This window comes from Bacillus sp. PK5-006, from assembly GCF_054161415.1.
The window spans coordinates 1,953,771-2,010,515 of the sequence record NZ_CP096414.1 but is presented as its reverse complement, the minus strand read 5'-3'; the positions used below and the strand labels follow the sequence as shown (position 1 = coordinate 2,010,515).

The 56,745-nt window shown below is 39.8% G+C and carries 63 protein-coding genes and 1 pseudogene (2 of these 64 running past the window's edge); 49 read left to right on the top strand and 15 right to left on the bottom strand.

The features are described 5' to 3' along the window. On the top strand, positions 1–1,059 hold the 3' portion of the coding sequence (locus M1D84_RS10475; protein ID WP_024424097.1) for a Rap family tetratricopeptide repeat protein. 90 nt of this gene lie to the left of the window's left edge; only the last 1,059 of its 1,149 coding nucleotides appear in the window; its start codon lies off the left edge, out of view; it ends in the stop codon at positions 1,057–1,059. Between the two features lie 89 nt (positions 1,060–1,148). Here M1D84_RS10475 and M1D84_RS10470 read toward each other — a convergent pair whose 3' ends face one another. Then, positions 1,149–2,474, bottom strand: a complete 1,326-nt coding sequence (locus M1D84_RS10470) for a S8 family peptidase (protein ID WP_332284364.1) — start codon at positions 2,472–2,474, stop codon at positions 1,149–1,151. Between the two features lie 585 nt (positions 2,475–3,059). Here M1D84_RS10470 and M1D84_RS10465 point away from each other — a divergent pair. Continuing rightward, positions 3,060–3,794: a poly-gamma-glutamate hydrolase family protein gene (locus tag M1D84_RS10465; protein ID WP_025093280.1), complete on the top strand. Its 735-nt coding sequence runs from the start codon at positions 3,060–3,062 to the stop codon at positions 3,792–3,794. Positions 3,795–3,870: 76 nt separating this feature from the next. Further along, positions 3,871–4,320: an OsmC family protein gene (locus tag M1D84_RS10460; RefSeq protein WP_024424094.1), complete on the top strand. Its 450-nt coding sequence runs from the start codon at positions 3,871–3,873 to the stop codon at positions 4,318–4,320. Positions 4,321–4,366: 46 nt separating this feature from the next. On the opposite strand, the gene erbB is transcribed toward M1D84_RS10460, so the two are convergent. The 4 genes from erbB to M1D84_RS10440 form a co-directional block, all read right to left on the bottom strand. After that, on the bottom strand, positions 4,367–4,735 hold the full coding sequence (gene erbB, locus M1D84_RS10455; RefSeq protein ID WP_044330809.1) for an SMR family multidrug efflux transporter EbrB: 369 nt from the start codon (positions 4,733–4,735) through the stop codon (positions 4,367–4,369). A gap of 15 nt (positions 4,736–4,750) precedes the next feature. Beyond that, on the bottom strand, positions 4,751–5,068 hold the full coding sequence (erbA, locus tag M1D84_RS10450; RefSeq protein ID WP_024424092.1) for an SMR family multidrug efflux transporter EbrA: 318 nt from the start codon (positions 5,066–5,068) through the stop codon (positions 4,751–4,753). Between the two features lie 2 nt (positions 5,069–5,070). Then, positions 5,071–5,613 carry a TetR/AcrR family transcriptional regulator gene (locus M1D84_RS10445; protein ID WP_044330441.1) on the bottom strand — a complete coding sequence of 181 codons (543 nt, stop codon included), beginning with the start codon at positions 5,611–5,613 and terminating at the stop codon, positions 5,071–5,073. 112 nt (positions 5,614–5,725) lie between these two features. Beyond that, positions 5,726–5,974, bottom strand: coding sequence for a hypothetical protein (locus M1D84_RS10440; RefSeq protein WP_044330439.1), 249 nt, complete (start codon positions 5,972–5,974; stop codon positions 5,726–5,728). 104 nt (positions 5,975–6,078) lie between these two features. Between M1D84_RS10440 and M1D84_RS10435 the strand changes: the two genes are divergently transcribed. From M1D84_RS10435 to M1D84_RS10395, 9 genes are all read left to right on the top strand, one after another. After that, positions 6,079–6,480: a YmaF family protein gene (locus tag M1D84_RS10435; protein WP_044330437.1), complete on the top strand. Its 402-nt coding sequence runs from the start codon at positions 6,079–6,081 to the stop codon at positions 6,478–6,480. A 70-nt stretch (positions 6,481–6,550) separates the two neighbouring features. Then, the gene (gene miaA, locus M1D84_RS10430; RefSeq protein ID WP_044330435.1) at positions 6,551–7,507 is read left to right on the top strand and encodes a tRNA (adenosine(37)-N6)-dimethylallyltransferase MiaA; all 957 of its coding nucleotides are present in this window, start codon (positions 6,551–6,553) and stop codon (positions 7,505–7,507) included. Positions 7,508–7,532: 25 nt separating this feature from the next. Then, positions 7,533–7,754: an RNA chaperone Hfq gene (gene hfq, locus M1D84_RS10425; protein ID WP_024424088.1), complete on the top strand. Its 222-nt coding sequence runs from the start codon at positions 7,533–7,535 to the stop codon at positions 7,752–7,754. A 162-nt stretch (positions 7,755–7,916) separates the two neighbouring features. Next, a complete protein-coding gene (locus tag M1D84_RS10420; RefSeq protein ID WP_044330433.1) occupies positions 7,917–8,237 on the top strand; it encodes a YmzC family protein in 321 nt (106 codons plus the stop codon). 79 nt (positions 8,238–8,316) lie between these two features. Then, the gene (locus M1D84_RS10415; protein WP_003212415.1) at positions 8,317–8,529 is read left to right on the top strand and encodes a hypothetical protein; all 213 of its coding nucleotides are present in this window, start codon (positions 8,317–8,319) and stop codon (positions 8,527–8,529) included. Positions 8,530–8,794: 265 nt separating this feature from the next. Continuing rightward, complete coding sequence (nrdI, locus tag M1D84_RS10410; protein WP_008360380.1) at positions 8,795–9,187, top strand: class Ib ribonucleoside-diphosphate reductase assembly flavoprotein NrdI; 393 nt, start codon at positions 8,795–8,797, stop codon at positions 9,185–9,187. Continuing rightward, positions 9,147–11,249, top strand: a complete 2,103-nt coding sequence (gene nrdE, locus M1D84_RS10405) for a class 1b ribonucleoside-diphosphate reductase subunit alpha (RefSeq protein ID WP_044330425.1) — start codon at positions 9,147–9,149, stop codon at positions 11,247–11,249. The genes nrdI and nrdE overlap by 41 nt, the downstream gene beginning before the upstream one ends. Before the next feature lie 17 nt (positions 11,250–11,266). Continuing rightward, on the top strand, positions 11,267–12,247 hold the full coding sequence (nrdF, locus tag M1D84_RS10400; protein ID WP_024424085.1) for a class 1b ribonucleoside-diphosphate reductase subunit beta: 981 nt from the start codon (positions 11,267–11,269) through the stop codon (positions 12,245–12,247). Between the two features lie 88 nt (positions 12,248–12,335). Continuing rightward, positions 12,336–12,953, top strand: coding sequence for a hypothetical protein (locus M1D84_RS10395; RefSeq protein ID WP_024424084.1), 618 nt, complete (start codon positions 12,336–12,338; stop codon positions 12,951–12,953). Between the two features lie 67 nt (positions 12,954–13,020). Here M1D84_RS10395 and M1D84_RS10390 read toward each other — a convergent pair whose 3' ends face one another. Further along, entirely contained in the window at positions 13,021–13,779 is a 759-nt protein-coding gene (locus tag M1D84_RS10390; RefSeq protein WP_024427042.1) for an N-acetylmuramoyl-L-alanine amidase, read from the bottom strand. Positions 13,780–14,099: 320 nt separating this feature from the next. Here M1D84_RS10390 and spoVK point away from each other — a divergent pair, with 320 nt between their 5' ends. The 5 genes from spoVK to glnA all read left to right on the top strand — a co-directional run bounded on the left by spoVK (position 14,100) and on the right by glnA (position 19,636). Further along, positions 14,100–15,059 (top strand): stage V sporulation protein K, encoded by a 960-nt coding sequence (gene spoVK / locus M1D84_RS10385; RefSeq protein ID WP_024424083.1) that lies wholly within the window; start codon positions 14,100–14,102, stop codon positions 15,057–15,059. A gap of 121 nt (positions 15,060–15,180) precedes the next feature. Then, on the top strand, positions 15,181–16,452 hold the full coding sequence (hflX, locus tag M1D84_RS10380) for a GTPase HflX (RefSeq protein ID WP_024427043.1): 1,272 nt from the start codon (positions 15,181–15,183) through the stop codon (positions 16,450–16,452). Positions 16,453–16,458: 6 nt separating this feature from the next. Further along, positions 16,459–17,739, top strand: a complete 1,281-nt coding sequence (locus M1D84_RS10375) for a methionine gamma-lyase family protein (RefSeq protein ID WP_044330410.1) — start codon at positions 16,459–16,461, stop codon at positions 17,737–17,739. Positions 17,740–17,830: 91 nt separating this feature from the next. Beyond that, positions 17,831–18,241 carry a MerR family transcriptional regulator gene (locus M1D84_RS10370; protein ID WP_025093274.1) on the top strand — a complete coding sequence of 137 codons (411 nt, stop codon included), beginning with the start codon at positions 17,831–17,833 and terminating at the stop codon, positions 18,239–18,241. Positions 18,242–18,301: 60 nt separating this feature from the next. Beyond that, positions 18,302–19,636: a type I glutamate--ammonia ligase gene (glnA, locus tag M1D84_RS10365; RefSeq protein ID WP_133743793.1), complete on the top strand. Its 1,335-nt coding sequence runs from the start codon at positions 18,302–18,304 to the stop codon at positions 19,634–19,636. Between the two features lie 1,051 nt (positions 19,637–20,687). Here glnA and M1D84_RS10360 read toward each other — a convergent pair. Next, a complete protein-coding gene (locus M1D84_RS10360) occupies positions 20,688–20,909 on the bottom strand; it encodes a hypothetical protein (RefSeq protein WP_247721857.1) in 222 nt (73 codons plus the stop codon). A 684-nt stretch (positions 20,910–21,593) separates the two neighbouring features. Between M1D84_RS10360 and M1D84_RS10355 the strand changes: the two genes are divergently transcribed. The 14 genes and pseudogenes from M1D84_RS10355 (at position 21,594) to M1D84_RS10290 (ending at position 32,007) form a co-directional block, all read left to right on the top strand. After that, positions 21,594–22,079: an SMI1/KNR4 family protein gene (locus M1D84_RS10355; protein ID WP_332284356.1), complete on the top strand. Its 486-nt coding sequence runs from the start codon at positions 21,594–21,596 to the stop codon at positions 22,077–22,079. Between the two features lie 468 nt (positions 22,080–22,547). After that, positions 22,548–22,730, top strand: a complete 183-nt coding sequence (locus tag M1D84_RS10350; RefSeq protein ID WP_041084758.1) for a hypothetical protein — start codon at positions 22,548–22,550, stop codon at positions 22,728–22,730. Positions 22,731–22,821: 91 nt separating this feature from the next. Further along, positions 22,822–23,166 carry a structural protein gene (locus M1D84_RS10345; protein ID WP_185854420.1) on the top strand — a complete coding sequence of 115 codons (345 nt, stop codon included), beginning with the start codon at positions 22,822–22,824 and terminating at the stop codon, positions 23,164–23,166. A 67-nt stretch (positions 23,167–23,233) separates the two neighbouring features. Next, positions 23,234–23,485: a hypothetical protein gene (locus tag M1D84_RS10340; RefSeq protein WP_332284354.1), complete on the top strand. Its 252-nt coding sequence runs from the start codon at positions 23,234–23,236 to the stop codon at positions 23,483–23,485. 425 nt (positions 23,486–23,910) lie between these two features. Continuing rightward, complete coding sequence (locus M1D84_RS10335) at positions 23,911–24,279, top strand: nuclear transport factor 2 family protein (protein ID WP_024425099.1); 369 nt, start codon at positions 23,911–23,913, stop codon at positions 24,277–24,279. 389 nt (positions 24,280–24,668) lie between these two features. After that, the gene (locus M1D84_RS10330) at positions 24,669–25,760 is read left to right on the top strand and encodes a Rap family tetratricopeptide repeat protein (protein WP_332284353.1); all 1,092 of its coding nucleotides are present in this window, start codon (positions 24,669–24,671) and stop codon (positions 25,758–25,760) included. Between the two features lie 2 nt (positions 25,761–25,762). Then, a complete protein-coding gene (locus M1D84_RS10325; protein WP_260627233.1) occupies positions 25,763–25,897 on the top strand; it encodes a hypothetical protein in 135 nt (44 codons plus the stop codon). Between the two features lie 125 nt (positions 25,898–26,022). Further along, on the top strand, positions 26,023–27,948 hold the full coding sequence (locus M1D84_RS10320; protein WP_332284351.1) for a T7SS effector LXG polymorphic toxin: 1,926 nt from the start codon (positions 26,023–26,025) through the stop codon (positions 27,946–27,948). 5 nt (positions 27,949–27,953) lie between these two features. After that, positions 27,954–28,436 carry an antitoxin YezG family protein gene (locus M1D84_RS10315; protein WP_268415809.1) on the top strand — a complete coding sequence of 161 codons (483 nt, stop codon included), beginning with the start codon at positions 27,954–27,956 and terminating at the stop codon, positions 28,434–28,436. A gap of 135 nt (positions 28,437–28,571) precedes the next feature. Beyond that, positions 28,572–29,196, top strand: a pseudogene (locus M1D84_RS10310) (DNA/RNA non-specific endonuclease); the annotation flags it as partial. Positions 29,197–29,199: 3 nt separating this feature from the next. Further along, a complete protein-coding gene (locus tag M1D84_RS10305; RefSeq protein ID WP_332284348.1) occupies positions 29,200–29,676 on the top strand; it encodes an antitoxin YezG family protein in 477 nt (158 codons plus the stop codon). Between the two features lie 154 nt (positions 29,677–29,830). Beyond that, a complete protein-coding gene (locus M1D84_RS10300; protein ID WP_332284347.1) occupies positions 29,831–30,196 on the top strand; it encodes an SMI1/KNR4 family protein in 366 nt (121 codons plus the stop codon). 398 nt (positions 30,197–30,594) lie between these two features. Next, on the top strand, positions 30,595–31,527 hold the full coding sequence (locus M1D84_RS10295) for a DNA/RNA non-specific endonuclease (RefSeq protein WP_332284346.1): 933 nt from the start codon (positions 30,595–30,597) through the stop codon (positions 31,525–31,527). A gap of 3 nt (positions 31,528–31,530) precedes the next feature. Further along, positions 31,531–32,007: an immunity protein YezG family protein gene (locus M1D84_RS10290; protein ID WP_024425106.1), complete on the top strand. Its 477-nt coding sequence runs from the start codon at positions 31,531–31,533 to the stop codon at positions 32,005–32,007. Between the two features lie 64 nt (positions 32,008–32,071). Here M1D84_RS10290 and M1D84_RS10285 read toward each other — a convergent pair whose 3' ends face one another. Then, positions 32,072–32,533 carry a macro domain-containing protein gene (locus M1D84_RS10285; RefSeq protein WP_024425107.1) on the bottom strand — a complete coding sequence of 154 codons (462 nt, stop codon included), beginning with the start codon at positions 32,531–32,533 and terminating at the stop codon, positions 32,072–32,074. A gap of 228 nt (positions 32,534–32,761) precedes the next feature. Here M1D84_RS10285 and M1D84_RS10280 point away from each other — a divergent pair, with 228 nt between their 5' ends. Next, positions 32,762–33,343, top strand: a complete 582-nt coding sequence (locus M1D84_RS10280) for an undecaprenyl-diphosphatase (RefSeq protein ID WP_024425108.1) — start codon at positions 32,762–32,764, stop codon at positions 33,341–33,343. Positions 33,344–33,393: 50 nt separating this feature from the next. Here the strand turns inward: M1D84_RS10280 and M1D84_RS10275 are convergent, their stop codons facing one another. Further along, complete coding sequence (locus M1D84_RS10275; protein WP_024425109.1) at positions 33,394–33,765, bottom strand: iron chaperone; 372 nt, start codon at positions 33,763–33,765, stop codon at positions 33,394–33,396. Positions 33,766–34,306: 541 nt separating this feature from the next. On the opposite strand from M1D84_RS10275, the gene M1D84_RS10270 reads away from it, so the two are divergent. Next, complete coding sequence (locus M1D84_RS10270; RefSeq protein WP_024425110.1) at positions 34,307–35,419, top strand: response regulator aspartate phosphatase; 1,113 nt, start codon at positions 34,307–34,309, stop codon at positions 35,417–35,419. A 729-nt stretch (positions 35,420–36,148) separates the two neighbouring features. Here the strand turns inward: M1D84_RS10270 and M1D84_RS10265 are convergent. Both M1D84_RS10265 and M1D84_RS10260 read right to left on the bottom strand, forming a co-directional pair. Continuing rightward, a complete protein-coding gene (locus M1D84_RS10265; protein WP_087978168.1) occupies positions 36,149–36,844 on the bottom strand; it encodes a YoaK family protein in 696 nt (231 codons plus the stop codon). A 67-nt stretch (positions 36,845–36,911) separates the two neighbouring features. Further along, on the bottom strand, positions 36,912–38,744 hold the full coding sequence (locus tag M1D84_RS10260; protein WP_024425112.1) for a DNA ligase D: 1,833 nt from the start codon (positions 38,742–38,744) through the stop codon (positions 36,912–36,914). Between the two features lie 115 nt (positions 38,745–38,859). On the opposite strand from M1D84_RS10260, the gene ku reads away from it, so the two are divergent. Continuing rightward, positions 38,860–39,708, top strand: a complete 849-nt coding sequence (gene ku, locus M1D84_RS10255) for a non-homologous end joining protein Ku (protein ID WP_024425113.1) — start codon at positions 38,860–38,862, stop codon at positions 39,706–39,708. A 217-nt stretch (positions 39,709–39,925) separates the two neighbouring features. On the opposite strand, the gene M1D84_RS10250 is transcribed toward ku, so the two are convergent. Further along, entirely contained in the window at positions 39,926–40,369 is a 444-nt protein-coding gene (locus M1D84_RS10250; RefSeq protein WP_332284341.1) for a DUF2188 domain-containing protein, read from the bottom strand. Positions 40,370–40,534: 165 nt separating this feature from the next. On the opposite strand from M1D84_RS10250, the gene M1D84_RS10245 reads away from it, so the two are divergent. From M1D84_RS10245 to M1D84_RS10230, 4 genes are all read left to right on the top strand, one after another. Continuing rightward, positions 40,535–41,008: a VOC family protein gene (locus M1D84_RS10245; RefSeq protein ID WP_051170147.1), complete on the top strand. Its 474-nt coding sequence runs from the start codon at positions 40,535–40,537 to the stop codon at positions 41,006–41,008. 48 nt (positions 41,009–41,056) lie between these two features. Then, positions 41,057–41,470: an Rrf2 family transcriptional regulator gene (locus M1D84_RS10240; RefSeq protein ID WP_024425116.1), complete on the top strand. Its 414-nt coding sequence runs from the start codon at positions 41,057–41,059 to the stop codon at positions 41,468–41,470. Between the two features lie 100 nt (positions 41,471–41,570). After that, complete coding sequence (locus M1D84_RS10235) at positions 41,571–42,422, top strand: SDR family oxidoreductase (protein ID WP_024425117.1); 852 nt, start codon at positions 41,571–41,573, stop codon at positions 42,420–42,422. Between the two features lie 154 nt (positions 42,423–42,576). Continuing rightward, positions 42,577–43,485 carry a DMT family transporter gene (locus M1D84_RS10230; RefSeq protein WP_332284338.1) on the top strand — a complete coding sequence of 303 codons (909 nt, stop codon included), beginning with the start codon at positions 42,577–42,579 and terminating at the stop codon, positions 43,483–43,485. A gap of 12 nt (positions 43,486–43,497) precedes the next feature. Here the strand turns inward: M1D84_RS10230 and M1D84_RS10225 are convergent, their stop codons facing one another. Further along, positions 43,498–43,689, bottom strand: coding sequence for a hypothetical protein (locus M1D84_RS10225; protein ID WP_024425119.1), 192 nt, complete (start codon positions 43,687–43,689; stop codon positions 43,498–43,500). A 110-nt stretch (positions 43,690–43,799) separates the two neighbouring features. Here M1D84_RS10225 and M1D84_RS10220 point away from each other — a divergent pair, with 110 nt between their 5' ends. The 7 genes from M1D84_RS10220 to M1D84_RS10190 all read left to right on the top strand — a co-directional run bounded on the left by M1D84_RS10220 (position 43,800) and on the right by M1D84_RS10190 (position 53,498). After that, a complete protein-coding gene (locus tag M1D84_RS10220) occupies positions 43,800–46,016 on the top strand; it encodes an RNA ligase (protein WP_286099118.1) in 2,217 nt (738 codons plus the stop codon). A gap of 64 nt (positions 46,017–46,080) precedes the next feature. Then, entirely contained in the window at positions 46,081–46,791 is a 711-nt protein-coding gene (locus M1D84_RS10215; protein WP_044335586.1) for a DUF421 domain-containing protein, read from the top strand. 227 nt (positions 46,792–47,018) lie between these two features. Further along, positions 47,019–47,597 carry a TetR/AcrR family transcriptional regulator gene (locus tag M1D84_RS10210; RefSeq protein ID WP_041109214.1) on the top strand — a complete coding sequence of 193 codons (579 nt, stop codon included), beginning with the start codon at positions 47,019–47,021 and terminating at the stop codon, positions 47,595–47,597. 22 nt (positions 47,598–47,619) lie between these two features. Beyond that, entirely contained in the window at positions 47,620–50,763 is a 3,144-nt protein-coding gene (locus M1D84_RS10205) for a bifunctional cytochrome P450/NADPH--P450 reductase (protein WP_458106247.1), read from the top strand. 193 nt (positions 50,764–50,956) lie between these two features. Then, the gene (locus M1D84_RS10200; protein WP_103132495.1) at positions 50,957–51,865 is read left to right on the top strand and encodes a trypsin-like serine peptidase; all 909 of its coding nucleotides are present in this window, start codon (positions 50,957–50,959) and stop codon (positions 51,863–51,865) included. Between the two features lie 258 nt (positions 51,866–52,123). Beyond that, complete coding sequence (locus M1D84_RS10195; RefSeq protein WP_051149980.1) at positions 52,124–52,504, top strand: NucA/NucB deoxyribonuclease domain-containing protein; 381 nt, start codon at positions 52,124–52,126, stop codon at positions 52,502–52,504. A gap of 145 nt (positions 52,505–52,649) precedes the next feature. Then, complete coding sequence (locus M1D84_RS10190) at positions 52,650–53,498, top strand: STAS domain-containing protein (protein WP_024425126.1); 849 nt, start codon at positions 52,650–52,652, stop codon at positions 53,496–53,498. Between the two features lie 32 nt (positions 53,499–53,530). Here the strand turns inward: M1D84_RS10190 and M1D84_RS10185 are convergent, their stop codons facing one another. Then, on the bottom strand, positions 53,531–54,073 hold the full coding sequence (locus M1D84_RS10185) for an IseA DL-endopeptidase inhibitor family protein (RefSeq protein ID WP_024425127.1): 543 nt from the start codon (positions 54,071–54,073) through the stop codon (positions 53,531–53,533). A 295-nt stretch (positions 54,074–54,368) separates the two neighbouring features. Here M1D84_RS10185 and M1D84_RS10180 point away from each other — a divergent pair, with 295 nt between their 5' ends. Further along, on the top strand, positions 54,369–54,815 hold the full coding sequence (locus M1D84_RS10180; protein WP_024425128.1) for a hypothetical protein: 447 nt from the start codon (positions 54,369–54,371) through the stop codon (positions 54,813–54,815). A gap of 44 nt (positions 54,816–54,859) precedes the next feature. On the opposite strand, the gene lexA is transcribed toward M1D84_RS10180, so the two are convergent. Continuing rightward, complete coding sequence (lexA, locus tag M1D84_RS10175; RefSeq protein WP_024425129.1) at positions 54,860–55,480, bottom strand: transcriptional repressor LexA; 621 nt, start codon at positions 55,478–55,480, stop codon at positions 54,860–54,862. Positions 55,481–55,638: 158 nt separating this feature from the next. On the opposite strand from lexA, the gene yneA reads away from it, so the two are divergent. From yneA to M1D84_RS10160, 3 genes are all read left to right on the top strand, one after another. Continuing rightward, on the top strand, positions 55,639–55,950 hold the full coding sequence (gene yneA, locus M1D84_RS10170) for a cell division suppressor protein YneA (protein WP_024425130.1): 312 nt from the start codon (positions 55,639–55,641) through the stop codon (positions 55,948–55,950). Positions 55,951–55,967: 17 nt separating this feature from the next. After that, positions 55,968–56,615, top strand: a complete 648-nt coding sequence (locus tag M1D84_RS10165; RefSeq protein ID WP_024425131.1) for a YneB family resolvase-like protein — start codon at positions 55,968–55,970, stop codon at positions 56,613–56,615. A gap of 69 nt (positions 56,616–56,684) precedes the next feature. After that, positions 56,685–56,745 carry the beginning of a DUF896 domain-containing protein gene (locus M1D84_RS10160; RefSeq protein ID WP_024425132.1) on the top strand. Its footprint extends 170 nt past the window's final position, so 61 of the gene's 231 nt are visible here — the first part of the coding sequence; it begins with the start codon at positions 56,685–56,687; its stop codon lies beyond the right edge, outside the window.

Sequence of the window (56,745 nt, the reverse complement as noted above, 5' to 3'; positions counted from 1 at the left end):
GGCATGAAGCGCCTTGTTGAAGAAGAAATTCATGATATGGAAGAGGATCAAGATTTACTCCTATACTATTCTCTAATGGATTTTCGCCATCAAATGATGCTTCAGCACTTAGCGCCAGTCCATGCAGGGAGTGAAACGCTTCAAGCAGTGTCCTTTCCTAAAGAAATTGACGATGCAGAAGATGAAATGACAGGCTTACTCGGCTATTATTTTCATTTTTTTCATGGAATGTATGCGTTTATCCAGCGCCGGTATATCGAGGCCATTTCATATTACAAGCATGCGGAACATCAACTGATTTTAGTGACAGATGAGATCGAAAAAGCAGAATTTTACTATAAAATCGCAGAAGTATACTATCATATGAAACAAACCTATTTCTCCATGCACTACGCTAAAAAGGCAAGAGACATCTACAAGAAACATCAGCTTTATGGAAAAAGAAGCATTCAATGTGATTTTGTCATGGCAGGTAATTGGATTGATGTTAATCAGTATCAAAAAGCGCTTCCTTATTTAGAAAAAGCGTTAAAGGTCTGTGAAGCGATGGAACAAAAAGAATGCACATCTTACTTTAAAGCAATGGCTCTTAATAACTTAGGCACTTGTCATTATAGTATGGGAACGTACCATACAGCGACTGTCTTTTTTGAACAAGCCATTTCACTTTATCAGAAAGATCAAGCATCCACGATGATCAAATCGTTGTTTTCACTTGCCCTTACTTGTTTTAAACTCGGAGATATCAAGCGGGCGGGCGAGGCCATATCTACAGGAATGGAAGAGGCTTGTGTATTGGAAGATGAAATTTATCAGCTGAAATTCCAATTTTTGCAGGCGCTCTATATAGAGAAAGACGGCTGTGAGCAATTGAGGTCGGCCCTTTTTGGTCTGAGAAATAAAAAAATGTTTGCTGATTTAGAGGAATTAGCACTTGATGCGGCTAATTATTATAAGGAACGCGACATGTACAAGGAATCCTCCACTTTTTTTGAGATTGTGATCGAAGCGCGTACGCACATTCAAAAAGGAGATGAGATGTATGAGAACGAAGCATAACATGTCAGCTGCTCAAGTAGATGAAAGACTTCACACTTAAAAATGAGACAAACAACACCCTTTACGCAAAACGTAAAGGGCTTTTTTCTTTATTCTTTGATTGCTTTTTCTGCGTCAATTGCACCTGCTCCATAAACCATCGGGTCATCCCCAGACCACTTGCTTGTATTTTCTTTTAACAGGGTTTTGACTTCATCCGGTGTTAAATCTGGTGAATGCTCTAGTAGTAGAGCGCAAATACCAGCACAAATCGGTGTTGCCATCGATGTGCCAGATAACGTTGTATAATCATGATCGACTCTGCTTGATTTATCAAGTTTATCCAGAAAGGATCTTGGTGATCTGAGAGAAACGATGTTTACTCCAGGTGCGAGGATATCAGGCTTTGCCTCCCCGTAAACAGTTGGTCCTCTGCTTGAAAACGGTGCCACGACATCGTCACTTGATTCTGGTGTATTCCTGTCATCGTAGGCTCCGACCGTAATGACTTTTTGACTGACAGCAGGGCTTGCAATCGTCTGGCTGTTAGGACCAGAGTTTCCGGCAGCGACGCATACAACAATCCCTTGATCCCAAGCCGCATTGACAGCACGCACCATTGGATCGTCCTGTTCGTCATCATAACGCTGCGCAGCTCCGCCCAGCGACATACTGATAATATGAATCGGATCATCGGGGTTGTCTTCGTTGAATTGTATGCACCATTCAACACCTTCTATAATAGTAGAAAGTGAACCAGACCCTTGTTTATTTAACACTTTCACGCCAATCAGATTTGCTTTTGGGGCAGGTCCTTTGTATAAGCCGTCTGAGGCGGCTCCATCTCCAGCGACATCTCCCGCGCAGTGAGTACCGTGGCCATTATCATCATAAGGCTTTGTTTTTTGTTTGACTAAATCCACAAAATCTCGAATTCTTCCATCTAAATCTTCATGTGGATAAATTCCCGTGTCAATGACAGCGACCGTAATGCCTTCTCCTGTTAAAGTTGTCCCGTTTCGGATGACTTCTTCAGCATGGCTTGCTTCTGTGGCTACATCCAGCAGCGCATGAACTTTCCGGTCTAAATAAATTTTACGAATATGCTCACCATTTGCTAATAGCTCCTCTAAAGCAGCAGGCGTTAAATCAGCGGCACAGCAGTCGATATGTGAAAAATGCCGTCTTATATTTGTTTTTCTGCTTTCTTTCATGAGCTGCTTTGTGCTTTGAATCCCTGCCTCGGCTGCACCTTCCTTAAATTCAATGACCACACGAAGCTTCTTTTTCTTCTTCAGCCTGCCTTCGAAAAAACGATGAAGAAAGCATGGCGTCCATTTAAAAGGTTTATAAAGGTGAAGAACGGTCTCTCTTAAAGGCTGATCTAGTTTACTAGCATGTGTTCTGACCATTTGCACCATAGAAAATCCAAACATGTGATGCCCTCCATTCCAGCTATCCATTCTCGTACACTCTTACGTTATGAGAATGAGAACTGCTTGGTTCGGATTCTTGTCCCTCCTTTTCTTTATATTGGCGGCTTGCTTATGTCTTTCAAAAAAAGAAAAGCGCTTACATTTTGTAAAATAATAGAAAAAGGTGGAATTCACGTAGAATCTGCCGATGATAGGTGGGAGAGTTCTTCTGAGAGAACCAGTGAAACAAAGGATTTTGCAGAAAAAGGAGGGCTGTGGACAGGGTCAATGCTCATATAAATGTGATGCGTGACAGATGGAAAACATCAAATCCTTATCAAAAAAAGCCGAATTAAAGAAAACAGACTGGATAGGACTAGGTCATATTAAACATAACGTCATTTTTTTGTCATACTATTCTAACTCTGTTTTCAAAGAGGAGAGGCGTTTCTGTGTATATAAATGCAATTATCTTATTTTTGAGGAATCTCATGATCTAGAGTGTTATGATCAAACGTGAAGAGAAAATGTGGAAAAAATGATAAGAAATGATGATTCAATATTAATCATAGAAACGGCTTAGAAATCTGTTAAAGGAGAACGGGAATGAAGAAGTTTTTTGCTTTGCTTCTCCTGCTTGCGATCGGATGGGGCGTTTATTATACTATGCAAGCACAGGAACATGATGAGCCAGTGTCATCAGGTGGGGAAGACGAAAGCGGTTCAAATGATATTTATCGAAATTTTAAAGAACTTGAAGAAAACGAATCAACAAGCAGCTATAACATTACAGCCAACCCAGTGCCTGGCAGCCGCCTTCTTGTGATGTCACCTCATGGCGGGAGGATCGAAGGCGGCGTGAGCGAGATCGTCCATTTTTTTGACAACGATTTTTCGACGTATTTATTTGAAGGTCTAAGAGAGAATGCATCAGAACTTCATATTACAAGTACAAATTTTGATGAGCCAATCGGCGTCGCGCAGGCAAAAGCACATGATTACATCTTAGCAGTGCATGGATACAAAGGCGAGGAAGGAATTGACCATACTCTCGTCGGCGGAACAGATTACGATCGTGCAGAGAAAATTGTGAGCTCATTAGAGCGGAACGGGTTTTCTGCTGAACTAGCTGTCGCACACGCAACCCTGAGCGGGACAAGCAATCATAATATTAATAATCTTACAAAAACAGGGCAAAGTGTGCAGCTTGAGATTAGTAGAAGTCAGCGTGAAGCTTTATTTGACAGTTTCGATTTTCGGAGACGGTCAAGTACAAAAAACGAGACATTCTATCGTTATGTCAGGGCGATTCGGACAGTGCTGGATGAAGAATATACGTAAGGGCTGTGCACATGTTAAGACAAGCAGGGGAATTCTTGTTACACTATGAACAGTGATAACAAAAGGAGAGACGGATATGGCGCGTCATCATTTTCATCTTCAGGCAAGCTGGCCCGGTCTGCGTAACGATGTGGGTACAATCGCATGTGAACAATTAAAAACAAAGATTTCGATTCCAAAGGAAATGGACGGTCCAGGTATTGGAACCAATCCAGATGAGATGCTCTTAGGTGCAGCGGCTACGTGTTATATCATTACACTTGCAGCCATGATGGAGCGGAGTCAATTAGACAAAGAGGATCTATCGATGAGCTCTGAAGCCGTCGTAGATGTGACAAATGGTGTGTTTACTTATGAGGAAATCATTCATCGGCCTGTCATCACCCTCAAAGAGTCCGCTTCCGCACATGATATTGAGCTAGCCCGAAAGCTTGCGCATAAAGCCGAAAGCTCATGTATGATTTCAAGAGCTGTTCAGGGGAATGTGAACATTTCCTTAGAAGAAACCATTCAAGTCGGCCGTTAAAACAAAAAAGTCATTTTCTCTAGAAATATGGAGAAAATGACTTTTTTTATGACGTCCATTCGGTTTGATCGAGTTGTGCTTTGGTTTCGTTCTTTTGCTTCTTGGATTGATTTAAGACAATCACGCCGCAGATGACAAGTGCAAGGCCGATGTAGCCTTTCGTGCTGATCGTTTCGTTAAACAGCACAAGTCCTACAAGAGCAGTGAGAGCTGTTCCAACGCCAGACCAGGTTGCATAGGCAGACGAGAGCTCGATGGTTTTAAGTGCCAAGCTCAGGAAAGTAAAGGCGCATCCAAATCCGATCAGTACCCCGATACTCGGCAGCAGCTGCGAAAAGCCTTGAGAAAGCTTCAGCATTGTACTGCCAAAAACCTCCGTCAAAATGGCTCCTATTAAGTAGAGTATTCCTTTCATCATCTCCCACATCCTTTATGACATATTTAATAGTACGACCCCTGAGACAAGCATCGCCATGCCAATGACGGCTTTTTGGTTCAAGGTTTCTTTGAAAAAGAGCACGCCAAAAATAGCCGTGAGAACCGTACCAACCCCAGACCATGTTGCGTAAGACATGCTTAGCGGAATGATATTGAGCGTCAATGACAGCATATAAAAAGCAAGTGTATAGCCAGCCACAACAACCGCGCTAGGCTTCCAGCGCGTAAAACCATGAGATAATTTTAACATCGCGGCGCCAATGGCTTCTGAAAAAATGGCCACAGCCAAAAAAAGATATCCGAGGATCATGATCATCCCTCCTCTAATAGGTGTAAAATCCGATGAAGTAAAAGGTTTTTTTCCTCTCTTTTCAACGGTTCAAGCTGAAACATTTCTGAAAACCATATCCCATCACATGCAAGGCGGATCAGCTGACTCAGTGCAGGATCGCTTATTTCCTCAGCTGCTTTTTCTTTGAACTCCGTATAAAAATCACGCCAAGGGTGCAGCAGCGCATCATCAAATGACATGGTAGCTAGCATACTTGTACATAGCTGGGTCGTATGCTGCATGTCTAAATCATGTAATGTGGCCAATAGATATGCGCGTACATAAGGCGCTTTTTCGTGTTTGTATGTTTCGTAATACGTCTCGAGCTGCTGACGAAAGGAAAGAATCGCGTGCTCATTCATTTGTTGGATGAGCTCTTCCTTGCTTGAAAAATGATAAAGCAGACCAGCTTTGGTCATATTTGCATGCTCTGCCACCTGCTGAAGGGTGAGCTGGCTTAACCCTTCTTTTAAAATCGTACTGGCAGCTGCATCAAAAATTTGCTCTTTTTTGGTTTTAGACATAAAAAAAACACCTACTTTACTGAACAGTCGGTAAAGTAAATGTTAACCCATGAAAAAAGAGTGTGTCAATCGATTCATTTTATGAACGGATGTTTTCACTTAAACGTCATATTTAATACCAAGGGTATGGTCCATATGGCGGGTATGGCGGATAAGGGTATCCATAGCCATATCCTGGCGCAAGCAGAGATCCAGCAAGCAGGCCTCCAGCAAAACCACCTAAAAATGGAGGTCCAAAGAATCCAGGTCTTCCAAAGCCAAAGCCTGGGCGGCCAAATCCAAAACCAGGTCTCCCAAATCCAAAACCAAAAGGTCTTCTCATGTCTTCTTGAATAAACGGAGGTGCGTCAAAATAATTCATAATAAAAGGCTCCTTTCTCATAAAATCACTGTAACTGACATCAGTGTATTCCAGCAGCCTACAGATGTTTGGGTGAACGCCTAATATAAGGAGGAATGTTAGAAATGGGCCTGTATCCATCTGATTGGGCAAAGTGTCCGCCGCATGCTCATGCATATAAAGCACGTACAGATATAACGGAGGGGCATTATCATTTAATAGAAGGTATTTCTCAGCCTGTAAATGGAAGCAGTACCGACCGGCATACTCATTTTTATCGGGGGATCACCTCCTTTGAAAGAGGGCATTTTCACAGGTACTACGGGGTCACAGGGCCGGCAATTCCTAGAGTGGATGGAACACATTATCACGAGATCGAGGAAGTCACCTATTCAGCCTATCTCGATTCTGTTCCCATTCCATATGGAGGTGTCGTCTATAGTCCAGATGAGAAGCGGCCAACACATAAGCATCGTTTAAAAGGAAAAACATATGAAGTGGTTGGAAATGAACCGCTTGGCTGGTAATGGGCAGGAGATAGGAGAGTAAGAAAAGTTATGCTATACTGTAGGCAGTTTTGTAAAAGTGAGTGATGTTATGAATAAAACGAAGCAGCCAGTAATCGTGTTAGTAGGGCCGACGGCTGTCGGCAAAACCAAATTGAGCATTGATATAGCCAAAGCATTTAATGGAGAGATTATCAGCGGGGATTCTATGCAGATTTATAAAGGGATGGATATCGGAACAGCTAAAATCACTCCCGAAGAAATGAATGGCATCCCGCATCATTTAATTGATATTAAACAGCCAGACGAATCTTTTTCGACAGCTGAATTTCAGCAGCTGGTTCGTGCGAAAATCAAAGAGATTGCCGCTAGAGGGAAAACACCAATGATTGTCGGTGGAACAGGCCTCTATATCCAATCTGTTTTATATGATTACACATTTACGGATGAGAAAAGTGATCCTGCTTTTAGAGAAGAAATGACGCTCTTTGAACAGCAGCACGGCGCGCTTTTGCTGCACGAAAAGCTAAAGGCAGTAGATCCTGATGCGGCAAACGCTATTCATCCAAATAACGTCCGCCGCGTGATCCGGGCGCTGGAAGTGATTCATACAACAGGTCAGAAAATGTCGGAGATGCAAAAGGGGCATCAAGAAGTTCCTCTTTATGATACAGCCTTCATTGGGCTGAAAATGGATCGAGAGGTTTTGTACGAGCGCATTCATCAAAGAATTGATATGATGATAGATGAAGGCTTAATTGAAGAAGTGAGAGCACTTTATCAATCTGGCTTGAAGGATTGTCAGTCTGTTCAAGCCATTGGTTATAAAGAGCTGTATGCCTATTTTCAAGGTGACTGCTCACTTGATGAAGCCATCCAGCAATTAAAGCAAAATTCCCGTAGATATGCGAAGCGTCAGTTCACGTGGTTCCGTAATAAAATGGCGGTCACTTGGTTTGATATGACACCGCCTTGCCACTTTTCAGACAAAAAAGAGGAAATTTTCGCATATATAGCAGGAAAGCTTGGACTTAAAGCGAAACTGTAGTTATCAGAATCAAGGAGGACGAAACATGAAACCGATTAATATTCAGGAGCAGTTTTTGAATCAGATCCGCAAAGACAATACATTTGTCACAGTATTCTTGCTGAATGGCTTTCAGCTTCGCGGTCAAGTGAAAGGGTTTGACAATTTCACGGTGCTGCTTGAAACAGAAGGGAAGCAGCAGCTTATTTATAAACACGCCATTTCTACATTTGCACCTCAAAAGAATGTAAATTTAGAATTAGAATAGGATATGTTGTATTTAAAATAGCCCCATGCCTCTGCGAATAAACCGGCCGGAACCCGCTACGTTTTTTGTCAGTGCAGAGGGGCTATTTTGCATGCAATGAAACTTTTCTGCCAATTTTCCGTATAATTCCTTATTGGATATTAGAAGGGTGAGGGGATTCATATGGAAAATGCAGAGCTTGAATTAAGAAGGATTAGAGTGATCCTCCTTTTGATTGGAATTGTTGTCTTGTTTGGATCGTGCGCTATCTCAAACATTGAAACGAGACAAGAAAGTTGGAATAACCATTCTCATGAAAATGCAGATGGAGTTTTACCATCATCTGCTGCACTAAAAAATAATCATTTTGCTGTTGTGAAAGATGATCAAGTACATGTGTACCGATTTGATGAAAAAGAAGGAGAGCTGACTCTCGTTACAACGAAATACATAGATGAATGGGACGACGAAGAATATGATGATGACCTTGATGAAGACGAGTAAGCACGTAAATTTACAAATGAATGTGAAGTCGCTACACTATAATCATGCATCAGACATCTAGACAGAAAAGGATGAGTTCATGACACATAAAATTAAAATTAATCATTGGGAACAAACTTGTGAAGACGATTCCTGTTTCGAATATGGAACAAGCGTTTCTGTAAATGGGAAAGAATTAGTGAGAGAAGCTTCAATCGTCTCTGCGCTTGAAGCGGTGCTAAAAGAATTAGGTGTTGAAGTGGAAATTACAGAAGTGTCAGAAGATTTACAGTGCGATGCCTACAAAAAATAAAACAAAAAGTCTAGTCTACTAAGCGATTTTTTTTCGTGTTATGATAGATTTCGGTTTCAGTTGAATAGGGAGTAGAGCAGTCTATTTTTAGATCCTGTTCTGCTCTATTTATTTGAACGTACGAGTTCGGCTATGAAGGTTCGGCCGGGTTGGTTGATTTTTTTCGTTTCGAACATCTATATGTTGTGTTTTGAAAAAACATAGTATACTATATATAGTGAATAACGAAATGATCAACAATACTAAAAACTAGGTCGTGATGGAATTGATTCAAATCGTATTTGATTCAAAAACAGGAAATGTTCAACGCTTTTTGGACAAGACCCCTTTTACAGACAAACGAAAATTGACTGGAGAAGAGTTTTTGGATACGCCGTTTATTCTCGTCACCTTTACGACAGGATTTGGACAAGTCCCTAGTACCACTCAGTCCTTTTTAGAGAAAAATGCTCACCTTTTACTAGGTGTTGCGGTGAGTGGCAACAAAGTGTGGGGAGATAATTTTGCAAAAAGCGCCGATACGATTTCTAAACAATATCAAGTTCCTATTTTGCACACCTTTGAACTAAGCGGAACAAAAAGGGATGTTGAATTGTTTACACAGGAGGTAGAAAGAATTGTCACAAAATCAGGTTCCAAAGTGGATACAATTAAATAACGAAATTATGATTCAAAAAGAAGGAAAGTTTCAGTTCGATAAGGACAAAGAAGCTGTACATAGTTATTTCGTAGATTACATTAATCAAAACACGGTCTTTTTTCATAATCTAGAAGAGAAGATTGATTACTTAATAGAAAACGACTACTATGAGGAAGAATTTTTAAGACAATACAGCATGGCAGATATTAAAGAAGTCTTTGAAGCTGCATATGCCAAAAAATTTAGATTCCCATCATTTATGAGTGCATTTAAGTTTTACAATGACTATGCACTGAAAACAAATGATAAAAAGAAAATCCTTGAACGCTATGAAGACCGCATTTCAGTTGTAGCACTTTTCTTTGCGGGTGGAGATAAAGAAAAAGCACTTGAGTTTGTAGAACTGATGATCAATCAAGAGTACCAGCCAAGTACACCAACCTTCTTGAACGCTGGACGTAAAAGACGCGGTGAGCTTGTGAGCTGCTTCTTGCTTGAAGTAAATGACTCACTAAACGATATTTCAAGAGCGATTGATATTTCCATGCAGCTGTCAAAATTAGGCGGCGGCGTCAGTTTGAACCTGTCAAAACTTCGTGCAAAAGGCGAAGCAATCAAAGATGTCGAAAACGCGACAAAAGGTGTCGTCGGCGTGATGAAGCTTCTTGATAATGCGTTCAGATATGCAGATCAAATGGGGCAAAGACAAGGATCAGGCAGCGCCTACTTGAATATTTTCCACAGAGATATCAATGATTTCTTAGATACGAAAAAAATCTCTGCCGATGAAGATGTTCGCGTGAAAACTCTATCCATTGGAGTCGTCATCCCGGATAAATTTATCGAGCTTGCTAGAGAAGATAAAACAGCTTACACCTTCTATCCGCATACAGTCTATAAAGAATATGGACAGCATCTTGATGAGATGGACATGGAAGAAATGTATGACGAGCTTGTAGAAAACCCGAAAGTTAAAAAAGAAAAAGTCAATCCGAGAAAGCTTCTTGAAAAATTGGCTGTTCTACGCTCAGAATCAGGCTATCCATATATCATGTTCCAAGATAATGTAAACAGAGAGCATGCCTTGAACCATATTTCACGAGTGAAATTCTCAAACCTTTGCTCAGAAGTGCTTCAGGCGTCAGAGGTTTCTTCTTACACGGACTATGATCAAGAAGATGAAATCGGCCTTGATATTTCTTGTAACCTTGGTTCATTAAATATCATGAATGTCATGAAAAACAAATCGATTGAAAAAACGGTTAAGCTTGCAACAGACTCACTAACGCTTGTGTCTGAAACAACAGACATTCGCAATGCACCGGCTGTTCGAAAAGCGAACAAAGCGATGAAGTCAATCGGACTTGGCGCGATGAACCTTCACGGGTATTTAGCTCAAAACCAAATTGCCTATGAAAGTGAAGAAGCAAGAGATTTTGCAAATACGTTCTTTATGATGGTGAACTATTATTCAATTAAACGCTCAAGTGAGATTGCAAAAGAAAAAGGAGAAACATTCCATCGTTATGAAGGCTCTGGCTACGCAACTGGTGAGTACTTCAATAAATACGTGGAGAATGATTTCACACCAAAAACAGAAAAAGCAGCAGCACTATTTGAAGGCATGCACATTCCAACAAAAGAAGACTGGGCAGCACTCAAAGAATTTGTAGCGGAACATGGCATGTATCACAGCTATCGTTTATGTATTGCACCAACAGGTTCCATTTCTTATGTTCAATCGGCAACAGCTTCTGTGATGCCAATTATGGAACGTATCGAAGAAAGAACATACGGCAACAGCAAAACCTATTACCCAATGCCAGGTCTTTCAGCACAAAACTGGTTCTTCTATAAAGAAGCGTACGATATGGACATGTTTAAAGTGGTCGATATGATCGCAACGATTCAGCAGCACGTCGATCAAGGAATCAGCTTTACACTATTCTTAAAAGATACGATGACAACGCGTGATTTAAACCGCATCGATCTTTATGCACACCATAAAGGCATTAAGACACTTTATTATGCAAGAACGAAGGATACAGGGCAGGAAGGCTGTCTTTCTTGTGTTGTTTGATTAAAGGAGAGTTTAACGTGACAAAAATTTATGATGCAGCCAACTGGTCAAAACACGAAGACGATTTTACACAAATGTTTTACAACCAAAATGTAAAGCAGTTCTGGCTTCCAGAAGAGATTTCCTTAAACGGCGATCTCTTAACATGGAAATATTTAGGTGAAAAAGAGCGAGATACGTATATGAAGGTACTTGCTGGACTGACTTTACTTGATACAGAACAAGGAAATACAGGGATGCCGATTGTTGCTGAACATGTGGACGGCCATCAGCGTAAAGCTGTACTCAACTTTATGGCAATGATGGAAAATGCGGTGCATGCGAAATCATACTCAAATATCTTCATGACACTCGCACCAACTGAAACGATCAGTGAAGTGTTTGAATGGGTCAAGAAGAATAAATTCCTGCAAAAGAAAGCAGATATGATTGTCAGTTTATACCGTTCGATTCAAAAGGACGATCCTATTTCTCTCTTTAAAGCAATGGTTGCTTCTGTTTATTTAGAGAGTTTCCTATTTTATAGTGGTTTTTACTACCCGCTTTATTTCTATGGACAAGGAAAGCTCATGCAAAGTGGTGAAATCATCAACTTAATTTTGCGTGATGAAGCGATTCATGGTGTGTACGTTGGATTATTAGCACAAGAAATTTACAACAAACAAACACCTGACGTGCAAAAAGAGCTGTATGATTTCTCTATTGACCTTTTAAACGAGCTTTATGAAAATGAACTTCATTACACTGAAGATATTTATGACCAAGTCAATTTATCGCATGATGTGAAAAAGTTTATTCGTTACAATGCCAATAAAGCGTTAATGAACCTTGGATTTGCCCCTTACTTTGAAGAAGAAGAGATTAACCCTATTGTATTGAATGGACTCAATACAAAAACAAAGTCGCATGACTTCTTCTCAATGAAAGGGAACGGCTACAAAAAAGCAACAGTTGAGCCGTTAAAAGATGACGACTTCTTCTTTGGAGATGAATCATAAGGAAAGCGTAAAAGTCAAAACGCATCACTCGTTTTGGCTTTTTGCCATTTCTAACAATGTGATAGTTACATACTGGAGGTTACCGAACATGGGAAAAATGGACGAAATCATTTTAGTAGCACCACGCGCACGCGTGTTTCAAAACGAAACACTTGCGTTTAATGGTGTGAACAGTGAAGAGAAAACAATCAGCACCATTATGAAAGAAATCGAAGAGCACTTCGAGCAAATGCGAAGAGGCGATGCAGAAGAAAATCCTGACTTCAAGCAGCCGATTCCTTATGTCGTGATTAAGCGTGAGGACGAAGTGTATGTATACGAAAGACTTCAAGGCGGGGGAGAGACTCGCTTACATCATAAGTTATCTCTTGGCTTTGGGGGGCATATGAATTTCATCGAAGGAAAAAACTTTGCTGAGATTCTAAAAGAAAATACAGATCGTGAGCTGGACGAAGAACTTTCTATTCAAGAAGAAGACAAACTTGAAATGAAAACCCTTGGTTTAATCAATGACGATGACAACAGTGTCGGCCGTGTGCACATCGGACTGTTATCAGCGCTTGAGCTATCTCCGGGTGCTCATGTGGAAGTAAAAGAAACAGATCAAATCTCAGGAAAATGGATGAAAGCAGCCGATTTGAAAAAGCCTGAATACTTCGATCGTCTTGAAACATGGTCTCAATTTGTCGTTAACATCTTAGCGTAAATGAATACACAACAAACCGGCTCAGCAGAAGACTTGAGCCGGTTTGTTTCGTTACAACAGCTTCAGCTTATTGGAAAACGAATGCGTCGTGACCGGCCTGCTTCAATCTTGCGACGAGATCATCTGCATTTTGCTTTGTACGGAAAGCCCCGGCCTGCACTCGGAACATACCGCCGTCTAATACAACAAACGCGTCAAAGCCTTTGGATTTAAGTGTTGCTGCTAATTCATCTGCATTGGCTTTCACTTTGAAAGCTCCTGCCTGCACTTTATAAAGATTACTTGCTTTTTTTTTCAATTGAAAGGCTTCTTCTAGACCAGTCGCATGAGCGCGAGCGATGCCTTGAAGGAAGGTTGCGTTGCGGAGCTTATTAGCATCAGCTGCTGTATCGATGAAACCATTCTCTGTTAAAATAGCGGGCATAGAAGTTTCTCGAAGAACGTGGAAGTTCGCAGTTTTCTTGCCGCGGTTAGCAAAATCAACCGAGCGGACAATTTCATCATGAAGGGCATTGCGATACGTGGTGGTCGGTGCTGAAACGCCAGGATACACATAGCTTTCAAACCCTGTCCCCCCGCCAGCATTAATATGAATAGACACGAAATAGTCTGCCCCCCAGCTGTTTGCCGCATTCGTACGCTGGGACAAAGTGACGGATTGGTCAGTTGAACGACTTAAGCGGACGGAAACCCCATCATATTCACTAATCAAAATGTCTCTCAACAAAAGCGCGATTTGAAGTGTTATATTTTTCTCCAAAAGTCCATTAGCACTAGCTCCAGAATCTGTTCCTCCGTGGCCAGGATCAATAAAAATTTTCACCATCTATTCATCACCTCGTCTTTATTTTATGAGAAAATAGAAGAATTGCCTGTACAAAATGCGGAAATCATTGAGACTCTTTTCTGCATCATTTGTGATTAAAAAGCTACATTTTTCTAAGAAAAAGCAAATTGTTGGTTTGTCCGCCCAAACGGGATGAATACAATGGAAATAGCACATCATTTCCTGGGAAACCGCAGAAATCCCTACAATATTCGGTATCTCGGGTCATTTTGACAGCAAACTTGGGCTTAAGCGGGCGATTGTCACGATTACAGCTCCACCCGAATAGAATAAAGAGAGAAGAGCGAGAGGTGAATACGTTGGAGCGAGCTGTCACATATAAAAACAACGGCCAAATCAATATTATACTTAACGGACAAAAGCAAGTATTGGTTGATGCAGACTCAGAGGCAGAATACCTAGAAGCCTTGCAGAAAAATGAGGCAAAACACAGCATCTTACGGGAAATAGAGCGTGAAATGAACAGCCTTGTCGGTATGGATGAAATGAAACGAAACATAAAAGAGATTTATGCTTGGATTTTTGTTAATCAAAAACGGCAGGAACAAGGGTTAAAGGTAGGAAAACAAGCGCTTCATATGATGTTCAAAGGAAATCCTGGCACAGGAAAAACCACAGTTGCAAGACTTGTCGGGAAGCTTTTCTTTGAAATGAATGTGCTCTCAAAGGGTCACTTAATTGAAGCAGAACGCGGTGATCTAGTTGGTGAGTACATTGGTCATACAGCGCAAAAAACAAGGGATTTAATTAAAAAATCACTAGGTGGTATTTTGTTCATTGACGAAGCCTATTCTCTTGCACGCGGAGGAGAAAAGGATTTTGGAAAAGAGGCGATTGATACCCTTGTAAAACATATGGAGGACAAACAGCACGAATTCATTCTCATTCTTGCTGGCTACTCCAAGGAAATGGATCATTTTCTTTCTTTAAACCCCGGCCTGCAATCAAGATTTCCAATCAACATCAGCTTTCCTGATTATACAGTTGATCAGCTCATGGATATTGCAAAACGAATGATGGCAGACAGAGAATATGTATTTACACAAGAAGCCGAATGGAAGCTGCGGGATTATTTAATGCACATTAAAAGTACCACAAGCCCGGCAAAATTCAGCAACGGCCGGTTTGTGCGAAACACCATTGAAAAAGCCATACGAACCCAGGCGATGAGACTGCTTCTTGTGGATCATTATGATAAAAAAGATCTGCTGACCATTAAAAGTCACGATCTTCAAATGAAAGAGGATACGCCTTCTTGAAATGGCGTATCCTTTTTATAAAGAGTCACTAAAATAAACCATCCGAATAGTGGTATACGTGTGATGTGTTTGGTATGATGGTACTACTGAAAACTTAAGTACAGAAAGGAAACAACTAACGTTGAATGAACATGAAATGACTGAAAAAGCGATCCTTGTCGGCTGCCAATTGCCGCATGTAACGGATGAACGCTTTCAATACTCAATGGAAGAATTAGCTTCCTTAACCAAAACCGCTGGCGGTGAAGCTGTCAGTGTGATGACGCAGAAGAGAAATAGACAAGACAGTGCAACGTATATCGGTAAAGGGAAAGTAGAAGAACTTGAAGTGCTTTGCGAGGAACTCGAATGTGATGTCATTATTTTTAACGATGAGCTTTCTCCAAGCCAGCTTAAAGCTTTGGCGACTGCTTTGGATGTGAAAATTATTGACCGTACGCAATTGATTTTAGATATCTTTGCAAAAAGAGCTCGTACAAGAGAGGGGAAGCTGCAAATAGAGCTTGCTCAGCTTCAGTATGCCTTGCCGAGACTAAGTGGACAAGGGATCAGCCTTTCAAGACAAGGGGGCGGAATTGGCGCAAGAGGTCCCGGTGAAACAAAACTTGAAACAGACAGACGCCATATTCGAAACCGCATTCACGAAATTAACGGGCAGTTATCTGCAGTCAAAGAACACCGAACAAGATACCGGGAGCGCCGAAAGAAAAATGGTGTGTTCCAAATTGCCATTGTCGGGTATACGAATGCCGGAAAATCAACTTTGTTTAACCAATTAACAGAAGCGGATAGTCATGAAGAGGACCTGCTGTTTGCGACACTTGATCCAATGACACGTAAGATGACATTAGAATCTGGCTACAGTGTGCTGATTTCAGATACAGTTGGCTTTATCCAAGACCTTCCGACCACACTTATTGCTGCATTTCGTTCCACCCTTGAAGAAGTGAAGGAAGCCGATTATTTGCTTCATGTCATCGACTCTTCTAATGAGGATTATGAAGGGCACGAACGAACGGTTCATGAGCTTTTAGAAGAATTAGAAGCGGACCGCATTCCGATGCTGACTGTTTATAACAAGGAAGATCAAATTAGACCAGATTTCATCCCATCTTCAAAGCATCGCCACATCTTAATCAGTGCTAAGCGCAAAGAAGATGTAAAAAGGTTAAAAGCGGATATTATGGCCGAGCTGAAAAAAGCCTTTTTAAAGCCATATCATGTAAAGATTCCAGCGCATGAAGGCAAGCTCATTTCCGCATTAAAATCAGAAACGCTTGTGGAATCACTAGAATTTCAAAAAGAAGCAGAGATATATGACATCACCGGATATAGTGGTGAGGATCAGACCATTTTAGGTCAAATCAAGAAGTATATGTTGGAAAGGAATTAAATCAAGATGTTTCACACATTAAAACACGGCAGTATTTTAGAAAAAGCAGCAGCAGAAACAGAACAAGAGATTTTACACGTGCATCAGCAAATTGATCAAACGAGCGAACAAAATGAGTGGCGGGTGCTTGAAAGCTATCGAAAGCACAAAGTCAGTGACTCTCACTTTAATCCGACGACTGGATATGGCTACGATGATATGGGGAGAGACACATTAGAAAAGATTTATGCGGATGTCTTCGGCGGAGAAAGCGGGCTTGTGCGTCCGCAAATTATTTCCGGTACACACGCAATTTCCATTGCCTTATTTGGTGTGCTGAGACCTGGCGATGAATTGATCTATATGACGGGAAAACCATACGATACGCTAGAAGAAATTGTCGGGATTCGCGGGAAAGAAGGGACAGGCTCATTAAAAGACTTCCAGATTGACTACAAAGCCATTGATTTACGACAAGATGGATCCGTCGATTATGAGAAAGTAAAAGAGTCGATTTCCTCTAAAACAAAAGTGATCGGTATCCAGCGTTCAAAAGGCTATGCGTCAAGACCATCCTTTACTATAGAAGAAATTGAGCAAATGATTTCATTTGTGAAAGAGATTAATGAAGAAATCATTGTGTTCGTAGATAACTGTTATGGTGAATTTACTGAATTACAAGAGCCGTGTCATGTCGGAGCTGACCTCATGGCCGGTTCACTCATTAAAAACCCAGGCGGAGGCCTTGCCAAAACAGGCGGCTACATCGTAGGAAAAGAAAAATGGGTAGAAGCTTGCTCTTATCGAATGACATCTCCAGGCATCGGCAGTGAAGCGGGTGCATCGCTGTATGCGCTCCAAGAAATGTATCAAGGCTTTTTCTTGGCGCCGCATGTTGTAGCTCAAAGTTTAAAAGGCGCAGTGTTTACGGCTCGTTTTCTTGAGAAGCTCGGATTCCAAACAAACCCGGCGTGGAATGCGAAAAGAACGGATTTGATTCAATCAGTCGAATTTGGGGATCCTAAAAAAATGATTGCGTTCTGTCAGGCAATCCAGTATGCATCTCCGATTAATAGTCACGTCACACCACATGCAAGCTATATGCCGGGCTACGAGGATGATGTCATTATGGCAGCGGGCACGTTTGTACAAGGAGCCAGTATTGAATTATCAGCCGATGGTCCGATCAGACCGCCTTATACTGCCTACGTTCAAGGCGGACTCACGTATGCGCATGTGAAAAATGCGATTTGCAGTGCTGTCGATGCCTTATTGGAACAAGGTTTTATTGAAGTGCCTGCTCAATAAAAAAATCCATGTTAATATTCCTAACATCTTGTTGACACATAATATAACATGACATATAATAAATTTAAGCAAAGAGGAGGAGACAGTTGAGATGAGTGATAACATTCGCCGCTCAATGCCTTTATTCCCAATTGGGATTGTCATGCAGCTAACAGAATTATCTGCAAGACAAATTCGCTATTATGAGGAAAATGGTTTAGTATTTCCAGCAAGAAGTGATGGAAACCGCCGATTATTTTCTTTTCATGATGTTGATAAATTACTAGAAATTAAAAACCTCATCGAACAAGGTGTAAACATGGCAGGAATCAAAAAACTTTTTGCCAAAGCTGAGGCAGAAAATCCATCGTCTGATACAAAGACGGAGGAAAAAGCTACAGCTAAGCACAACTTGACAGATGATGAACTCAGGAAGCTACTGAAGAAAGAACTCATTCAGGCTGGACGTTTCCAACAAGGAACGACCTTTAGGCAGGGGGATATGTCAAGGTTCTTCCGTTAACCAATTAGCAAAAGCATTGCTATACACATTTTACCTTTTGTAGGGGAGGAGTTTTACGAAATGGCAAAGTACACAAGAGAAGATATCGTAAAATTAGTAAATGAGGAAAACGTAAAGTACATCCGTCTGCAATTTACAGACATTCTCGGAACGATTAAAAATGTTGAGATTCCTGTGAGCCAGTTAGAAAAAGCTCTCGATAACAAATGTATGTTTGACGGTTCATCTATTGAAGGATTCGTACGTATTGAAGAATCAGATATGTATCTATACCCAGATCTAAACACATTTGTTATTTTCCCTTGGACAGCAGAAAAAGGTAAAGTTGCACGCTTTATTTGTGACATTTATAAGCCAGACGGGACACCATTTGATGGAGACCCGCGTAACAACTTAAAGCGTATCTTAAAGGAAATGGAAGAACTAGGATTTAGTGATTTCAACCTTGGACCTGAGCCAGAATTCTTCTTATTTAAATTAGATGAAAAAGGCGAGCCAACGCTTGAACTAAACGATAAAGGCGGATACTTTGACCTTGCGCCAACAGATCTAGGCGAAAACTGCCGTCGTGATATCGTACTTGAGCTTGAAGAAATGGGCTTTGAAATTGAAGCATCTCACCACGAAGTAGCACCAGGGCAGCATGAAATTGACTTCAAATATGCAGGCGCGATCCGTTCTTGTGATGACATTCAAACGTTCAAACTCGTTGTCAAAACCATTGCGAGAAAGCATGGTCTTCATGCGACATTCATGCCAAAACCATTGTTCGGTGTAAACGGATCTGGTATGCACTGTAACCTATCATTATTCAAAAATGGTAAAAACGCATTCTTTGATGAAAAAGCAGATTTACAATTAAGCGAGACTGCTAGACACTTTATCGCAGGTATCGTCAAGCACGCAACAAGCTTTACAGCAGTCACAAACCCAACGGTAAACTCTTACAAGCGTCTTGTACCTGGCTATGAAGCACCTTGCTATGTAGCATGGAGTGCACAAAACCGCAGCCCATTGATCCGTATCCCGGCATCACGCGGCATCAGCACACGTGTAGAAGTGCGCAGCGTAGACCCATCTGCAAACCCATACCTTGCACTAAGCGTATTACTTGCAGCAGGTCTTGACGGAATCAAAAACAAACTAGAAGCACCAGCACCAATCGACAGAAACATCTATGTCATGGACAAAGAAGAGCGCCTTGAAAACGGCATCTCTGACCTTCCTGCAACACTTGCAGAAGCACTCGAGCTGCTAAAATCAAACGAAGTCATGATCAGCGCACTAGGCGATCACCTATTCGAGCACTTCATCGAATCAAAAGAAATTGAATGGGATATGTTCCGCACCCAAGTACACCCATGGGAACGTGATCAGTATATGTCTCAGTATTAATAAAGAAAACCCCTTGGAGCCATTGGTTTCAGGGGGTTTTTATTTTTGTGGGTGTTTCTAATATTTCAAAATGAAGGAGCTATCATCCACAATTCACCCACAAAAAAGGCGACTTTCAAATTTCAACGAAGGTCTCAGAAAAAGTATTCAAAACCTTGCTGAAATGATTGGTACGAAGTCCAAGTGGAGCGATATTCTCCGCTATATTTGCAAATGCAGAGCGTCTAATTATAAATTATCAGAGTAGATCACAGTGGTGTAGTTCACATTGCTGATCATGAGCCGGAACAGTTAGAGGATGAATTGAGCTTACCTGCAGAAAAAATAAGATTAAAGAAAAATTCCATAAAAATTGAACGTAAAGTGGAGGGATTGAAATCAGGATCAGATTAACGAAGGTAAACCGATGCAGACTGAAGAAACATATGATAATAATTTAGATTCCAGATTCCTCTCATAGTGTGAAAGACGATTCTGGCGGGAATGATCAAAAAGAAGAGGAAGGTTATGTACTTAAAGTATCTGAAGATGCTGATTGATCTGTCTTTAGATTTAAGGGACGAACACCTATTTAGAATGTGTATACGTGATTTGCAAAGTCTTCAAGGCAAATAAAAAAAGCGAAGACTACAGAATAACATGGGAAGCTTTGTGCACATGAATAATCCTTACAAACTTACAAATTCAACCATTTCCATTTATAACTTTATGACCAAAGGAGTAGTGAAAGCATTATTCTAGATGATCATTCCAACCAAGCGTTTTTAGCTGAAGCACCTATTTACGGGAAAACGGATATCACTACACGCGAAGGCCAGTTCACAAATTTAAATTAATCGAGTTCACACAAAATAAAATAGCAGGAGCTTCCTCCTGCAGGTAACAGTCAAAAATAAGTCATTTGCTAATGATTCTGAAATTATTAAAACAGGCATAGTGATGGCAGCTATATATTTTCAAATTAGCTAATTAAAAATGAGATAGGAGGGTCATCCTCCTATCTCTTAGATATTTTTAAAATCAACATTGATATTTGCCTGTCCGAGTACCATCAACCTTTTATGCATCTTTTAGGACCAAAGAGACCGAAACATTTGATAGGTTTTTTGTGTGTATTGGCTTTTAGATGAATAGTTTTCAACTCAGCTTGAGGAGTTATTACCTTTTGACTCATCTTGCTGTCTGCATTAGAAGGTGAAGCGAATGCAGGAGATGCAGAAACAAGTAAAGCAAAGGATAATGCGGAACAAATTAAAACTTTTTTTAATCTCATTTAAAACACTCCATAGTTTATTTTTTACATACCTAATTATCCTATATTTTATAAAAAATTCAAGGGTTTTTTTGTAAAAATAAGAACGGTTTTCAGATTTAGATAGATTATAAGAAAATTTCAATATGAACTTTCAAGGAGTGATAGACTGAAATCTGAACAATTGTGTTTACTACCAGGGATCGATGAGAAACAAGTCCGAAATGCTCTGATCAAGGAGCTGAAGGTTTATAGGGCCCTGAAGGTGAAGGAGGATAACAAAAAGGAACAAGAGGCAAACGGTGCTACAGGCCTGTTTCCTTCTCTTAGAAATCAGGAAGTTTTTAAATGAACTAAAGATGCGGGAAATAGAAAGAGCACTTGAAAACAGCCTAGATGAAATTGAGCAATATTATAAATAAATTGGAAAAGGAGTATCGGAATGAAGAGATTTGCTTATTCGATTTTCTTTATGGTTGTTCTGTTGACGGCATATTTGTAGGAGATGCGAAATAAATATATCAAATGGTATATTGGTAAATACACAGATCCTAAATGGGATTGGTCTGGTTTAGACATTCACCATGTTATACCTTTAGAATATGGTGGAGATAATAAAATGGGTAATTTATATGCACTCACAAGAACGCTGCATCAACAAGAGGTTTCTCCTTGGTGGAGAGGATATAGATAGAAGGTGAAAGATTGAGTAGGATCGTGCAGATATTAGAAAAGCTTGAAAATCAATTAGATGAGAAGAACATCATCAAATTCTCGGTAGACGGTGAAGTCTATGAAAAGTGCTGTACCTTCAATGCCCCAGCCGATCAAGAAAATATAAAACAATTTGAAAAGAAACATCATGCATTGCCTGACGATCTCAAAGAGTTTTTATGTCTACATAATGGCGCAAGAATATTTGAAGACATAGTTTTTGGGAACAAGGTAGGTGGAGGATTACACGTTTTCAGTTTAAAAGAAATCGAATCCGAGTTGTCTAATGATTTTTTTGATCAGGTTGATGGAACAGCTATTGCTGCTCTTTTTGAAGGGTGCTACTTGATACTAAATAAGGAAAATCCCAACCTTTATCTATTTGAAGACGGTTTAGAGTATAGGCTGCTTGACGTAGATTTTGAAACTTTCCTTCAGAAGTATATTGAATCTGAAGGCGATGCGTTTTGGGAATAATAGAACCAAAGTGTCCATGTTTATGGGCACTTTTTTTATTTGCATTGCCGAGAAAAAACCGAGAAAAAGCCGACAAAAAGGGGACCTTTTTTCCTGAGTGAATCAACGTATGATATAGACAAGCAAAACGAACGTGAATATTTTGTCCAGAAGGAAGAACCTGCGGACGCTGATCATTGAGCACTTTAAGTGCCTTGATTGGTGTTCGCTTTTTTTATTGGGAGACGCGCCTTTCCTTTATCAATGGCGTATCTGGATACGGAACAAAGGTGTTGAGGAATGTGGCCATACGAGAGGGACATTCTGAGCCTGGATAGCAGCTGGTCTGCGGCAGCCGTATCGAGGACAGTTTTTCATTTTACTTGATGAATGACTGTACTTGGCATCCTCTCGGAGTGTAGTCATCATTCAAAAATCTATTTAAGCGAATAGCGTAAGGTGGTGCTTATTCGGCAAGGAGCGAGTGAAATGAAGATCAGGGTTTCTGTTTCTAAAGAGACATTAAAGCAATTTAAAAGCATTGCTCCTGGTTCTAATAGAAAGAAGGAGAACGATGCTGATCCCATTACGAATAGGGAGTGGGAAGAAATCATGGGAACGAGACGCGAAACGTATCAACGACAAGGCGGCCGTATCCGGAGGAAACGATGATTTGATGGGAACAGTCGTCTTTTGGGTGTATGGCTGCACGTGCTTTGGTGAGGGATAGGAGCGCAAAAATATAAAAAGGGAGATGATGAGCATGGCATCAGGATTTGGAGTGTCGGCGAACCCGACAAAAGCTAATCACAAAATTGGAGAGGATAAGGTCGTACGAATTGCAGTACAAAACCACAATGACTTTAGTGCTGGTCCCAATCTTATTCCACAAAGAAAGGTGAATGGAAAGTGGGAGACAATAAAAACAAATTCCCGGAACCCCCTTAACCCAGGTGAAAAACTTTATGATCAATTTGACATCAAAGAGTCATTTTGTAACAAAAAAGGTACTTATCGCTTTAGAGTGGATGTAGAACGTTACGACAAAAAGGGCAATCATGTTGCAACTCTTGGAACATTCTACACTAGCGAATTTTACATTAAATAGAACCAATTTAGTGAACACCTGAAAATTTCCAAATCACCTCCGATATATGTTTAGGAGGTGATTTCTTATGAATGAAATTAACGAAACCAACGAATTTACATCATTTGAACAGAGTAAATACATTGAGATTTATTTGAAACAATTTGGGAAAAAGATGCATAAAGCAACTATTAATCAACAAACAGCATTTAAAGAGAAAATAAAAAAGCAGTATAATAGAAAAGAAATTCAAATGCTTTTGGGTAGGACTGAAGATATTATAGAGAATAAGAAATCTAATAAGCATTACATTGATGCAACAAATAAACCTAATAATTGACTAGACTTTGCTAGAACGATTGGTATTATTAGCTTGTCGCTCTCTTGAGGAGTGTGGATTGAAAGAAACTATATCTTTAAAGTTAAGAAGAGCCAATGATGTAGTTATCATTGGCTCTTTTCTTTTAACGGAATTTAAGTTACCTAAATAAAGGGGTGTGTTCTTTACAAGAGCACCCCTTTTTCGTATAGGCGAGGGGCTTGGCACGCCCCCAAGCTTAAACGAGAGCGCGGCAGCTTCACATTCTCCTTATACATTACTTGGTACACCGCTAATATAACAAGGCTTTAAAGTGCCCCAATAAAGCGAATGAGTGTAGAATGACATAAATTCCAACCAAGAACCTTTTTTTTTGTTCATTTTGATATAATAGATTCAAAACACTAGTTAAGAACTGCGCTTAATTAAAAAATAGAGGAGTACTTATGAAAGAAGAAATTATAAAAGAATATTTCTTTATGTGGGTAACTAGAGATTTTACGTTTTTAGATACGTATTTTTCTGATGATATTATCTACCGCGAATGTTATGGAGCAATGTATGTGGGTATAGAGGAAGTCCATTTGTGGATCAAAAAAATGTTACTGAAGCAAGTTGTCTTAGAATGGAAGATAAAAAATATTCATCAAGTAAATGATACCTTATTTTTTGTAGAATGGTATTTTAAAGCAAAAGAAGAACAACTTTATTCATTTGATGGTATATCAAAGATTAGATTTGATGGAAATAAAATCCGATTAATAGAAGAGTATGAAGCTAAACATGAAACTTTTAGACCGTGTAAGATTGATTAAAGATGTCCAGGGACAAGAACATCAATTACATACACTTAAAACTGATACGATGTGAGGTTAAACACGGTTGAGGGATACTCCGTATGAATGGTACAGAAAATTGTCCAGGGACAAATTTGCTCCGTTTATTAAAGATTGTCGAGGGACAAGAACATGGTCCCCATTGAAGTCGCTATTTTAGCGGCTTTTTATTTTATCGGTATTTTATCGGTACAAGTTCTTGTCCCGATTGCCGGAATGCGAAAAGAACATGTTACTATTGCCAATTAGTCATATGTTTGCATTTTGCGGGATACCGAAAACTTTTAAAATGAACACCTTGTCTTTACATATGTTGTAAATGTCATGTTAAAATTATACAAAGGAAATGATAGCAAGGGGGTAATGGGATGTCGAATTTGATTTCTTCTGTAGATGTAGCAAACACGCTCAACAAATGGTATTTACATATTAAAAAGAGGGAAGTTTCACAAGCAGTAGAGCTGAGGGATGAGATTCAAGAAATGTTAGGCGAAATGGAAGAAAATCAAGATGTGTTACTCTATTTCAATATTCTTGATTACAGATTTAAGGTACTGATGGAAGATTTAGTGGGGCAACCAACAATAACAGAAAATGAAAGAGTCAAAACAGATGACATGCTAAGGTTTTACTTTTATCTTTTCAAAGGTATGTATGAGAGTGCAAAAAATAACTATTCAGAAGCCCTAGTCCTATTCAGAGTAGCTGAGAGACAGTTGGACAAGGTACATGATGAAATTGAAAAGGCTGAGTTCCATTATAAAATTGGCACACTCTACTATTTCAATAAAGTCACGCTTCTTTCTCACCATCATCTACAAACAGCAAAGGACATCTACAAAGGTCATGAAGGTTACAGCATACAGACCATAAACTGTAATATGTTGTTGGCACTGAATTTGATTGATGACGGTAGACTAGACAAAGCTGAACGAATACTTTTGGATTGTGTAGATAGACTGATTGAAAAAAATGATAAGAGATTGTTAGCGTTGGCTTATTATGATTTGGGATTTCTCAAAATTCAGGATGACCACCATATAGAAGCAATTGAATATTTCAACAAAGCAATTTTCGCAGATGATCTAAAACAGTCAGCTCCTGTTTCATACTTACAATGTGCGTATGAATTTGCAAGATCAAGCTACAAATCAAATCAGTTGGATCAGGCAATAAGTTGGGTTGCTGAGGGGAAAAGCTTCTCTAAAGAACAGCAAAACACAAACTTTATTTTGAAATTCAATATCCTTGAGAAATGTTATACAACACCACGGGAAAGCTATGAGGACATCAAGAAAGGGCTATGTCTTTTGGAAGAAAGAAAAGCATATGTTGATATAGAGGCTCTAGCTCCTGATGTTGCCTCCATATATAAAAAGTTAAATCTTTATGAAGAAAGTAACTACTTCTTGGAATTGGCTTTGAAATCTTGTACGCTTATAGGAAAGGAGGTCATATGATCATGAAAAAGATAATGATGATGATTACTACCGCTTTGCTATTAGGTGCAATTCTTGGAATGCCTGCTGGACAACAAACTCAGGCAGATGCTAAAAATGAGGTAGTGTTGCTTTTCTCTAGAGGTGCAGGATCATAAAAGGGATTAGATTTAATCCACCACTACGGAGGATAATTGGTTAAAAAACGATAAAGTGGATTAAAGTGTAAGACTCCTTATGGTATTCTAGTAAAAGAATATTCCATAAAAGGAGTCTTTTTTATATGAAAATATTAGATGCTCCATCTTTACTGTCAGCTGTCGAACAAAGGTCAAAAGCCTATCAGGGCCTTCGAGACGAAATGCAGCATGTGAAAATAGCATTAAAAAGTGTGTCGGGATTAGGTGATGAATTTACTGGAAAAGGTGCAGACAATATCAAAGCCTTTTATGAGGATCTTGTGCTTTACACAGACACTTATCTTGATTTTATTGATATGCAAAAAGCTTTTTTAGATGGGGTAAAAGGAAAGCTTGATGATGAATCGTTAGGCGGGAGTACATTTATTGATGAGCATTTCTTAGACGCTCAACTGAAACAAGGGATTCAGAATAATAAAGATATGGTCAACGAACAAAAAGAAGCCTTATCCACTATTTTTGATGACATCAGTGATCTCATAGAACTGAATGTATTTTCAAGTAAAGAGGTCAATGAACATTTAGATGATGCGAACAAAAAAAGAAAAGATGCAATTGAGGTTTTACATAAAATAGATCATGAGCTAAAAACAGAATACGCAAAATCAGAAGCGATCGAAAAACACCTCGCAACTTTTTATGCAAAAATGATGGCTGCTACAGGAAAAGGAAAAAATGCGCAGCCCATGTATTACGATGCAAAAGCGTTTCATGAGACAGATGTGTACAAGAATCACGATAAAATCAATGCACAGGTGAAAGCATATTTAAAAGTGAAAAAAGAAGAAAAAGAGAAACGAAGAATCAAAGAATTGAAAGAAAAACTCAACGATCCTTCGTGTATATCAGAAGAGAAATACTTTGAGATTGTAGACGAAATTGGATATGAAAACCTTTCTTACGATCAAAAAATGTATTACAGCCAGCTTCTCCAGATCAAAGCGCAGGAAGAAGCATCAGAGGGGTTCGTTGATGTTGTAAAAGGTGCAGCAGTTGGTCTATATGATGTAGCCAAAGATACAGTAGTTGGCATCTACGATCTTGTGACAGATCCTGGAGGTGCCGTTGAATCGGTCGTAACGGCTGTTTCACATCCAATTGAAACGTCGAAAGCGATTGGAAAGTCGATTTCAGATTCATTCCAAAAAGAAGTCATCGATGGTGATGCATATTCTCGATCACACTGGTTCGCCTATGCGACTGGTTCTCTAGCAGAAATCGTCTTTGGCCCTAAAGGGGCAGGTGCCATTACAAAAACGGGGACAACAGCAGCTAAAACGACGGTGAAGAAAGGGCTTGAACAAGGAGCAAGATCATTAGACAGAGTCTCTATTCCGAATCTATTGCCATACTCACCAAAGTTTCAAATGGCTGGCGGCCCGAAGCTGCCGTATAACGTGTTTGACGGAGAAAATCTCAAAAATAAACTCCTCTCTATGGCAAAGCGCCTAGATAACAATTCAGGATACGGTATCTCTAAAACAGGCAGACGATTACCGGCACCAAAATCACCACCGACTATTGTTAGCTACGGAGATCACTATGTGAGATGGAAACGTAAAAAAGTATTAAAACCAAATGTTGTTTATTCAACAAAGCAAGGCTACACCTACACAACTGATCACTACGGACGTATTGTCAAAGTCGAAGCAAGTGATTTAAAATACGGAGAGGTCAAAAGAAACCAATATGCCCAATCCAATTCAGGGAAGCCGGATCGATTACTAGATGATGACGGAGGTCATTTAATCGCATCTATTTTTAAAGGGTCTGGGGATATTGATAACCTACTTCCAATGAATTCACAAATTAATCGTAGTGGTGGGAAATGGTATCAGATGGAGCAGGAATGGTTGTCTGCACTCAAAGAGGTTCCGCCTGAAAAAGTCTCTGTCTATATTGAGGCAGTCTACCATTCAGACTCCTTAAGGCCTTCAGCTTTCGAAGTGAAATATAAAATAGGGGAAAGCACAGATTATATTTATATAAAAAATGAGTATGGAGGTTAACCTTAGTGGAAACAAATAAAATGTCAGAACTCTATAAAGAAATTGCCGAGAATATACACGAAATCATACCAACTGAATGGCATAAAGTTTGGCTTTACTCCGAAGTGTTAAATGATTCATCAGAGGTTGCTTTTTATTTTTGCACTGATAAAGAGAAATATTTCTATGGTCATAATATTCCTGACGACTTTCAAGTTAGTGAACGAGTATACGTTAATATTTTAATTAGAATGCAAGAGTTATTCATACAATTGAGAGAAGAATTTATAAAACATAATGAACAGGTATGGACAACAGCTACCCTTGAACTAGAACACACAGGAAAGCTATCAATTGAATTTGGTTATGATGATGTCTTAAATTCAGGTTTAAATGGATCACAAAGAAAAGCCATATGGGCATATGAGAATTTAGGAATATACCCAAAAAGAAAATCGGTTAGGGAATTTCTCGAAGAATATATAAAAAATAAAGAAGAAAACAACTAACACATTGCCCTCCAAATTTAAGGAGGGTTATTTATTGTTGAAGAAGATGATGAAAGTGATACAGGAGCTTTTGGAATCTTACTTAGTGACGTTTTCTTGAAAGTGTTAAAGGAGAGAGGATAAAAAACACCCTAGCTGCCGTATAACGTGTTTGACGGAGAAAATCTCAAAAATAAACTCCTCTCTATGGCAAAACGCCTGGACAATCAACCTGTATATGGAATCTCTAAAACAGGCAGACGATTACCAGCACCCAAATCGCCACCAGACGTTGTGAAATACGGAGATCATGTCATCAGATGGAAACGTAAAAAAGTATTAAAACCAAATGTTGTTTATACAAAAAAGCAGCTACACTTTTACCACAGATCATTATGGACGCATTGTCAAAGTAGAAGCAAATGAATTAAAATACGGAGAGACCAAAAGAAACAATTATGCACAATCAAACATAGGGAAGCCTGACAGATTATTAGATGATGATGGTGGGCATTTAATTGCGTCAATTTTTAAAGGTTCAGGTGATATTGATAACCTGCTTCCGATGAATTCACAAATTAATCGTAGTGGTGGGAAATGGTATCAGATGGAACAAGAGTGGTTAGCTGCATTGAAAGAAGTTCCTCCTGAGAAAGTATCTGTTTCAATAGAACCAGTTTATAAAAGTGATTCATTGAGACCAGAACGTTTTGTTGTTGAATTTAGAATAGGCAATGACGAATTACAAAGATCAATTATTAAAAACCAAAAAGGTGGATAAACAATGGAATTAGAGAAACTAGATTCTCTGTATGGTGAAATTGCACAAACTGTTAATGAGATGATTCCAAAAGAGTGGGACGAAGTCTGTTTATATGCTGAAATATTAGACGACTCAGCAGAGATTAATTTTTATTATAGATTAAAGGGAGAAACGGCATTTCTTTACTCGCATAATATACCTGAAGATCATCATGTAAGTAAGTCAATCTATAACGAGTTTTTAATAAAATTACATGATTTGTTTGAGGAGCTACAACAAGCATATGAATTAATTAATCCTGAAAAATGGACAAATTTGACTTTGGAATTAGATGCAAACGGCAAATTTTCCTTAGACTTGAATTATGAAGATGTATTGAATCAAGGAATTAACGGGTCTCAAAGAAGAGCGATATGGGCTTACGAAAATCTCGGAATACTTCCTAAAAGAAAATCAGTCAGGGAATTTCTTGATCAATATATTAAAAATAAAGGATAAAAGTAACAACTAACTTACCGCCCTCCATTAATGGAGGGTTTTTTATTAAAATAGGCATATGATTCAGGAAAAAGTAGACCGACTGTTTCGACTGACTTACATAAAAATGTACCACATATTGGTGCCGCATCAGGCTTAAGAGGAGGCTATTAAAATGAGTTTTAAACGGATTAAAGACAAACTTGATCAATACACTATTGATATTAGATCAACCAAAATAAATAACTTATTAAACGAAATGGATAAAATAGAAGAAGAAAACGGATATCACATTTCTTCTGATTATAAAAGTTTTATTAATGAATATGGAGAATGTTGGATTGAGGACAATGTATATACCTCTCTAAGAGAAAAACCAGTGTGGTTTGTTGGTGAATCAGTGCCAGTCGAATTGTTTTATGGGTTGGAGCAAAATGATTATGATATAAGAGAAGCCATAAAAACATATAAAGAACAATTATCAGAACAAATAATTCCTATCGTAGACGCAGACGGCGGAGACCTAATTTGTTTAGATTAGTGAAATAAATCAAGGGAAAATTTATTTTTGGAATCATGAACTTAGAAATAGAGACCAGGATCTGTTCCTAATTGCTGATACTTTTACTGAGTTTATTGAAGGGTTATTTGTTGTTGAAGATGATGATGAAGATAGTGATACAGAAGATATTGATATCCAACTTAGTGACGATCTCATAAAAATGTTAAAGGAGAGAGATTAAAATTTAGACAAATCTTTTCAAGAAGACTAAACGTTTCTTATATCTATATGGAAATTCATTTTAATCTGAATAACTTTTAAGTTTAAAGGGTGCTAAAGTGCATCCTTTTTATTTTTTTTAAAAAAGACACTCTTTATGGGTGTTTTAGTTTGTATTAGCTATAGGCATGATTATGATCATCTAGAAGATAATCAGGATGGCTTTTAACATTTTATATTTAATTGTTTTATCAGGATTACCCACGAAGTATTATGTCATCAAAGGGAAGGCTTTTTATTATGGTGATGCATATTCTCGATCACACTGGTTCGCCTATGCAACTGGTTCTCTAGCAGAAATCGTCTTTGGTTCTAAAGGGGCAGGTGCCATTACAAAAACGGGGACAACAGCAGCCAAAACGACGGTGAAGAAAGTCCTTGAGCAAGGAGCAAAATCATTAGACAGAGTTTCTATTCCGAATCTATTGCCATACTCACCAAAGTTTCAAATGGCTGGCGGCCCGAAGCTGCCGTATAACGTGTTTGACGGAGAAAATCTCAAAAATAAACTCCTCTCTATGGCCAAACGCCTAGATAACAATTCAGGATACGGTATCTCTAAGACAGGCAGACGATTACCAGCACCAAAATCACCACCGACTGTTGTTAGCTACGGAGATCACTATGTGAGGTGGAAACGTAAAAAAGTATTAAAACCAAATGTTGTTTATTCAACAAAGCAAGGCTACACCTACACAACCGATCACTACGGAAGAATTGTCAAAGTCGAAGCAAGTGATTTAAAATACGGAGAGGTTAAAAGAAACCAATATTCCCAATCCAATTCAGGAAAGCCGGATCGATTACTGGATGATGATGGAGGTCTCTTGATTGCAACTATTTTTAAAGGTTCAGGGGATATTGATAACCTGCTTCCGATGAATTCACAAATTAATCGTAGTGGTGGGAAATGGTATGAGATGGAGCAGAAGTGGAAAAAAGCATTAACGGCTGACCCTCCAAAGCATGTAGAGGTTAAAATTGAACCTGTCTATATGAATGATTCATTAAGACCTGCAGAGTTTCTTGTAGAATATAAAATCGGAGACCATAAGAGATTTAGAACTATTAAAAACAAGCCAGGAGGTTGAAGTATGGAAAAAATAGAAGAAAACTATAAAGAAATAGCGGAAATAATAAATGAAATGATTCCTGTAGAATGGGATAAAGTTTGGATGTATGCAGAAATCGTGGATGATTCGTCAGAAGTGAATTTTTATTTCTGCAACCCAGGCAATGAAGAATTAATATATGGTCATAATATTCCTGAAAAGTATAGTGTTAGCAACTCTATTTATAAAGAGTTATTATTAAAACTTCTCCATTCTTTTGAAGACTTAAAAAAGGAATATGTAAAAAATGGATTTGGAGATTGGTCGACAGCAATTTTAAAAATGGAGCAACCAGGGAAATTCTCGATTGAGTATGGGTACGAAGATATTTATTCATTAGGCATTGATGGTGATCAAAGAATCGCAGTTTGGGAATATGAAACGTTCGGATTTTTACCCGACGATGAAGAAGATAAAGAAGCCGTATTAATTTATGAAAAAAATAAAGAAGATAACTAACGCACAATACCCTCCAATTTAAGGAGGGTATTTCTCATATATGTTTCATAAAACCTCATTTCCATTATCTAAACCGATAAACCGTCACCTCACAATCACCCAGCACCTCTTCAATCATCTCTTCCACAATCGTCCAATCGCCGCCAGCCAATCCGCAGCCGATCCCGTATGGAATGGCGATGGACGTTTGTTTTTTCTCTTCAGGTGATTGTGTCACTGTATCCTTTAGATGTTGAAAGCAGCTGCGTAAGGCATCGTAGTCTGTTTGCTTTCTTGTTCTTCCGTATCCAGCTTGGGCAAATAAGTTGGCAATTGTTTTTCCGTCTTTTGTTGTGATGAGTTGAACGGAGCTTAACAAGTCATCTCCTTGTTCTGTACATAACTGTTTATAATCTTTGAACACATTCGGATATTTGCTTTTGATCTGTTTTGCTAATCCAGCTCCCATGACTCCTTTACAGTTCACTTGGTGACAAATGATGTCTTCGCTTGCCTCTAATATATTGCCGTCTACCGTTTTGATCATATGCAGTAACCCCTTTTTGATAAAATGCAAACTTATGTTCTATTATAACAGTTTTGTTCCTGTGATTTAATAGCCTTTGATGAGTTTTTAGTTAGTACACGATGTTCAGGTGACAGCAAAGTGACAAACATGTCATATGATTCCATGGTTTGTTCGTTCGATCGATGGAGGCAGACATCTCATTTCAATTATCCTTATCGTAAATCAAGTAAAAAGGGATGAAATGAGATGCGGGGACTTAATGAAGATTTATTTAGGCGGGTGAATGAGCTCAGTATCGATTATGGTTACTTGAATCCAATATTTATTGGACTAGCTGAATATACAGTGCTGCTGGCAGCGCTCGTGTGTCTGTTCGTATGGTTTCAAAATCGCAGCAGGTACAATAGGGCGATGGTCGTTTCTGCCGGACTGACCTTCGTACTCGCCGAGTTACTTGGGAAAATCGCTGGGGTGTTTTATTTTAATCAGCAGCCCTTTGCAGAAATGAGCCACGTCAATCTTTTGATTCAAAAGGAAGTGAATAACTCGTTTCCGAGTGATCATACCATCTTTATTTTTTCGATTTGCGTGATCTTTTGGCTGTTTCACAAACGCCATATGTATTGGCTGATCATTGCGTGTGCTGTTGGTTTTTCAAGGGTTTGGGTAGGTGTTCATTATCCATTTGATGTCTTAGCAGGAGCTGCTATAGCGTGTTTAACAGCTGTCGCCGTTGTATATTTGCCGATATGCCAAAAGAGCGTTGATGCCCTTTTGTCATGTTATGAATGGCTTGAACAAAAATTGGTAGGGAAGAGAATAAAATAACATGCAGCAGTAAAATTCCCCGATCTGTAAAGCTGAGATCGGGGTACTGTTTATATTCGCCAAAACGTTGAATAATCCGCTTTGTCTTCGATATTAAATTCGATGATTTTCTTTAGGAGAGGATAATCAACTGGCAAGCTTTCTTTCATGCGAAACAGATTTTTCCCATGATCGTACCCAGCTTGTACAATGTCAGCTGAAAATTGATCAATTCCTTTTGCTTCTGGTGCGACAGAAATGTGATGTTTTGCCACGCTAAACCCAATAATAAATGTGCCGTGATCAGTGAACATAGGCTGATTCCAAGCAATTCTTGCCTCTAATTGAGGGAATGTGTCTTCTATCCATTTTAAGATGTCTTGAGTGCGCTGCTTCAGCTCGGGGTTACCGATTTTGCTGATATATTCTTCAAACACATGCATGATATTTTATCCTCCCAATCCATCTACCTCATAAGCCTCAGACGGGATTCGAACCCGCACTCCTTTCGTAAGCATAGGCTAGGGGCAACACGCTTCCCTACGGAATTTCACCGACAGGAATTTCACCTGTCTCAGCTCATGTGCTTTTCGGTGCTTCTGAAACCCTTGCCTTGCGACCCGCCAGCTACAATTTGTTTTACGGCGCTCTTCCCTTCTAGAGCTACTGAGGCGTGTAAGTGATTGATCATATTATATAAAGAAACTGGATAAATGAAAAGCTGCTATGAACCATCATCAGATTAGAAAGCCTTGACATTGGGCTTTTTTCATTTCATCTCAAGATGTTTATTTAAAAAAAGGCGGAATTTTTTCGCAAATATCATTGACTAGGAGAAAGAAACACACTTTCAATGGAAACGGTTATTGAAGATTCAAGTGATTCATATTAAAATGATGTCAAATGGACTAATTAGCAATTGCTAATAGAAGTTCCATATTTAGTGAAATATGTGTTGCAGCTGAAGGTGATTGGGGGTGTAGAATGAGCAAAGTTCCTGTTGCGGAATTGGCATCACTATTAAATGACTGGAACATGGAAATCAAAAAAGATCATGCAGATGAGGCAGAACGGTTATTTGCCAAAGCGAAAAAAGCGGTAGAGGAAATTGACGATGCGGATATCCTCATATACTATTCTCTTCTTGAGAAGAGACATCACATTCTTATGTACAATTTAAGAGGGCAAAAGGGCAATGTTTCAACGAAAAGCATAGAGGGTCATTATGGAAAAAAAGAAGATGACCTGTCTAATCGTCTTGCCTATTATTTTGATTTTTATGAGGGTGTGTATGAGCAGCATCAAGGTAATTATGAGGTTGCATTGCAAATGTATCAAAGTGCTGAAAAGCTCTTAGATAAAATTCCAAGTGAGATAGAACGTGCTGATTTCGATTTTAAAGTGGCATGGCTTTATTACCGGCTCAGTCATATCATGCTCTCATTAAGCTATATCCGCAGAGCGCTGCACGTCTATAAGCGGCACAAGCAGTATGAAAGAAGAACGGCCCTTTCATACTCTCTTATAGCAGCGAATCTAACGGAGATCGGCCGGTATGAAGAGGCGCTTGAGAATTATCGTCTGGCGGAAGAAGTTTTGACAAATGAGCAGGATGATTTTATGCTGGCTCAGCTTCATCACAATGTGGCCATTTTATATTCATTTTGGAATAAACCGAAGGAATCGATACGTCATCTTGAAAAAGCACTGTCCCATCAAGAGTATTATGATTCAGATTTCTTTTTCCATTCTACGTATCTGATCAGCCGGGAACTCTGTGTGATTGGTGAAAAGCAGCGTGCAAGCCAATATATAGAGGCTGCATATGCCAGAATAAAAGATGCTTCTCATGAAGTGTTTCAGCTAAAAATAGGCATCGTACATGATCTTTACTTAACGCATGCGCCACAAAGATTTCAGCAAATTGATGAGAAATTAAGAAAGTTAGAAGAGAAGAATGAATATCATGAAGTAAAAGAGCTATCACAATTTGCAGCAAAATATTGTGAAAAGCAATCACTTTATGAGCAGTCTGTTTTTTACTTGAACAAAAGTTTAGAAGCGGATTTACATATGAAAAGAATGGGGTTGATTTAAGATGAAAACAGGATTAAAAGTATTATTCGTTGTCGGTTTAGCGGTCGCTGCGACTGTTCTATCGCAAAACGTTGCGGGTTCATTCGAAGTTGCAGAAAAAATCATTGGTGGTTAATACCATTTATCTCTCGCCCTTGTTGATGATCGTCAGCAAGGGTTTTTTGTGTTTTAATAGGCTCTTCTTATTAAACGCTCCAAGAACGTTTAATAAGAAGAATTCGCAACAAAGGGGGTGTGCAAATTTATTACCTGCTCCATTATTCTAAATAAACATAGGGCAGAGCAACAAGTTAAAAAGGTCACTTTTCTTTGCTTAATTTAATTTTTTGCAGGACTTTTCATTCAAATTTTATCAAATTGGTCTAATGTACATAGAAGGAAAGAAAAAGCAGGAGCACCGCCCCATTTGTCATGCATATGATGAGATAAGGTCTGATTCGAAGGCAGGTGATTGTATGTATCCACGGGTTTATGGTGGTTTTCATGGAGGCGGTTTTAGCGGAGGCGGGGCACATATTGGGCCGGTTGGGTCCCATATCGGCTTTGGCGGGTATTATTTGAGTCCTGGTGTATTCTCTGGCTTAGGCGGTTTTCCCGGGTACGGAGGATTCGGGACATTTTCTGGATATCCATATGGTTCAACGTTCATCATGGGACGCCCTCCTGGTTTTTATGTCAGGAGTTATTAGTGTAAGATCACAATAATTGAAATAGCCATCTAAAGAGAGGCTATTTCAATTGGTGAAAGTGCTTCAATCCAGCAGTTATCACAATGATGCCTAGAATGATGATAGGCAGCCATATGATGATAAACGGATCGTAACGATCTGTGTATGCAGCAATAGCTGCACCTAGGCAGTAGAAGACAATAGAGCCTATTCGCATCAAGCTTACAATCTGGATAGGGGCCTTTCTTTTTTCCCGGTATGATATGCGCTTGGCTGCATCTTCAAATAGGTTAGCAAGTGTACTTGTGAGAACGGTTGTGGAAATGCCAGCAACATTCAATTTGCGTGCGGCCGCCGTTTGCATGCCCATAGCCATACTTAAAAGAATGATCAGCATAAAGTAAGCACCTTGTGTATAAGGGAAAATGGTCATGAGAGCAAATAGAAGCAAAATCATCAATTCGATGATAAAAATGCGGGTTACGGCTTTTGGCCAAAACGTTTTCTCGTGATTTCCGCCTATCACCACTGCAAGTAAAACCCCTAAAACGAATCCACTTAGAGCAATGATGGAATGAAGGGCTGTTAGCTGCAAGGAGCTTCCTGCTGCAATGCCAAGCAGCACAATATTACCTGTCATATTGGCTGTAAACACATGCCCTAGGCTTAAATAGCCAATCACATCCACAATTCCTGCGGAAAGACATAAGAAAATCAAAGCTGTATTTCGAAATGAATGTGCGGTCAAAATAGTCATCCCTTTCTTTCTCTCTAATGAATAAGTGTAACGCTTCATGACCGCAAATGTCCATCTGATGAGATGGTCACATGTGTGCAAGCTGATGTAAGACTTGTCTAAAAGCATCATCATTCACAAGGTGCCTCATGCGGCGGAACGGATCGCCCTTTTCCTTTAAACGCTCTATAACAGCCGGCATCGTAAAAAGAGAAGGATGAAGCTCATCATGATAGAGTTCGTCCCATTCAAGCGGTGTCGCAACAAGTCCAAGCTCATTTCCTCTTGGAGAATATGGAGCGATGATTGTTTTCCCAGCATCGTGCTGAATGTAGTCTAAATACAAGCGATTGCCGCGTTTTTTCTTAAGGCGTTCCAGAGTAAAAAGATCCGGTGCTTGCTCACATAAAAATTGGCATATAAATGCGGTGAATTGTCTTGTTTCTTCGTATGTGAAGGCGTTTTTCTTTAAAGGAATATAGACTTGAAGCCCTTTACCTCCGCTTGTTTTAATAAAGGCTGTGAGAAAAAGCCCGTCTAAAAGCGCTTTGATTCGTTTAGCCGCTTCTATGGCTAGATGAAACTCATTTACAGATGGCGGGTCTAGATCAAAGACGATTTCTGTCGGCCGATCCGTATCTCTTGTTTCAAAAGGGATATGAAATTCCATCGCCAGCTGGTTGCCAAGCCAAAGAAGTGTACGAGGATCATTACAGACCGTATAAGAAATATCATCAACTTCATCTGTTAAAACAAAATCCGGCGCATAATCAGGTGTCGACTTTTGATAAAAGAATTCGTCTCCAGTGCCATGCGGATACCGAATTAAAGTAAGACGCCTTTCACGTAAAAAGGGCAAAAGGTAGGGAGCCGCTTGTCTTAAATAAAGTAAGTAATCTGCCTTGTTTAGTTGAAGAGCCGGGACAATCGGTTTTTCTGGGTGGGTGACGTCTATAGCAGCAGGGAGTGGATACAGCTGTTTGAGCATTTGCTGAAATGTACATGCTGCTGGATCAGCATCTAGTAAAAAGGAAGAAAAACGCGGCTCTCTTAACGCCGATCCATCAAAGGATATACAAGCAATGCTGGCAACGATAGAAGGAGGGATTTCGTATAAAGATCCTCCTGTTAACTGGCCTTTTGTCTGAAATAGTGTACGCAGCGTTTGTTCTTCTTCTTTAGAAAAACCATGCTTGAATTGGACAACCTCGATGAGAGCCGAATCTTGATAAATGGAACCTTGAAAATAGCCATTTTCTTTGTCAAAACGGGTGACAATGACAGAGACATACCGCCAGTTTTTCATTTTCAGCCATTCTTTTGAACGAGTATTGTCATGCCATTTACTCGACTTTTTTTTCGCTACTAGTCCTTCTGCTAAATACGTCGTCATCACGTTTTTCATGTATTCAGAGTCTGGGTCTGTATGAATGACCTGCAAAAGGGAAGGGTGCTCTAGCTGAACTGAGGAGGGGAGCTTTGCTTCTTGGAATAATTGCTGCAGCTGATTTTTTCTTTCCATCAACGGTGAATCAACGAGAGGTTTCCCTTTGCAGCTTAATAGATCAAACGTAATGAAATGGCATGGAAATCGTTCAGCCTGTCGTTGTATGGCTTCTTTGTTTTTCAGCCTGCCTCTTTGCTGAACCTTCGCAAACTCGCTTTGTTGTTCACTCAGTAAAAAGACCAATTCTCCGTCAAGTGTCAGCGGTAAAAAGGGAGCAAATTGTTCTCTTAATTGTTCGCATTGATCCATCACTTCAGGAAATTGCTTATTTAGCCGTTTTCCGGTCCTGCTTTCTAAACGAATCTCGTCTTCTTCCCATACAAGAATAGCCCGAAAGCCATCATATTTTAATTCATACACCCAGTCTGCACCGGCAGGTATATCATGTGCAGGTGTTAATCGCATAGGTTTCATTGTGCATGTCACTTCCTTATATCATGTGTTCTTAGAGTGGGATGAAATTTTCATTCACATACATAAGTCTGATGAAAACATTACATAGTAAGGAGAAAAGAACGGAGGAATCGCGATGCATACAGTATGGAAAGGCGGCATTAGTTTCGGATTGGTCAATATTCCAGTCAAGCTGTTTACCGCTACAGAGAACAAAGACATTAAATTAAGACAGCTGCATAAAGAGTGTCACACGCCCATTAACTACAAGAAAGTATGTGCCAATTGCGGTGAAGAAGTAGCGCCAGAACAAATTGTGAAGGCGTATGAATATGCGAAAAATAAATTTATTGAATTGGACGATGAAGAACTGGAAAAGCTGCGAAAAGAAAATGAAGAAAAAGCCGTTGAAATCATTGATTTTGTAAAGATTGAGGAGATTGATCCAATCTATTACGAAAGAAGTTACTTCTTATCACCGGATACCGGCGGAGCGAAGGCTTATTCATTATTAAGAAAAGCTTTAGAGGAATCGGGGAAAATTGGTGTCGCTAAGATTATGATTCGCTCAAAGGAGCAATTAGCGATCGTTAGGTGCTATGAACATATTTTGCTGATGGAAACCATTCATTTCCCTGACGAAATTAGACAAGTATCAGATGTGCCGAATATCCCCCAAGAGGAGAACATTGTAAAGAAAGAGTTAGATACAGCGCTCCTTTTAATCGAGCAGCTGACCACAACGTTCGATCCAGCGGCATATCAAGATGAATACAGAGAACAGCTGATGAATTTAATTGGCGATAAAATATCTGGAGAACATACCGTTCAGCCAGAAACGACAGGCAAAAAAGATCCTGCAGCCAATGTGACAGATTTAATGGCCGCACTACAGGCTTCGATCGACCGATCAAAACCAGCCAAAGCGAAAAAAGCAGCACCTAAGAAAAGAAAAACTCCAGCGAAAAAAGAAAAGAATGCTTAAAAAAAGACCGCTGACAAGCGGTCTTAAATTGTTAACAAAAGACTAAAATGATCTTTATTTTAGCCTTTTTTTTCCTTCAGCGTGATAGAAAACCTTTGCAGCCCTAGGAAGGACGAGTACCGGAGCGGAGCGAATTTAACATTCGTGAGCACCGGCACGCAGGACTGACACCGAATGCGAGGGTTTGTCTACACGCTAAGACCGCTGACGAGCGGTCTTATTGCGGTTTTAACACGTCCTGAATCGTCCCGTCTTTTCGATGAATGACAACGGAAGTTCCTTTATTAGCTGAAATCTCCTTTGCCCGGTCAATTGCTTCTTGTTTTGTTTCTTTGACCTCACTTGCTCGTTTCGCTTTCTCTGTTTGAATCGCCCAGCCTTCCTCGTGTTTCACTACATGCTGCGCATGATCCATGAGCTCTGGTCTTGTGGAGCTGCTGCTCTCTGAAGGTTTGACAGAACCATGAGATGAAAAATTCTCTACCTCTTTCTCCGCTGCGTTCTTTTTCCACTCTTTCGCTTGACTGATTGCAATTGGAATGGCTCTATTTTCCTCATAGCCTTCCTGAATCATTTTATTGGCAATCTCAAGCGCTTTTTTTCGAATGACGTTGTCTAATGATTGAAATGAAGCTGGATAATCGTTCATCGTCCAAGGCATATGGACCGCTCCTTTCTGTTATTTTATTTGAACACCTTCCCCCATCTGCAATAAATCAAACATACAATGTCTCTCAAACTAATGTTAGGGATAAAATACATCGTTTTGCTGAGGCAGAATATCATTCATTCACGCAGAATAGAAGATAGAAAAGGAGTGATTTTGATGATGATGAAAGGTTTGTATGAAGCACATTTACCTGTGAGTGACTTGAAGACATCGATTGCGTTTTATGAAAAATTGGAATTGACACTTGCTCATGAAAATGAAAGAGTTGCTTTTTTATGGATTGAGAAAGGAAAGAGCTGGCTTGGACTGTGGAAAGTAGATATAAATGCCTATCCATACCATCCTTCGACTCGTCACGTTGCCTTTCAAATTACAACGTCCAGTATCGAACAGATTAAGACTTGGCTGATTGAAAGAGGCATCAGTATTCACCCAATGTTTGGTTTTTCAGAAGAAAAGCAGCCTTTAGTTCTCGATAATCCGCCGCAATTTCATGCAGCGATCTATTTTCTTGACCCAGATGAGAATCTGCTTGAATGCATTGCCCCGCTTGAACTTGATACAGCAGAAAACTACGATATCATGGCATATGAGGACTGGGACCAAAAGAAAAATCCGTTTATTGATTGACAAAATCACTCATTGTAACTATATTGATTACAACGGTGGTGAAAGATTGTGAAACAAATTAGCAGCAGGTATCCGATTGCTGTTCATATTGTGTCATTTATTGCAGGTGTTCCAAAAGAGTGTACTAGTGATTTTATTGCAGAGAGCGTGAATTCAAATCCAGCCATTGTTCGAAAAATGATGGCAATGCTCAAACGGGCGGGTCTCATTGAAATTCGCCGCGGTGTGGGCGGTGCTTATTTAAAAAGACCGGCTGAGGACATCACGCTGTTAGATGTGTATCGCGCTGTGGATGTAAGCGAGGATAAAGAATTATTTAACTTTCATCAGCCCGTCATCGCATGCCCGATTGGTCAAGCGATGGACACGAGACTTCGGCATGAACTAAAAGAAGCACAAGCTGCACTTGAGAATCACCTAAAGCAAGTGACAATTCAGCAATTATTAACAGAGGCGGAATAAAAAAGCTCGTACTTTAGAGCTTTTTTTACACCTTTGTTGTAACCATTTCGATTATAACGAATGTACATCACCGTTGAACGAAAAATGAGGAGGTCAACAAATGAAATTATTAGTAACAGGCGCAACGGGACAACTTGGATCGCTCGTCGTCAAGCATTTGCTCACAAAAGTACCGGCTGAACAAATTTCAGTCAGTGTTCGAAATCCGCAAAAAGCAGCACATTTGAAGGATGCAGGGGTGGATGTACGCCATGGAGATTTTACTCAGCCAGACACCCTGGCATCAGCATTTAAGGGCATTGATCGTCTGTTGATCATTTCAACAGCGGATGGTGACCGCGTCGAGCAGCATAAAGCAGCAATTGAAGCGGCGAAAGCAGCAAATGTGAGGTTTATTGCTTATACAAGTGTTGTCAATGCAAGAGAGAGTCAGCTTGTCCTTGCAAATGACCATGCCAAAACAGAAGAAGCCATTTTGGCCTCTGGCATTCCTCATGTATTTTTAAGAAACAACTGGTATGTTGAAAACGAAAAGGATACGATTCTGGCGTCAGTCAGCGGCGCACCATTTTTAAGCCCTATTGGCGAAGGAAAGGTTGGCTGGGCAACAAGAAATGACTACGCAGAAGCGGCAGCAAATGCGTTAACACTTGCCGTACATGATCAGGAGATATATGAACTGTCAGGACCTCTTCGGACGCATAGTGAACTTGCACAAATTGTTAGTAAGGTGAGTGGAAAAGAAATCAAAGTAGAAAAAATAGATGTAGACACCTTTGGAGACTTTTTAGCTTCAAATGGTGTACCAAAAGAAGCAGTGCCATTTGTCAAAGCCATTCAAAGCGGCATACGCGATGGTGCTTTAGCTGTCGAAAGTCAAGATTTCGAAACATTACTAGGCCGGCCGTTAACACCTATTGAAGAGAGAATTCGTGAATTGATTTCAGAATAAACAACAAAAACGCCCTATGAAAAGGGCGTTTTTTCCATCCAAAAAGCTCACGCCAGTTTTAAAAAATCATCTTGCCACTAGGTGAATGGACATAGTAAGATGACGACATACAAGATGAACTGCTCATCTACTGCTGATGTAAAGGAAGCTGCTAATGGAAATGAAGACAACTGCTCAAACGAAATCAATTGCACTGCCGCTTGTGATTTCAATTATTGCCATTTCGTTTTCTGCAATCATTGTGAAATGGTCAAATGCACCTGCTGCTATTTTAAGTATGTATCGAATGATTTTTGCGGCGGCTCTCATGCTGCCGTTTATCTTGCCAAGAAAAAAAGAATTTCTCTCGATAAAGCGCAGAGACTGGTTTTTCTTATGTACCTCAGGCTTCTTTTTAGGGCTTCACTTTGTGTTATGGTTTGGCTCACTGAAGCTGACGACAGTGGCAAGCTCTACCATTATTATCGCCCTTCAGCCGATGGTGTCCTTATTAGGAGGATTCCTCATTTTCCGTGAACGAACAACAATGTCTGCAATATTAACGATGTGTGGGGCGATTGTTGGTGCCCTCATGATAGGCTGGGGAGATATTGGTCATAGCAAGGAAGCCATCTTAGGAGATATTTTATCCTTTTTGAGTGTGATCGCTGTTGTTTGTTATTTGTTAATAGGCCAACAGGCTGTAAGAAAAATATCTCATTGGATTTATAGTTTTTGTGTATTTGGCTTTGCCGGTCTTTTTTTAATTTTATTCAACCTGTTTCAGCAAACTCCTTTTATAGGCTATCCGGGTAAAGAGTGGGGAATCTTTTTATTGCTCGCCATTATTCCCACGATGTCTCATGTCATTAATAATTGGCTATTAACCTATGTTAATGCGACTACCATTTCAATGAGTATTCTAGGTGAACCTGTTGGGGCAACGATCCTTGCTGTATGGCTGCTTGGAGAGAAAGTCACGCTGCTTCAAATGCTTGGCGGTCTGCTTGTTCTTTTAGGCGTCTTTTTCTTTTTGATGCAGCAGCGTCAAGGTATCGTGATGAAAACAAAAAAATCCGGTTAACTTCCGGATTTTTTACTCTTTTAAATCGTTTTTTTCAATTACTTTGTTTAATCTTGCCTCGATTTTTTTCAATTCCATTCGTTTTCTTCTAATCATGCGAAACGCGATAACAATGATTGTCACAATAAAGGCAATGAATAGAAGAGAGAACACTTGAAATAGAAGATCTCCCATGTTGAATGCCATATTCTCTCTATTAGACATACGTAAAACCTCCTTTTCTATCTATATATTACCATAATCAATAAAAGATTGAGATTTATCCATAATTTATCTATAATAGGTAAAATATCACTCATTAAAGGAGAACCAATATGAGAACTTTAGTCCTTTTACGAGGTCTCCCAGGCGTAGGTAAATCAACATGGATCAAAGAACAAGGCTTAGAGCCTTACACTTTATCAGCGGATCAAATCCGGCTGTTAACTCAGCCGCCGCAGCTATCAGTCAATGGGAAACTAGACATTTCAAGCAAGCATGACCACAAAGTTTGGTCTTTATTATTCGATCTACTCACAGCCCGTATGGAGCGCGGAGACTTTACTGTGATTGATGCGACACATATTTCAAGTAAATCGATTTCTCAATATAAGTCTTTAGCGACATCTTATCGTTACAGGGTGTATGTCGTCGATTTCACGCAGGTCCCCCTTGAAACAGCTCTTTTGCAAAATCGCTCACGTGAATCTCACAAAGTGGTGCGGGAATCTGTTTTGTATCAAATGAACGAGCGGTTAAAAACAGAAAAGGTCCCATCATGGGTGACTGTTTTGCAGCCGGAGGATTATCCGCAAGTGATGACTTATCAGCCTCGATCTTTTGATCAATATGAGGCCATTCATGTTTTCGGAGATATTCACGGTTGTTACACCGCACTTACCACCTATTTGCAAGGAGACATCAAAGAAAACGAACTTTATATTTTTGCAGGTGACTTGCTTGATAGAGGAATAGAAAACAAAGAAGTATTAGAATGGATGCTCGCCCATAGGGAATGCCGGAATGTCATCGTCATTGAAGGTAATCATGATCAGCATTTATACCGGTTTGCACATGGTGAAAAAGTCAGAAGCAATATGTTTAATCGTCATACTGTGCCTGAAATCGAAGCAGCAAACTTTGATTTGAAGGAAGTACGAAAGTTTGTCAGAACCTTTCATCAGCTTACTTATTTTACGTACCATGATCAGACATTTCTTGTTACACATGGCGGGCTTGCTCATTTGCCAGAAGAACTTCTGCATGTCTCAACACAGCAGCTCATTCACGGCGTAGGAGAATATTCAGATGATATTGATCACTTATTTGTTCAAAATACGGCTGGGCTGGATATCATCCAAATTCACGGGCATCGCAATTTATACAGACTGCCTATTCACGCAGCGGAAAGGTCTTATAACCTAGAAGGTCAGGTTGAATTTGGGGGGCAGCTGCGGGTGTTGAAAATCACAGCTGACGGGATTGAGACTCATGAAATTGACAATCCAGTCTACAGAGCGTCTGAGAAAAAACAATCGGCTGCTGTTCAGCCAGATATTTCACTGGATGATTTTTTAGCTCATTTAGATCAGCATGAATACGTACAGGAATTAAAGCTTCCGCACCATATTTCATCTTTTAATTTTACGAAAAAGGCTTTTAGTGAACGGCAGTGGGATGATGTGAATGTGAAAGCAAGAGGTTTGTTTGTTAATATGGTTTCTAAGCAGATTGTGTCTAGAAGCTACAATAAATTTTTTAACATTGATGAGCGTCCGGAGACAAGAATGCAGCATTTAGTGAACCATCTTCAATTCCCTGTCACCGTATATGATAAAGCAAATGGATACTTAGGAACTGTTGGGTATAATGAAATGGAAGATGAATTGGTGTTTACATCCAAATCGTATACATCACATGTGAAACAAAATCAGCATGCTTCATGGGTCGAAGAGCTATTTAATAAGACCTTCAGTGACGTGCAGGCTGATTACATTAAATCATATGTCCGTGACCACCATGTATCTCTTGTGTTTGAAGTCATTTTGCCAGAAAAAGATCCGCATATTATCACTTATGAACAAGATCAACTCATTTTACTTGATATTGTGAAGCGGCAGTTAAGCTATGAAAAAGCACCATTCGCTGAAGTGAAAAGATTAAGTGAACAGCTTGGAATATCCTGCAAGCAGGAAGTGGCTGTTTTCCATGATTGGACGTCTTTTTATAAATGGTATCAGGCGGTCTCTCATGATAATACAATTAAAGAAGAGGGGTATGTCATTGAGGATGATCAAGGCTTTATGACAAAACTCAAGCTCCCTTATTATCAATTCTGGAAGCAGATGCGCGGGATGAAGCAGCGCGTTGCAGAGAAGCGTTCCTCGCAAAAATATATGCAGGCTTTGCAGACAGCGGAGCAAGCAAGATTTTATACATGGCTTCTTGAGCAAGAAGCAGATCATGTGAGGAATAGCTCAATTATTGAACTGCGATCACAATTTGAACAAAGCGGTACTGCCCAATTGAATAATGATGAAATAAATGCATAGTCTAACAAAGAGTCTTTTCTAAGGAAAAGGCTTTTTTTGATGCAATTGAAAGGTGGATACTTGCATGTCTGACCATATTGAAGTCATTCTTCGGACGATGTTTGCTTTTGCGATTTTATTTGGAGGAGCACGTCTTTTAGGGAAACAAACCATTGCGCAAATGAATATTTTTGATTTTATAGCAGCCATCAGCTTAGGTTCAATTGCAGCGAACCTGGCGTTTAATACAACGCTCCCGCTTCAGCACACAACGATTTCCTTTGTGTCACTTGTCATGATTATTTATGTGATTTCCCTGCTTGCATTAAGAAGCCGGAAGATAAGAGGGTTGATGGCGGGTAAACCAACACTTGTCATACAAAATGGAAAAATTCTTGAAGGAAATATGAAAGGGATGAGATATACCCTTGATTATTTAAATCAGCAGCTGAGAGAAAAAGACATCTTTGATATTAGCGAAGTTGAATTTGCAATGATTGAAACAGATGGGCATATGTCAGTGAAAAAATACCCTTCGTTTGAAAAAGTCACGCGGAAGGACCTTCATTTATTCATGGAGGCAGAGCGTTACATGCCGATTGAAGTCATCATGGACGGGAAACTCATCCAAAAAAACATACAAGAAAATCAATTAACAGAGCAATGGATAGAAGAAGAGCTGAAAAAAAGGCAGCTGTCCTTAAAGGACATTGTTTATGCTGTCCGTTCAAGTAATGGCAGCTTATATATTGATACATATGACGACCATATTCATTCTCCAATCGATCAGGAATGAATGTGTAGTGCTGATGACACCTGCATGACACACATTTGACAATCTTTATAAGTCCTTTGGATGTCATGCGACTAGGTATCATTTCTCAATTATTATTATTTTCAGAAAATGTAGTGACGGAGTAAAATAAGTATGTTTAAGTATAAATAGATGAAATTAGAATATTAATATAATATACCACAAGCGGAATGAACGTTCATTCCTACGTTTTAAAAGGAGGGGATGAAATGCCAGCAGTGACTGATAAACAAGAACAGATCATGAAGGCTTCGCTGGAACTATTTATTGAACGAGGCTTTGATGGCACCACAATGCCGATGATTTCAAAAAGAGCAAACGTCGGAGCGGGCACCATTTACCGTTATTTCGACAGCAAGGAGGCACTCGTCAATATTTTGTACCAGCGCAGCCTCTCGGCATTTATCGAAAAAATGAACACAAACAGTCCAGATCCAAAGTTAAGTATTCGGGCGTACTTTAAGCATGTATTTTATTGCTTAGTTTTATTTACAAAGGAGAATCCAAGCGGGCTGTATTTTTTAGAGATAGATAAACGGTCCCATTACTTAGACGAGACGAGCAAAGAGAAAATGCAGCATTTGTTACATGAGCTATTCCTTATCTTTGAAGAAGGAAAAAAGGATGGGATTCACCCAAACCTCTCAGGCAGAACCATTTTATCTATTGTATTTGGTGCTTTTGTGCAGCTGCATAAACAAATTCTTGCAGAAGAAATAGAGCCAACGATTGAATTTTTGGAGGAAATTGAGCAATGTTTATGGCGTGCCATCAGCGTTGCATCTTAAAAGAAATAAAGGGAGTGGGCATATGAAGCAAACATCAATCATTCCAAAACCAAAAACATACGGACCTTTTAAAAATATTCCCCATATAAAAAAGGGGGAGCTTGCTCAAACCTTTTGGCGGCTGGCAGATGAATTAGGGCCGATCTTTCAGTTTGAATTTTCAAATGCAACAAGTATTTTTGTTTCCAGCCATGAACTTGTCAAAGAAGTATGTGACGAAAGCCGTTTTGATAAATTTATTGGAACTAGTCTGAGTAAAGTAAGAGCATTTGCAGGGGACGGACTATTTACAAGCTGGACAGAAGAACCGAACTGGAGAAAGGCTCATCAAATTTTGATGCCTGCATTCAGCCAGCAGGCCATGAAGGGCTATCATGAGATGATGCTCGATATTGCCACACAGCTTGTGCAAAAATGGCAAAGAACAGGCCGCGATGAAGAAATTGAAGTAGCTGAGGATATGACAAAGCTGACTTTAGATACGATCGGCCTTTGCGGTTTTGATTTTCGCTTCAACAGCTTTTATAAAGAAAATCAGCATCCGTTTATCGACAGCATGCTGAAAGGCTTAAATGAAGCAATGGAGCAGTCGAGTCGATTGCCAATTGCAGATAAACTCATGATCAAAAGAAGAAAAGAATTTGACCAGCATGTCGATTTTATGAAGCAATTAGTAGATGACATTATTCAGGAACGAAGAAAACAAGATAAAGCGGGCGATGATTTACTGTCTCTTATGCTGCATGCAGAGGACCCTGAAACAGGTGAACGTTTATCCGATGAAAATATCCGTTATCAAATCATCACCTTCTTAATTGCAGGCCACGAAACAACAAGCGGGCTGCTATCATTTGCGATTTATTTCTTACTGAAGAATCCAGAGAAATTAAAGAAAGCCGTCCAAGAAGCAGATGAGGTGCTGCAGGGCGGGCTTCCGGCATTTAAACAGGTGCAAAAGCTAAGCTACACTCGTATGGTGTTAAATGAAGCTCTCCGCCTCTGGCCAACAGCGCCTACATTCTCTCTTTATGCGAAAGAGGACACAGTAATCGGGGGGAAATATCCGATTCAAAAAAATCAAAGTGTCTCTGTTCTGCTCCCTAAATTACACCGTGATCCAGCGGTATGGGGCGAGGATGCTGAAGAATTTAAACCAGAGCGGTTTACACATCCTGAGAAAATCCCGCAGCATGCCTACAAGCCTTTTGGGAATGGACAGCGTGCATGTATCGGTATGCAGTTCGCCCTGCATGAAGCTACGATGGTTATCGCGATGGTCCTGCACAATTTAGAGTTAATTGATCACACATCTTATGAGCTTGATTTAAAAGAATCTCTCACAATTAAACCTAACGATTTTAAAATCAAAGTGCGGCCAAGGAACCAGCAATTCTTTATGGCACCACCGAAAGAAGAATCGAAGAAAAGCACCAAATCTCATGAGTCAAAAGTGGCGAGTCACGGTACACCGCTGCTAGTTTTATACGGATCAAATCTTGGTACGGCGAAGCAAATAGCGAACGAATTGGCTGAAGATGGGAAAGCAAAAGGATTTGATGTGACCACTGCGCCGCTTGATGACTTTACACGCCAATTGCCAAATACAGGTGCTGTCTTCATCGTGACCGCTTCATACAACGGACATCCGCCTGACAATGCGAAGCAATTTGTGGATTGGCTGGCGCAGGATGAAGAGCAGGATTTATCAAACGTGACATTTGCTGTCTTTGGATGCGGAGATCGAAATTGGGCGAGTACGTACCAGCGGATCCCCCGTCTAATTGATGAAGCTCTAGAAAGAAAAGGAGCCAAACGTGTAGCTGATTTAGGAGAAGGTGATGCAGGCGGTGATATGGATGAGGATAAAGAAATCTTCCAGAAAACAGTCTTCGAACAGCTTGCAAAAGAATTTAAGCTCACCTTCCAAGAAAAGGGGAAGGAAAAACCAAACCTATCAGTTTCTTATACGAATGAGCTAGTGGAGCGTCCTGTAGCTAAAATATATGATGCCTTTTCAGCTGTTGTATTGAAAAATGAAGAATTACAATCAGAAACAAGCACGCGGCAGACAAGACATATTGAACTGAAATTGCCTGCTGGCAAAGCATACAAAGAAGGGGATCATATCGGGATTGTGCCGAAAAATAGTGATGCACTCGTTGAGCGTGTGACCCGCCGCTTTAAACTAAATCCAGAGCAGCGCATTAAGCTTTCATCTGATAAAGAGGCAAGTCATTTACCATTAGATCAGCCGATTCCAATCAAAGAATTACTTGCCTCGCATGTTGAGCTTCAAGAACCTGCGACACGTACACAGCTAAGAGAGCTTGCAGCACATACGGTATGTCCGCCTCACCGCGTAGAACTTGAACAAATGGCTGGTGAAGCATATCAAGAAGCCATCTTAAAGAAACGAGTAACCATGCTGGATTTATTAGATCAATATGAAGCGTGTGAGCTGCCATTTGTACACTTTTTGGCGCTTTTACCAGGTTTGAAGCCGCGTTATTATTCGATCTCTAGCTCGCCAAAGGTAGATGAAGAAAAAGTCAGTATCACAGTGGCAGTTGTCAAAGGTAAAGCATGGAGCGGCAGCGGAGAATATGCCGGAGTCGCATCAACCTATTTATGTGGTCTGAAAGAAGGGGAAGAAGTAGCCTGCTTCCTGCATGAAGCACAAGACGGATTCCAGCTGCCCCCTTCATCAGACATACCGATGATTATGATTGGACCAGGTACAGGAATCGCTCCATTTAGAGGATTTGTTCAGGCAAGAGAAGTGTGGCAGAAGGAAGGGAAGCAGCTAGGCGAAGCACACCTATATTTTGGCTGTCGTCACCCTCAGGAAGATGATCTGTATTTTGATGAAATGCAGCTTGCAGCGCAAAACGGCATTGTCCATATCCATCGTGCTTATTCTCGTTACGATGAGCAAAAAGTATATGTCCAGCATTTGTTGAAAGAAGACGGTGGCATGCTGATCGAATTGCTTGATCAAGGTGCTTATCTGTACGTGTGCGGAGACGGAAAAGTCATGGCTCCAGATGTAGAGGCTACACTGATCGATCTTTATCAAAACGAGAAACAATGCTTGAGAGAAACAGCTGAAAATTGGCTGACAGCCCTCGCAAATGACAATAGATATGTAAAAGATGTGTGGAGCTGACAAAGAGGAAAGACCGCCTATTAGGCGGTTTTTTCTGTTCTCATAGAAAGAGATCGATAGAATGAAGGTTGGGAAGATACAAAACACCCAATTTGGAAATGAAATATTTTGTAAAAAATAAGAATATTCTCTCATTTACTCCAATATGAAACAATCGTATGATTTTTGATATAGGACATAAAGGAGGAATATGATGAAAAAGGTGAAAATGTTACTCCCTTCTCTTCTCGTTTTTGGTGCTTTAAGTGTGCCTAGTTTTGCCCATGCCGCATCGGATTCAGTACTAACGTCTGATTATGACATGGTGACTTCTGATGGTAAAGTGATTTCTTCAAGTGATTTCCACAATGATACGAAAGCCCCCTCATCCTTTGACAAAGTGGATGATCTTTCTTCTACTGTTGGCGAAAAAGTAAAACCACTATCAAAATATTTAAAAGATTTTCAAACGAAAGTCGTCATTGGAGACGATGGTAGAACCAAAGTAGCAAATACAAGAGTGGCACCATACAATTCGATTGCTTATATTACATTTGGCGGCTCAAGCTGTACGGGAACACTCATTGCTCCTAACAAAATTTTGACAAACGGACACTGCGTGTACAATACAGCATCGAGAAGCTATAGTGAGAAAGGGACTGTATATCCTGGTATGAATGATAGTACTGCGGTGAACGGTTCTGCAAAAATGACGGAATTCTATGTGCCAAACGGGTATATTAATACTGGTGCAAGCCAATATGACTTTGCCGTGATTAAAACCGATACGAACATTGGCAATACGGTCGGCTACCGATCTATCCGCCAGGTGACAAACTTGACTGGGACAACCATTAAAATCTCAGGATATCCTGGTGATAAAATGAGATCGACTGGCAAGGTGTCACAGTGGGAGATGTCGGGTCCTGTGACGAGAGAAGATACGAATCTAGCGTACTATACGATTGATACATTCAGCGGAAATTCAGGTTCTGCCATGCTGGATCAGAACCAGCAAATCGTTGGAGTTCATAACGCTGGGTATTCAAACGGAACGATAAATGGCGGGCCGAAAGCGACAGCTGCCTTTGTTGAGTTTATAAACTATGCGAAAGCGCAATAAAAAATAGAGCTTGTTTCCTTCATAGGGGACAAGCTTTTTTGTATGAATCGATTTGATAGGATTCATATTTCTAACCTGAGAGATTTGAGATTGAGAGCCTCATCATTTTTTTCTCATGTCATCTGCGCACCACTCATACATTAAAATGACACATTTCCTTTAAGTCAAGATGATGCTTAAGATGGATGAGGAGGTCACACGCTTTTGAAGATGAAAAGAGGCTGGATCGCTGCTGTCGCCTTATGTTTTGTGATATGGATGGGCACGTTGTTTGGCGGATTTGGAGAGAAGCAGGCAGCAAAAGGGGCTGATCGATATGATCATGTCGTTCAATTTCCAAAGGAAAGGTACCCTGAAACAGGCAGTCATATTCAAGAAGCCATTCGAAAAGGGCATTCAGATGTGTGTACCATTGACCGAAATGGAGCAGATGCCCGCAGGCAAGAATCATTAAAAGGAATTCCGACAAAACCTGGCTTTGACCGGGATGAATGGCCAATGGCGGTTTGTCTTGAGGGAGGAAAAGGCGCAAGCGTTCAATATGTCAGTCCATCTGATAATAGGGGGGCAGGCTCATGGGTCGGGCATCAAATCAGCGGGTTTCCTGATGGGAAAAGAATATTATTCATTGTGAAATAAATCGGAAAGAGTCTCCCTTGAGTGGGGGGCTCTTTTGTTTATCATCAGAGCCTATTCGAGCTAGCAGGGTCAAAAGATTCAGTGGTACAATCAATCTATAAGGTACAAAGACTGACAAGAAGAAAATGTGAAGGGACATTTGCTTATGGATAAGAACAGTGCATTATACGATTTTTTTATGCAGCATGCAGAGAAGCTGACTGAAACATGGTATGAATCAATTGAGGACGATGATCCAGAATCCATATATCGTTCAACAGATTCCAGCATCATAGCAGAGCTAAAACGGCAGAATCAAGATTATTACCAGCATTTTATACGAGCTATTATTGAAGATAAGACGTATTTACATACTGAATTTAAAAAATGGTCTGAGGATTTAGCCAGTGACCCAAAGCATTTAAATACACCATTAGATTATGTCGTGAGAGAATACATGTCCAATCAAAGAGTGGTTCTGCATTACTTAAAAGAATTTATCAAACAGCGTCAAGATGAAATTGATATTGACCGCATCTTTTATTGGTATGATTTAATTTCCGAAGCGTTTAATATTTCAATCCATGTGTTTATCCAGCAATATGTGAAAAATACAACCGAAAAACTCGTGGCTCAAAGAGATATGATTTACGAATTGAGCTCGCCGGTAATTGTCCTAAAAAGCCAGATTGCGTTATTGCCTTTAGTAGGTGACATTGACACAGCGAGAGCAAAGATTATTTTAGAAAATACGCTAAATCAGTGCTCGCAAAAAGGTGTTCAGCATTTATGTATTGATCTATCGGGTGTGGTCATAATTGATACAATGGTGGCTCATCAAATCTTTGATCTTGTCACGTCACTTCGGTTAATTGGAGTAGAGACGACCATTTCAGGGATTAGACCAGAAATTGCCCAAACAGCAGTGCAGCTTGGGCTTCCTTTTAATGAATTTCGCACGGCATCATCACTTGCTCACGCGCTGGACCGAATGACTGAATTTTCTTCAATATAAAAACCAGGCCGATGAAAGGCCTGGTTTTTTATTTAGATGACAGCGTCAATTTGTGTGACTTTCCAATTTTTTTGTACTTTTTCGTACGTAACAGTTCGTTTTACTTTGCGTCCATCAAGAGTTGGGACAGTAAATTCATATGTGCGGACCGTTTGTTTTTTAGAAACAAGTTTAGGTGTGGCTTTTTCCCAATTGAGCATGTTGTCTCCATCACCGACTGGAACAGCCATTTTGCCTTTATGAACAATGAACTGATAATCTTTTAAACCATGTTTGATGGCATCTGGAGTGAAAACTTGAGATAGGTAGCTGTTTAATTTTTTCTTTGTATCAAATGTTTTAGAAAGATAGTTGTACGTCATATCTTTATAGGTAAATGATTTTAATTTGACATTAGAATGGTCTTTAATTTTGTAGCCTGACATTGCACTCCAAAAATGTTCTCTTGCATCAAGGGCAATATGTAACGCTTCTTTATTTGTCAAAGCGGCTGATTTCTTGGAAGCGGCCAATGTTGTTGTTTGTAATGAGATCATAAGCATAATAGCAGTTAATAAAACAAATAATTTTTTCAAGGCGATTGCCTCCTTTTCTCAATGAAAACTTCTTATGTTACAAATGTTACAATAATTACAGAGATATTACAAGTATTAAATCTAAATGTTTTTTATTTCTTTTGTTTCTAATTATATAACGTTTGAGGGAGACAAAAAGTTTTCATTTTTTTTATTTTTCTTCTTAATCATTATTTAACCGTTCTAAAGAAGAACGAAACGTCTTTTGGAAAAATTTCTATTTAGACGTTCAACACTCTTTTTTATTTAAGGCATATACTGTCGTGATGAATGTCTAAAGAAAGTGGTGTTTAATATGTATCATCCGTATGAAGGTATGGGGAATGGTTACTCATATGATAGGCAGATGCAGGGATTGCCATCGATTTCTATTCCTCAAATTGGAGGTTTTCCTGGGTTTCCGATTGGAGGAGGTACTTGGCCAGGTCAAGGGTCAGGCGGACAATCGGCACCGCCAGCACCGCCGCAGCATATGATTTCGCAGTATCAGCAAGCACTCTCTCAGCCTCAAAGTATGCAGTCATTTCTATTTGGGCATGGTGCAGGGGGAGGCCATCAAGCTGTACAATTTGCAGCGGGATGTAATAGAAGATGGACGATTGTGCTTTTGAGAAACGGCCAAGTATTTTTAATGTTCGTTCTTTCCTCACAGCCTTTTGGCCGAACAACTGGCTTTATATGGCCGAACTTTACATTTGGTTCCTTCCCAAGCTCAAGTATTCTTGCCTATTCTTGTGCATAAGAAAAAGCCGGTTCTCATCAGCAGCTGATGAATACCGGCTTTTTTTAATGAATATTTCGAAAAACGCCAATCACTTTACCTAGTATACTCACATTCTGTAAAATAATCGGTTCCATTGATGGATTTTCTGGCTGTAATCTAAAGTGTGTATCTTCTTTATAAAAACGTTTCACTGTCGCTTCATCTTCCTCTGTCATGGCGACCACAATATCACCATTGTTAGCAGTGCTTTGCTGACGCACAATGACATAGTCCTTGTCCAAAATACCTGCATCAATCATACTTTCTCCCATAATTTCAAGCATAAACACTTGTTCGTCTGGTGCAGCAAATGTCTCTGGAAGAGGGAAGTATTCTTCTACATTCTCAACAGCTGTGATAGGAAGGCCTGCCGTTACTTTTCCGATGACTGGAACGTTCATTACAGCACTCTTTGGAATATTCATTTCCTCTTCATCTAGTACTTCGATCGCTCTAGGTTTTGTCGGGTCTCTTCTAATTAAACCCTTTGTTTCTAGTCTAGCTAAATGTCCATGGACCGTTGAACTGGATGCTAGACCGACAGCTTCTCCAATTTCACGGACGGATGGGGGATAACCCTTGCTTTTTACTTCATCTTTGATGAATTTCAGGATATCGAGTTGTCTTTTTGATAGCTTCGTCATCTTTTGCACCTCAAAACGTCAATTTTAAAGAAATTATAGCATGTTTTTCCTAACAGTACAAACATAGGTTCGAAAAAACGTTTGACAGAAACGTTTGTTCGTATTTATAATGAGAGACAGAAAGAGCGAACACATATTCTATTAGGAGAGATGACATTATGAGGTTAAAAGAATCTATTATTTTTATTGGGGTATTCTCATTCATCGTTGGCATTTTTCTCTCACTTATTGCAGTCACAAGCCATAATGATTCAAATCAATATGTTAAAATAGAGGTTCAATCAGGAGATACTCTGTGGGGGTTAGCTGATCAAGTAAATGACAGCAAATCAATCGACAAAAATGCATTTATTGACTGGGTAACAGAACACAATGATCTTGCTTCAACAGAAATCCAGCCTGGAGACATTCTTGTCATACCCGTGAAAAAAGAGCATCCAGTCGTATATCAGCTTGCAACAGTACAGTAGAAAGGTCGATTGAAGACATGAACGCAATCATTTATGCGAGAGTAAGCACTGTGAAAGAAGAGCAGGAAACCTCGCTGAAAAGACAAGAAGAAGAACTGCTGGCTTTAGCTGCCATGCACAAGATGAATGTGGTCAAAGTCATCAAAGAAAAAGCAAGTGGATATGAGCTAGATCGTGATGGCGTGTTTGAAATGCTTGCTGCACTGAAGGAAGAGTCGATCGATGCCGTTCTTATCCAAGATGAAACACGTCTTGGAAGAGGACAAGCAAAAATTGCGCTTCTTCATTGTCTATTTAAAGAGAACGTAAAGGTATACAGCATGTTTCATAGAGGAGAGCTTGAGCTTTCAGAAGCAGATGAAATGGTCATCGAGATTGTAGGAGTCGTCGAAGAGTACCAACGGAAAATTCATAACCTGAAAATCAAGCGGGGGATGAAAAGGGCTGTTGAGCGCGGATATCAGCCTGAACTGAATTTAAGGCAGCAGAACCATGCACCTGGCCGTGAGCGTATTGAAGTGCCGATATCAGAAATTGTTCGATTAAGAAAAAATAACATGACGTTCGCCGAAATTGCCGCAACTCTTCAGGCATTAGGTTTTGACATTTCAAAAGCAACGGTGCATAGAAGGTATCAAGAATATGAAAAAGGCTTTACCACCTAAAGCGTGATTTGTTGTCAAAATGATTGATATTTAGTAGTATGTAGAGAAAATGCTTTAAAGGAGTTTGTCATGATTTCTAAAGAACAGCTTGCAAGAATAAATGAGCTTTCAAAAAAATCGAAAGAGACCG

Excerpts from the sequence above, each read along its gene's own strand:
- M1D84_RS10220 (WP_286099118.1), top strand. The coding sequence starts at position 43,800 with ATGAGAACTTTAGTCCTTTTACGAGGTCTCCCAGGCGTAGGTAAATCA.
- glnA (WP_133743793.1), top strand. The coding sequence starts at position 18,302 with ATGGCAAAGTACACAAGAGAAGATATCGTAAAATTAGTAAATGAGGAA.
- M1D84_RS10295 (WP_332284346.1), top strand. The coding sequence starts at position 30,595 with ATGGCTTTTAACATTTTATATTTAATTGTTTTATCAGGATTACCCACG.
- M1D84_RS10215 (WP_044335586.1), top strand. The coding sequence starts at position 46,081 with ATGTCTGACCATATTGAAGTCATTCTTCGGACGATGTTTGCTTTTGCG.
- M1D84_RS10250 (WP_332284341.1), bottom strand. The coding sequence starts at position 40,369 with ATGCCTTGGACGATGAACGATTATCCAGCTTCATTTCAATCATTAGAC.
- M1D84_RS10305 (WP_332284348.1), top strand. The coding sequence starts at position 29,200 with ATGGAATTAGAGAAACTAGATTCTCTGTATGGTGAAATTGCACAAACT.
- M1D84_RS10440 (WP_044330439.1), bottom strand. The coding sequence starts at position 5,974 with ATGAATTATTTTGACGCACCTCCGTTTATTCAAGAAGACATGAGAAGA.
- M1D84_RS10470 (WP_332284364.1), bottom strand. The coding sequence starts at position 2,474 with ATGTTTGGATTTTCTATGGTGCAAATGGTCAGAACACATGCTAGTAAA.
- erbB (WP_044330809.1), bottom strand. The coding sequence starts at position 4,735 with ATGAAAGGAATACTCTACTTAATAGGAGCCATTTTGACGGAGGTTTTT.
- M1D84_RS10235 (WP_024425117.1), top strand. The coding sequence starts at position 41,571 with ATGAAATTATTAGTAACAGGCGCAACGGGACAACTTGGATCGCTCGTC.
- M1D84_RS10375 (WP_044330410.1), top strand. The coding sequence starts at position 16,459 with ATGTTTCACACATTAAAACACGGCAGTATTTTAGAAAAAGCAGCAGCA.
- M1D84_RS10165 (WP_024425131.1), top strand. The coding sequence starts at position 55,968 with ATGAACGCAATCATTTATGCGAGAGTAAGCACTGTGAAAGAAGAGCAG.
- M1D84_RS10230 (WP_332284338.1), top strand. The coding sequence starts at position 42,577 with ATGGAAATGAAGACAACTGCTCAAACGAAATCAATTGCACTGCCGCTT.
- M1D84_RS10345 (WP_185854420.1), top strand. The coding sequence starts at position 22,822 with ATGGCATCAGGATTTGGAGTGTCGGCGAACCCGACAAAAGCTAATCAC.
- hfq (WP_024424088.1), top strand. The coding sequence starts at position 7,533 with ATGAAACCGATTAATATTCAGGAGCAGTTTTTGAATCAGATCCGCAAA.
- M1D84_RS10195 (WP_051149980.1), top strand. The coding sequence starts at position 52,124 with ATGGGCACGTTGTTTGGCGGATTTGGAGAGAAGCAGGCAGCAAAAGGG.
- ku (WP_024425113.1), top strand. The coding sequence starts at position 38,860 with ATGCATACAGTATGGAAAGGCGGCATTAGTTTCGGATTGGTCAATATT.
- M1D84_RS10210 (WP_041109214.1), top strand. The coding sequence starts at position 47,019 with ATGCCAGCAGTGACTGATAAACAAGAACAGATCATGAAGGCTTCGCTG.
- M1D84_RS10465 (WP_025093280.1), top strand. The coding sequence starts at position 3,060 with ATGAAGAAGTTTTTTGCTTTGCTTCTCCTGCTTGCGATCGGATGGGGC.
- M1D84_RS10265 (WP_087978168.1), bottom strand. The coding sequence starts at position 36,844 with ATGACTATTTTGACCGCACATTCATTTCGAAATACAGCTTTGATTTTC.
- M1D84_RS10390 (WP_024427042.1), bottom strand. The coding sequence starts at position 13,779 with ATGGTGAAAATTTTTATTGATCCTGGCCACGGAGGAACAGATTCTGGA.
- M1D84_RS10325 (WP_260627233.1), top strand. The coding sequence starts at position 25,763 with ATGAAAAAGATAATGATGATGATTACTACCGCTTTGCTATTAGGTGCA.
- M1D84_RS10330 (WP_332284353.1), top strand. The coding sequence starts at position 24,669 with ATGTCGAATTTGATTTCTTCTGTAGATGTAGCAAACACGCTCAACAAA.
- M1D84_RS10280 (WP_024425108.1), top strand. The coding sequence starts at position 32,762 with ATGCGGGGACTTAATGAAGATTTATTTAGGCGGGTGAATGAGCTCAGT.
- M1D84_RS10270 (WP_024425110.1), top strand. The coding sequence starts at position 34,307 with ATGAGCAAAGTTCCTGTTGCGGAATTGGCATCACTATTAAATGACTGG.
- M1D84_RS10460 (WP_024424094.1), top strand. The coding sequence starts at position 3,871 with ATGGCGCGTCATCATTTTCATCTTCAGGCAAGCTGGCCCGGTCTGCGT.
- M1D84_RS10420 (WP_044330433.1), top strand. The coding sequence starts at position 7,917 with ATGGAAAATGCAGAGCTTGAATTAAGAAGGATTAGAGTGATCCTCCTT.
- yneA (WP_024425130.1), top strand. The coding sequence starts at position 55,639 with ATGAGGTTAAAAGAATCTATTATTTTTATTGGGGTATTCTCATTCATC.
- M1D84_RS10415 (WP_003212415.1), top strand. The coding sequence starts at position 8,317 with ATGACACATAAAATTAAAATTAATCATTGGGAACAAACTTGTGAAGAC.
- M1D84_RS10445 (WP_044330441.1), bottom strand. The coding sequence starts at position 5,613 with ATGTCTAAAACCAAAAAAGAGCAAATTTTTGATGCAGCTGCCAGTACG.
- M1D84_RS10285 (WP_024425107.1), bottom strand. The coding sequence starts at position 32,533 with ATGATCAAAACGGTAGACGGCAATATATTAGAGGCAAGCGAAGACATC.
- M1D84_RS10300 (WP_332284347.1), top strand. The coding sequence starts at position 29,831 with ATGAGTTTTAAACGGATTAAAGACAAACTTGATCAATACACTATTGAT.
- M1D84_RS10190 (WP_024425126.1), top strand. The coding sequence starts at position 52,650 with ATGGATAAGAACAGTGCATTATACGATTTTTTTATGCAGCATGCAGAG.
- M1D84_RS10225 (WP_024425119.1), bottom strand. The coding sequence starts at position 43,689 with ATGTCTAATAGAGAGAATATGGCATTCAACATGGGAGATCTTCTATTT.
- M1D84_RS10370 (WP_025093274.1), top strand. The coding sequence starts at position 17,831 with ATGAGTGATAACATTCGCCGCTCAATGCCTTTATTCCCAATTGGGATT.
- M1D84_RS10350 (WP_041084758.1), top strand. The coding sequence starts at position 22,548 with ATGAAGATCAGGGTTTCTGTTTCTAAAGAGACATTAAAGCAATTTAAA.
- M1D84_RS10260 (WP_024425112.1), bottom strand. The coding sequence starts at position 38,744 with ATGAAACCTATGCGATTAACACCTGCACATGATATACCTGCCGGTGCA.
- M1D84_RS10290 (WP_024425106.1), top strand. The coding sequence starts at position 31,531 with ATGGAAAAAATAGAAGAAAACTATAAAGAAATAGCGGAAATAATAAAT.
- M1D84_RS10360 (WP_247721857.1), bottom strand. The coding sequence starts at position 20,909 with ATGAGATTAAAAAAAGTTTTAATTTGTTCCGCATTATCCTTTGCTTTA.
- M1D84_RS10200 (WP_103132495.1), top strand. The coding sequence starts at position 50,957 with ATGAAAAAGGTGAAAATGTTACTCCCTTCTCTTCTCGTTTTTGGTGCT.
- M1D84_RS10395 (WP_024424084.1), top strand. The coding sequence starts at position 12,336 with ATGGGAAAAATGGACGAAATCATTTTAGTAGCACCACGCGCACGCGTG.
- M1D84_RS10340 (WP_332284354.1), top strand. The coding sequence starts at position 23,234 with ATGAATGAAATTAACGAAACCAACGAATTTACATCATTTGAACAGAGT.
- M1D84_RS10335 (WP_024425099.1), top strand. The coding sequence starts at position 23,911 with ATGAAAGAAGAAATTATAAAAGAATATTTCTTTATGTGGGTAACTAGA.
- M1D84_RS10435 (WP_044330437.1), top strand. The coding sequence starts at position 6,079 with ATGGGCCTGTATCCATCTGATTGGGCAAAGTGTCCGCCGCATGCTCAT.
- M1D84_RS10275 (WP_024425109.1), bottom strand. The coding sequence starts at position 33,765 with ATGCATGTGTTTGAAGAATATATCAGCAAAATCGGTAACCCCGAGCTG.
- M1D84_RS10205 (WP_458106247.1), top strand. The coding sequence starts at position 47,620 with ATGAAGCAAACATCAATCATTCCAAAACCAAAAACATACGGACCTTTT.
- miaA (WP_044330435.1), top strand. The coding sequence starts at position 6,551 with ATGAATAAAACGAAGCAGCCAGTAATCGTGTTAGTAGGGCCGACGGCT.
- M1D84_RS10320 (WP_332284351.1), top strand. The coding sequence starts at position 26,023 with ATGAAAATATTAGATGCTCCATCTTTACTGTCAGCTGTCGAACAAAGG.
- M1D84_RS10180 (WP_024425128.1), top strand. The coding sequence starts at position 54,369 with ATGTATCATCCGTATGAAGGTATGGGGAATGGTTACTCATATGATAGG.
- lexA (WP_024425129.1), bottom strand. The coding sequence starts at position 55,480 with ATGACGAAGCTATCAAAAAGACAACTCGATATCCTGAAATTCATCAAA.
- M1D84_RS10245 (WP_051170147.1), top strand. The coding sequence starts at position 40,535 with ATGATGATGAAAGGTTTGTATGAAGCACATTTACCTGTGAGTGACTTG.
- erbA (WP_024424092.1), bottom strand. The coding sequence starts at position 5,068 with ATGATCCTCGGATATCTTTTTTTGGCTGTGGCCATTTTTTCAGAAGCC.